At 71.7% G+C, this 44720-nt stretch carries 40 protein-coding genes; 27 read left to right on the top strand and 13 right to left on the bottom strand.

From position 1 onward, the window contains the following. The 4 genes from ABZS69_RS63230 to ABZS69_RS63215 form a co-directional block, all read right to left on the bottom strand. The coding region (locus ABZS69_RS63230) for an NADH-quinone oxidoreductase subunit H (RefSeq protein ID WP_355393493.1) at nt 1-398 on the bottom strand (398 nt) is incomplete at its 3' end. Nucleotides 399-454: 56 nt separating this feature from the next. Then, complete coding sequence (locus ABZS69_RS63225) at nt 455-1255, bottom strand: helix-turn-helix domain-containing protein (RefSeq protein ID WP_355393496.1); 801 nt, start codon at nt 1253-1255, stop codon at nt 455-457. A 60-nt stretch (nt 1256-1315) separates the two neighbouring features. Next, nucleotides 1316-2902 (bottom strand): multicopper oxidase domain-containing protein, encoded by a 1587-nt coding sequence (locus ABZS69_RS63220; RefSeq protein ID WP_355393490.1) that lies wholly within the window; start codon nt 2900-2902, stop codon nt 1316-1318. Further along, nucleotides 2895-3293, bottom strand: a complete 399-nt coding sequence (locus tag ABZS69_RS63215; RefSeq protein ID WP_355393487.1) for a hypothetical protein — start codon at nt 3291-3293, stop codon at nt 2895-2897. The genes ABZS69_RS63220 and ABZS69_RS63215 overlap by 8 nt, the downstream gene beginning before the upstream one ends. A gap of 109 nt (nt 3294-3402) precedes the next feature. Between ABZS69_RS63215 and ABZS69_RS63210 the strand changes: the two genes are divergently transcribed. Then, on the top strand, nt 3403-4281 hold the full coding sequence (locus tag ABZS69_RS63210; protein WP_355393484.1) for a LysR family transcriptional regulator: 879 nt from the start codon (nt 3403-3405) through the stop codon (nt 4279-4281). Between the two features lie 3 nt (nt 4282-4284). Here the strand turns inward: ABZS69_RS63210 and sigJ are convergent, their stop codons facing one another. Then, nucleotides 4285-5190, bottom strand: a complete 906-nt coding sequence (gene sigJ, locus ABZS69_RS63205; RefSeq protein WP_355393481.1) for an RNA polymerase sigma factor SigJ — start codon at nt 5188-5190, stop codon at nt 4285-4287. Nucleotides 5191-5360: 170 nt separating this feature from the next. Between sigJ and ABZS69_RS63200 the strand changes: the two genes are divergently transcribed. Together ABZS69_RS63200 and ABZS69_RS63195 are read left to right on the top strand one after the other, a co-directional pair. Beyond that, nucleotides 5361-5795, top strand: coding sequence for an ester cyclase (locus ABZS69_RS63200; RefSeq protein ID WP_355393479.1), 435 nt, complete (start codon nt 5361-5363; stop codon nt 5793-5795). 224 nt (nt 5796-6019) lie between these two features. Then, a complete protein-coding gene (locus tag ABZS69_RS63195; RefSeq protein ID WP_355393476.1) occupies nt 6020-6514 on the top strand; it encodes a MarR family winged helix-turn-helix transcriptional regulator in 495 nt (164 codons plus the stop codon). 20 nt (nt 6515-6534) lie between these two features. Here ABZS69_RS63195 and ABZS69_RS63190 read toward each other — a convergent pair whose 3' ends face one another. Beyond that, nucleotides 6535-7713, bottom strand: a complete 1179-nt coding sequence (locus ABZS69_RS63190; protein WP_355393473.1) for an MFS transporter — start codon at nt 7711-7713, stop codon at nt 6535-6537. A gap of 81 nt (nt 7714-7794) precedes the next feature. Here ABZS69_RS63190 and ABZS69_RS63185 point away from each other — a divergent pair, with 81 nt between their 5' ends. Both ABZS69_RS63185 and ABZS69_RS63180 read left to right on the top strand, forming a co-directional pair. After that, on the top strand, nt 7795-8394 hold the full coding sequence (locus tag ABZS69_RS63185) for an NADPH-dependent FMN reductase (RefSeq protein ID WP_355393470.1): 600 nt from the start codon (nt 7795-7797) through the stop codon (nt 8392-8394). After that, nucleotides 8394-9077: a TetR/AcrR family transcriptional regulator gene (locus tag ABZS69_RS63180; RefSeq protein ID WP_355393467.1), complete on the top strand. Its 684-nt coding sequence runs from the start codon at nt 8394-8396 to the stop codon at nt 9075-9077. The genes ABZS69_RS63185 and ABZS69_RS63180 overlap by 1 nt, the downstream gene beginning before the upstream one ends. 99 nt (nt 9078-9176) lie before the next feature. Here ABZS69_RS63180 and ABZS69_RS63175 read toward each other — a convergent pair whose 3' ends face one another. The 3 genes from ABZS69_RS63175 to ABZS69_RS63165 are packed head-to-tail and all read right to left on the bottom strand — an operon-like array spanning nt 9177 to nt 12308. Further along, nucleotides 9177-9833, bottom strand: a complete 657-nt coding sequence (locus tag ABZS69_RS63175; protein WP_355393464.1) for a response regulator transcription factor — start codon at nt 9831-9833, stop codon at nt 9177-9179. Beyond that, nucleotides 9830-10900: a sensor histidine kinase gene (locus ABZS69_RS63170; protein ID WP_355393461.1), complete on the bottom strand. Its 1071-nt coding sequence runs from the start codon at nt 10898-10900 to the stop codon at nt 9830-9832. The genes ABZS69_RS63175 and ABZS69_RS63170 overlap by 4 nt, the downstream gene beginning before the upstream one ends. A gap of 1 nt (nt 10901) precedes the next feature. Further along, the gene (locus tag ABZS69_RS63165; protein WP_355393458.1) at nt 10902-12308 is read right to left on the bottom strand and encodes an alpha/beta hydrolase; all 1407 of its coding nucleotides are present in this window, start codon (nt 12306-12308) and stop codon (nt 10902-10904) included. Between the two features lie 127 nt (nt 12309-12435). Between ABZS69_RS63165 and ABZS69_RS63160 the strand changes: the two genes are divergently transcribed. Next, nucleotides 12436-13743: an FAD-dependent oxidoreductase gene (locus ABZS69_RS63160; RefSeq protein WP_355393455.1), complete on the top strand. Its 1308-nt coding sequence runs from the start codon at nt 12436-12438 to the stop codon at nt 13741-13743. 146 nt (nt 13744-13889) lie between these two features. Next, nucleotides 13890-15473 carry an SMI1/KNR4 family protein gene (locus tag ABZS69_RS63155; protein WP_355393452.1) on the top strand — a complete coding sequence of 528 codons (1584 nt, stop codon included), beginning with the start codon at nt 13890-13892 and terminating at the stop codon, nt 15471-15473. A gap of 35 nt (nt 15474-15508) precedes the next feature. Here ABZS69_RS63155 and ABZS69_RS63150 read toward each other — a convergent pair whose 3' ends face one another. Beyond that, entirely contained in the window at nt 15509-16126 is a 618-nt protein-coding gene (locus ABZS69_RS63150; protein WP_355393449.1) for a helix-turn-helix domain-containing protein, read from the bottom strand. 127 nt (nt 16127-16253) lie between these two features. On the opposite strand from ABZS69_RS63150, the gene ABZS69_RS63145 reads away from it, so the two are divergent. The 20 genes from ABZS69_RS63145 to ABZS69_RS63050 all read left to right on the top strand — a co-directional run bounded on the left by ABZS69_RS63145 (nt 16254) and on the right by ABZS69_RS63050 (nt 38190). After that, entirely contained in the window at nt 16254-16919 is a 666-nt protein-coding gene (locus ABZS69_RS63145) for a sulfotransferase family protein (RefSeq protein WP_355393446.1), read from the top strand. A gap of 191 nt (nt 16920-17110) precedes the next feature. Next, complete coding sequence (locus tag ABZS69_RS63140; RefSeq protein ID WP_355393443.1) at nt 17111-17446, top strand: thiocillin family RiPP; 336 nt, start codon at nt 17111-17113, stop codon at nt 17444-17446. 251 nt (nt 17447-17697) lie between these two features. Then, the gene (locus ABZS69_RS63135; RefSeq protein ID WP_355393440.1) at nt 17698-18477 is read left to right on the top strand and encodes a hypothetical protein; all 780 of its coding nucleotides are present in this window, start codon (nt 17698-17700) and stop codon (nt 18475-18477) included. A gap of 127 nt (nt 18478-18604) precedes the next feature. Then, nucleotides 18605-18883 carry a hypothetical protein gene (locus ABZS69_RS63130; protein WP_355393438.1) on the top strand — a complete coding sequence of 93 codons (279 nt, stop codon included), beginning with the start codon at nt 18605-18607 and terminating at the stop codon, nt 18881-18883. Between the two features lie 88 nt (nt 18884-18971). Beyond that, a complete protein-coding gene (locus ABZS69_RS63125) occupies nt 18972-19265 on the top strand; it encodes a hypothetical protein (RefSeq protein ID WP_355393436.1) in 294 nt (97 codons plus the stop codon). Between the two features lie 6 nt (nt 19266-19271). Further along, a complete protein-coding gene (locus ABZS69_RS63120; protein WP_355393433.1) occupies nt 19272-19988 on the top strand; it encodes a hypothetical protein in 717 nt (238 codons plus the stop codon). Next, nucleotides 19981-22146 (top strand): cysteine peptidase family C39 domain-containing protein, encoded by a 2166-nt coding sequence (locus ABZS69_RS63115; protein ID WP_355393430.1) that lies wholly within the window; start codon nt 19981-19983, stop codon nt 22144-22146. The genes ABZS69_RS63120 and ABZS69_RS63115 overlap by 8 nt, the downstream gene beginning before the upstream one ends. After that, complete coding sequence (locus ABZS69_RS63110) at nt 22143-24725, top strand: ATP-binding cassette domain-containing protein (RefSeq protein ID WP_355393427.1); 2583 nt, start codon at nt 22143-22145, stop codon at nt 24723-24725. Before ABZS69_RS63115 ends, ABZS69_RS63110 begins: the two co-directional genes overlap by 4 nt. 1 nt (nt 24726) lies before the next feature. Then, nucleotides 24727-27912, top strand: coding sequence for a type 2 lanthipeptide synthetase LanM (locus ABZS69_RS63105; RefSeq protein ID WP_355393424.1), 3186 nt, complete (start codon nt 24727-24729; stop codon nt 27910-27912). A 14-nt stretch (nt 27913-27926) separates the two neighbouring features. After that, nucleotides 27927-30185 (top strand): TOMM precursor leader peptide-binding protein, encoded by a 2259-nt coding sequence (locus ABZS69_RS63100; RefSeq protein ID WP_355393421.1) that lies wholly within the window; start codon nt 27927-27929, stop codon nt 30183-30185. Then, the gene (locus ABZS69_RS63095; protein ID WP_355393418.1) at nt 30182-31567 is read left to right on the top strand and encodes a SagB family peptide dehydrogenase; all 1386 of its coding nucleotides are present in this window, start codon (nt 30182-30184) and stop codon (nt 31565-31567) included. Before ABZS69_RS63100 ends, ABZS69_RS63095 begins: the two co-directional genes overlap by 4 nt. Continuing rightward, nucleotides 31567-31881: a hypothetical protein gene (locus tag ABZS69_RS63090; RefSeq protein WP_355393415.1), complete on the top strand. Its 315-nt coding sequence runs from the start codon at nt 31567-31569 to the stop codon at nt 31879-31881. The genes ABZS69_RS63095 and ABZS69_RS63090 overlap by 1 nt, the downstream gene beginning before the upstream one ends. Before the next feature lie 66 nt (nt 31882-31947). Next, nucleotides 31948-32250 carry a hypothetical protein gene (locus tag ABZS69_RS63085; protein ID WP_355393413.1) on the top strand — a complete coding sequence of 101 codons (303 nt, stop codon included), beginning with the start codon at nt 31948-31950 and terminating at the stop codon, nt 32248-32250. Between the two features lie 8 nt (nt 32251-32258). After that, complete coding sequence (locus tag ABZS69_RS63080; RefSeq protein WP_355393410.1) at nt 32259-33164, top strand: ABC transporter ATP-binding protein; 906 nt, start codon at nt 32259-32261, stop codon at nt 33162-33164. Continuing rightward, nucleotides 33161-33964, top strand: coding sequence for an ABC transporter permease (locus ABZS69_RS63075; protein ID WP_355393407.1), 804 nt, complete (start codon nt 33161-33163; stop codon nt 33962-33964). The genes ABZS69_RS63080 and ABZS69_RS63075 overlap by 4 nt, the downstream gene beginning before the upstream one ends. After that, on the top strand, nt 33943-35148 hold the full coding sequence (locus ABZS69_RS63070; RefSeq protein WP_355393404.1) for a histidine kinase: 1206 nt from the start codon (nt 33943-33945) through the stop codon (nt 35146-35148). The genes ABZS69_RS63075 and ABZS69_RS63070 overlap by 22 nt, the downstream gene beginning before the upstream one ends. After that, the gene (locus tag ABZS69_RS63065) at nt 35145-35783 is read left to right on the top strand and encodes a response regulator transcription factor (protein WP_355393401.1); all 639 of its coding nucleotides are present in this window, start codon (nt 35145-35147) and stop codon (nt 35781-35783) included. The genes ABZS69_RS63070 and ABZS69_RS63065 overlap by 4 nt, the downstream gene beginning before the upstream one ends. A gap of 69 nt (nt 35784-35852) precedes the next feature. Further along, nucleotides 35853-36983, top strand: a complete 1131-nt coding sequence (locus tag ABZS69_RS63060) for a histidine kinase (protein WP_355393398.1) — start codon at nt 35853-35855, stop codon at nt 36981-36983. Further along, on the top strand, nt 36980-37603 hold the full coding sequence (locus tag ABZS69_RS63055) for a response regulator transcription factor (protein WP_355393395.1): 624 nt from the start codon (nt 36980-36982) through the stop codon (nt 37601-37603). Before ABZS69_RS63060 ends, ABZS69_RS63055 begins: the two co-directional genes overlap by 4 nt. 95 nt (nt 37604-37698) lie before the next feature. Further along, a complete protein-coding gene (locus ABZS69_RS63050; protein ID WP_355393392.1) occupies nt 37699-38190 on the top strand; it encodes a hypothetical protein in 492 nt (163 codons plus the stop codon). 569 nt (nt 38191-38759) lie between these two features. On the opposite strand, the gene ABZS69_RS63045 is transcribed toward ABZS69_RS63050, so the two are convergent. From ABZS69_RS63045 to ABZS69_RS63035, 3 genes are all read right to left on the bottom strand, one after another. Further along, entirely contained in the window at nt 38760-39827 is a 1068-nt protein-coding gene (locus tag ABZS69_RS63045; protein WP_355393389.1) for a tyrosine-type recombinase/integrase, read from the bottom strand. 659 nt (nt 39828-40486) lie between these two features. After that, complete coding sequence (locus ABZS69_RS63040) at nt 40487-40963, bottom strand: hypothetical protein (protein WP_355393386.1); 477 nt, start codon at nt 40961-40963, stop codon at nt 40487-40489. Continuing rightward, nucleotides 40960-43446, bottom strand: coding sequence for a DNRLRE domain-containing protein (locus ABZS69_RS63035; RefSeq protein ID WP_355393383.1), 2487 nt, complete (start codon nt 43444-43446; stop codon nt 40960-40962). Before ABZS69_RS63035 ends, ABZS69_RS63040 begins: the two co-directional genes overlap by 4 nt. Between the last annotated feature and the right edge of the window lie 1274 nt (nt 43447-44720).

The following is a 44720-nucleotide window of genomic DNA, read 5'->3' as shown; positions in this document are numbered from 1 at the left end:
ACCGCCACCGGCAGGTCCACCATCTGCAGCGGCGTCCGCACGCCGAACAGGTTGACCATCGGCGCGAACGGCACGATCGAGAAGGCCAGGAAGGCCGGGACCACCATGATGACCGGCGCCAGCAGGTAGAGCACCCGGTCCACCGTGCGCGGGAAGAGGTCCTCCTTCAAGCCCATCTTGATCGCGTCGGCGACCGACTGCAGGAGGCCGAACCTGCCGGCCCGGTTGGGCCCGTACCGGTGCTGCATCCTGGAGATCAGCTTGCGCTCGAACCAGACCCCGAAGACGACCCCCAGCCCCAGAAAGGCGAACAGCATCACCGCCTTGACGATGGTGATCCACAGCGGGTCCTTGCCGAAGTCGGCGAGGGTGGGATCGGCCGCGAGAGCGCCTGCCATGACGTGTTGCCCCTTCCTGTCCCCGGCACTCGTTCGGTCCGGAGCGGAAGGTCACGCTAGCCGGTGAGCCGATCGGTGTATTGAACGAATGCGAACAGCTGTTTCGGCGTCAGCTGCGCCATCGCCCGGATCTCGCGGGTGAGGTGCGGCTGGTCGGCGTAACCGCAGGCGACAGCCTCCTCCAGCGTGGCCGAAGGCCGTCTCCACGTGTCCAGGGTCCGCTGGAACCGGGCGATCCGGGCCACCGTCTTGGGCGACAGGCCCACCACCCGGCGGAACCCGAGCTCGACATAGCGACGGCTGACGCCCAGCTCATCGGCGAGGGAGGCGATGGTGGGCGGGCCGTCCGGCTCCTGCAGCCGCCGCCAGGCGTGCATGATCAGGCCGTCGGGGCCGGCGTCGGGGTGCAGCCACGCCGTCAGCCGCTCCTCCAGCAGGTCGAAGCGGTCCGCCCAGCCCGCCGCCGCGATCAGCCGGCCGGTCAGCTCCTCGGCCCGGGCACCGAGGAGGTCGTCCAGCCGCGTCGTCGTGCCGGCCACCTCGCGTACGTACGTCCCCGTCAGCGCCGCCATCCCGGCCGGGGTGAGCCCGACCGCCACCCCGTGACGCCACGGCGAGTGCGCCGAGAACGTCGCGGTGGCGCGGGGGCCGGTGACGATCGGGCCCCTGCCGGTGAAGTCGATGATCAGGGTGGCCGCGTTGAGCGGCAGCATCCGGCTGGGCCGGGCGGGCTCTCCCGCCCGGGTGCGAAAGTCGGCCCACCCCAGCACGTACGGCCGCAGGTGCGGCGGCGACCCGCGGGCGATCATCTCGTACGGCTCCGCCTGCAGCTGCGTGGGCAGCGAATGGATCGCCATCACACCGGCAAGCCTGCCCTAGTCTCGTCGCTCCCGTGGCCTCTCCACGGCGCGGAAAGGTCAGATGACCTCGAGGTTGGCCATCATGCCCATGTCCTCGTGTTCGGCGTTGTGGCAGTGGAAGAGGTAACGGCCGCGGTAGCCGTCGAACCGGGTGATGATCTCCACCGCTTCGCCCGGCCGAAGTGAGACGGTGTCCTTGAGCCCCGCGTCGTGCGGCAGCGGCGGCCGGCCGCGGCGCGAGAGCACCCGGAAGCCGACCAGGTGCAGGTGGACGGGGTGATGGAGGTCGGCGACCAGCCGCCAGACCTCTACGTCGCCGAGCCGGGTCGTGACGTCGGCGCGGGCGGGGTCGAACGGCAGGCCGCCGATCAGCCAGCCGTGGCCGCCGTGCATTTGCCCGGCGCGGAAGGAGAACTCGCGCGTCCTGACCGCCTCCGAGCGGCGCCAGTCCGGCAGGTCCGTGGAAAGGACGCGGGGGATGCGGCTGTCGTCGACGGCCTTGCGCGCGATGCGGAAGGCCATCACGTCGCGGGTGCGCCCGGAGCCCAGCCGGTTGAGGAGCCTCACGCGGCTGCCGACCGGGAGGCCGGTGAAGTCGACGACCACGTCGTAGCGTTCGGCGGGCGCGATCGGCAGGAGCCGGTGGGTGACCGGCGTCGCGAGCAGCCCCTGGTCGGCGCCGATCTGGACGAGGTCGAGCGGGCGCCCGTCGTCGCCGACCGCTTCGAGCTCGTAGTGGCGGGCGTTGGAGGCGTTCAGGACGCGCAGCCGGTAGCGGGCCGCGTCGACCTCGTGCACGGGCCAGGGGGCGCCGTTGACCAGGATCACGTCGCCGAGGACACCGGCGAGGTACGGCTCCCGCACGCCCGGCCGATCTCGCAGGGCGGGGTAGACGAGGCCGCCGTCGGCCGCGAACGCCCGGTCGGCGATCATGAGGGGCAGTTCGCGCCGCCCGGAGGGCAGGCCGAGGGACTCTTCGGCGTCGTCGCGGACGATCTGCATCCCGGCCAGGCCGCGCCAGATCGCGGGGGCGGTGAAGTCCATTCGATGGTCGTGGTACCACAGCAGCGCGGCCCGCTGGTCCAGCGGGAAGGTGTAGTCGCGCGTCAGCTCGGTCACGGCCGCCCGCGGATCGTGCATGGCCTGCGTGGCGCCGTGCCCCATGTGCGTGCCGGCCTCCGGCCACCCCTCGGGCAGCACGAGGTCGGTCGGGTAGCCGTCGGAGGCCGCCGGGGTCCGGCCGCCGTGCAGGTGCACGACGGTCGGCACGGGCAGTTCGTTGCGGTGCGTCACGGTGATCGGCCGGCCGCGGCGCGCCTCGATCGTCGGCCCGGGGAAGGTGCCCCCGTACGTCCACAGCGGCGTCCTGACACCGGGCAGGATCTCCGCGCTCGCCTCACGCTGGGTGATCTCGTAACGGTCGGCTCCGCCCGAGGTGCTGACCGGCGCCAGCACGGAGGGAATCGGCAGCGGCACCTGGAAGGGCGGTGGGAGCGGCACGGCGCTGCGTAGCTCGGCACCGGTGATCGACGGCCTGCGGGCCAGCGCCGCCGAGGCCGACAGCCCGGTGGCCGCCATCAGCCCGAGCGCCCCGCCGATGCCCAGAGCCCGCCGCCGGGTCAGGCCCCTGACCTGCTCACGCATCTCGGACCTCCCGCCCCGGCAGGGGCCGGCGCCAGACTGCGATGAACAGCACGACGAGCGCGACGACGGTCATCACACCCAGCGGGACGTGCAACCACAGCGCGCCGTCCAGCCCGGCGAAGTACTGCACGGTCTCGGCCGCCACCACCGCCGTCGTGGCCAGGAACGGCCGGACCTGACGCAGCCGGACCCACACCACGACCGCCACGATCACCTGCAGATAGCCGATGGAGGTGACCACGTCGGCGCCGATCGCGTGCCAGCGCAGGCTGTCGAAGTCACCGGTCAGATACACCCCGGCGAACACGGGCTGGCCGACGATCGCCGCCGTGTGCGCGCTGACGACGGCCCGCAGTGTCCACCCTGTCGGTGTCGTCCGATGCGTCGCCATGTGAGGTCCCTCCTCTCGTCGTTCTCGCTTTCGCGAACGACCCGAGGCTATGGCTCGCCAGTTATCTTGTCTAAGATCAATATTGCTATGCTGTTATGTGTCGGGAGGCATGATGGAGCTGAACACGCTCAGGCAGTTCCTGGTGGTGGCGCGGCTGGAGCACCTCAGCCGCGCGGCCGACGAGCTGCGCGTCGCCCAGCCCTCGCTGAGCCGTACCATCGCCCGCTTGGAGGCCGAGCTGGGCACGCCGCTGTTCGACCGCAGCGGCCGGCTCCGGCTGAACGACACGGGCAGGCTCTTCCGCGGCTACGTCGAACGCTCTCTCGGGGAGCTCGACGCGGGCCGGCGAGCCGTCGCCGAGGCGACCAGCGAGGGCGCGGGCACGGTGCGCCTGGCGTCGGAGACGTTCCTGACCCTCACCGGGCCGCTGGCGGCCTTCAAGCGGGCCCACCCCTCCGTCGAGGTCGAGCTCCACTGGGCGGCGGCCGAGGACATGGCCCGTCACCTGCGGGCGCAGGAGGTCGATCTGTGCGTCGCCTCGCAGCCGATCCACGCCGAGGGCCTGGAATCGGTGCAGCTGCTCGAGGAGGCGGTGTGGGTGGCCACGCCACTCGATCACCCGCTGGCGGGCCGCACCTCGGTGACCGTCGACGAACTCGCCGGCCAGCCCTTCGTCAGCGCCCGCAAGGGGCACTGGCAGCGCCGGCTCCTTGAGCGGCTCTTCACCGCCAGAGGCCTCACGCCGAAGATCGTCTGCGAGGTCGACGAGCCCACCGCCATCGCCGACCTGATCGGCGCGGGGCTCGGCATCGGCCTCGTGCCCTCGTTCGCCCGGCGTACCTCCATCAGCGCCCCGCTCGCCGCGGTCACCGTCGACAGCCCCGACTGCCGTCGCGCGGTCACGCTGTACTGGGGCGCCGACAGCCACCTGTCGACCGCCGCCCGCCTGATGCGTACCGCGATCACCGGCTGGGACTGGATCGGATGATCGTCAGCCCGTCGTCCACGGGCGGAGCTTGTCGGGGTTGCGTACGACCCAGATGTGCTTGATCCGGTCGCCCGCGACCTCGAACGCGTACACCGCCACGGTGACGCCTCCCCGCTCGACCATCAGACCGGGCCGGCCGTTGACCGTGCGCTCCAGAACCGACACCTTGTCGGGCGTCCTGCCGGCGATGTCGACGATGTGACGCGCGATCAGCTCGCCGCCTTCGATCGGCTGCAGCGTGGTTCTGACCAGGCCGCCGCCGTCGGCGGTGAAGGTGGCGCCAGGGTCGAGGAGGCCGATGAGGGCGTGGATGTCCTTGGCCTCCCACGCCTGCATGAAGTCCCTGACGATGCGGGCCTGCCGGGCCGTCGGAGTCGCGGGAGCCTGCGACGCGGCGATGCGGCGGCGCGCCGAGGTGGCCAGCTGCCGGCAGGCCGCCGGGGTTCGGCCGACGATGTCGGCCACTTCGGCGAAGGAGTAGCGGAAGACGTCGTGCAGGATGAACGCGACGCGTTCGGCCGGGGTCATCGAGTCGAGCACGACGAGGAAGGCCATGTTGACCGACTCGTCGAGGGTGACGTGGTCGGCCGGGTCGACGGTGGCGCCGCCCGGCCACTCCGTACGTTCGGGCAGCGGCTCGGGAATCCATTCGCCCACGTAGCTCTCGCGCCGGGCGCGGGCCGAGCCGAGCAGGTCGAGGCAGATGCGGCTGGCGACCTTCGTCAGCCAGGCACCGGGGGATCCGATGGCCTCCCGCTGCTGCTGGGGCATGGCGTACCAGCGGGCGCAGGTCTCCTGGACGACGTCCTCGGCCTCGGCCAGGGAGCCGAGGAGCCTGTACGCGAGACCGACGAGCTGACGCCGCTCGCTCACGATCGCGTCCAGACCCGGATCGGGCGGGGTGGTCATGGTGTCGCGGCTCCCTTGATCGTGTCCGTTCTCACCCCGTTCGACGAGACAGCCTCTTCGAATGTGAGGCCGGCACCACCCGCGTCCGCCCGCCGACCTCACAATCCGAGGGGCTGTCTCGTTTGTTTCACCACAAGGTCCCGCATTTTCCCGATCCGAGGAGAGACGACATGTCGACAGCTCAGGAAGCACGCAACAAGGAGACGTACCACCGCTTCCACGAGGCAATCAACAGCGGCGATCTGGGGGTCATCTCGAAGGCGGTCGACGAGTGCATTCACCCGGACGGGCGGTTCCACGCGGCGGAGTGGACCGGCGTGACCGCGGTGCAGGCGCAGAAGCGCGTGTGGGAGATGCTCCTGCGCGCGTTCCCCGACATTCAGGTGACGCTCGAGGACCTGGTCGCCGAGGGAGACAAGATCGTCGCTCGGCAGACGGTCACCGGGACCAACTCCGGCGAATACCGAGGCATGCCCCCGACCGGCAAGTCCGTCACCTACAACGAGATCTTCATCGCCCGCTTCGCCGACGGCCAGGTGATCGAGGTCTGGGGGGTCGTCGACGTCTACGCACAGCTGCGACAACTCGGCCTCATCCAGGCGTAGTGCCTTGGAATTCGGCCGAGGACGTGCTGTTCGTCCAGGCACGCGGCGCAGGGTGTGAGCCCACGGCTCGACCGCGCGGGCGGCCGGCAGGCCGCCGAGCTTTCCGTGGATGGGCGTGGTGACGGTGACGGTGAGCAGGTAGGCGGCTGTGTCAGTCCGAGTAGACGTATGCATATCGCATACGTTAAATTGCTTGCGAATCGCACGCAAATCTAGGAGTGATCATGCTTTCCGAACCTTCGGCTCAGGTATCCGGGGATCCGTCTCGCGTCCACCTCGCCGGCGCGGGTCCGGCCCTCTTCCGGCTGGTCCGCTTCTGGTCGCGCCGATGGGTGACGGCCACGGCGGGGGAGACGGCCGGGGACATGTCCCGGGTCCAGGACGTCCTCGTGCTGGAGTCGGTCGACGCCGCCTCGGCGCGGCTGGGGGAGGTGTCCGTCGCCGACGTCGCGTACGAACTCGGCATCGACCGTTCCGGGGCCGGCCGCATGATCGGGGTGGCCGTCGACCACGGCTACCTCGCGCGGGCCTCGTCTGGGGAGGATGCGCGCCGGGCGACGCTGACCGTCACGCCCGCCGGAGCGGAGGTTCTGACCGGAGCCCACGCCTTCCAGGAAGAAGTGTTTGCCCGTCTCACCGCCACCTGGGATCCCGGCGAGGTCGAGAGCTTCGCGCGCGGCCTCCGCCGCCTGGCCGATGAAACCGGCTCGGAGAGCTGACGCTCGCCCGTCGAGCCGGTTCACGTGAGCAGGAGGGTCGCGAGCACCGGGCCGAAGGCGCCGCCGAGCTGGTAGCACAGGGTGAACAGGCTCACGGCGGTGGCCCGGTGCTCGTGCGGCACGACCGTGCCGACACGGGCCGCGTACCAGGCCATCGCCGCTGTGGCGGCGAACACCGCGAACGCGTTGGACGCCGCGACGAGCACCGGCCACGGGGCGAGCGGCGGCAGGGCGACGGCCGTGGCGCCCGCGGTCAGCAGGACGGCTCGGGTGACGGCGGGGCCCAGCCGGGCGGCCCACCGGGTGAACAACAGCGAGGCGATCGAGCCGGCGGCCAGCATGACGAGCGTCGTCAGCCCGATCCGCTCGGTCGTCCAGTGGTGTTCCAGCAGCCGAGGCACGGTGTAGAGCAGGGCGAAGTAGGAGGTGGACAGCGTGCAGGCCGCCGCTGCCGCGGTCACGAACGCCCGGGAGCGCACCACCGGCTGGGGGATGAACCCGGCAGGGTTCCTGCGGACGTGCAGGGTCAGCAGCAGGCCCGCCACGGCCGCCGCGGCGACCGCCGCCGGCGCCAGGCGCGGGATCAGGACGAACGCGCTGACCAGCGTCATCACGAGCAGGATCCCGACGGGGTCGGTGCTCGCGCGGTGGTCGTGGTGGTGGGCGGGGGCGTGGCGCAGGACGGCGGGAACGGCCAGCAGTGCGAGCAGGGACAGCAGCAGCGGCACCTGCCAGGAGGTCGCCGCCAGGGTGGAGCCGGCCAGCGGGCCGAACGCGCCGACCAGGCCGACCCCGGCGGTGATGGCGCCCGCTCGCGAGGTGGTCCCGGCCAGGGTGATGGCGATGATGATCAGGCCTCCGCCGCCGGCGGCCTGGGCGGCGCGGCCGGCCAGCAGCATCGGCAGCGTCGGCGCGCCGGCCACCACGAGGGTGCCGAGGAGGATGAGGACGGCGTTGACCAGCGTGGCGGCGCGGATGCCGCGGGTGCGTAGCAGCGCGGCCGTGAGCGGGGCGCCGAGGACGCCGCCCCAGCCGAAGGCGGTGGCGGCCCAGGTGGCCTCGGCGGCGGAGACGCCCAGGGCGCGGGCCAGCTCGGGGATGACGGTGGTGGTGCTGTTGGCGCTGAGCGAGGTCGGCGTGGCCAGGAGGGCGAGGTACGGGACTGCGATTCGTCCCTTGTGCACGGTTTCGGCGATCACGCGCTTCAAAGTACACCAGTAAGTTTCTCTATGACACCGACTGGTGTACTTTGGCGGTCGTTGGCTCCCGAAAGGAGAGACATGAACGAGGTCAACGTCCTGGCCCTGTCCGGCAGCCTGCGCGCGGACTCCCACAACACGGCCCTGCTGCGCGCGGCCCGCACCCTGCACTCCGGCGGGCTGGCGATCGACATCGATCACGACCTGGGCCGGCTGCCGCTCTACAACCAGGACCTGGACACCGGCGCGCCGCCGACGCCGGTCACCGAGCTGCGCGCCCGCGTCGCGGCGGCCGACGCGCTGCTGATCGCCACGCCCGAGCACAACGCCTCCGTCCCCGCCGCGCTGAAGAACGCCATCGACTGGGTCAGCACCGCACCCGAAGGGCTGCTGCTCGACAAGCCGGTGGCCATCGCCGGCGCCTCGCCGGGGCCGTTCGGCTCGGTACGCGCCCAGCTGGCCCTCCGCCAGATCCTGGCCTCGATGGGCGCGGAGCTCGTCGTCAAGCCGGAGGTGACGGTCTTCCACTGCGACACCCGCTTCACCCACGACCGCCGGCTGACCGACCCCTACACCGCCGGCCTGCTGCGGGAACTGCTCGACGCCCTGGCCCGCAAGGCCCACCGGCGCGCCGGACGCCCCTACACTGCATCGAGGAGTTTCCAGCCGGAAGGACGCTGATGACCCTGCGCCAGGCCGAGCCGTACGGCCGACCGGAAAAGCGTCAGGCGATCACCCGGGCCGCCCGCCGCGTGTTCGGCCGCGACGGCTTCACCCGGGCCGGCGTGGACGCGATCGCCGCCGAGGCGGGGGTGTCCAAACGGACGATCTACCGGCACTTCGCCGACAAGGAGCAGCTGTTCCTGACCGTCGCGCTGGAGGGCGCCGACGAGGTCACCGCCGCGATCGCGCAGATCATGGACCGGCACCTGCACAAGATCGTGGATCTGGAGCGGGACCTCATCGACTTCTCCCTCGACAGGGTCGCCGCGGTCACCGCCTTCCCCGACCACTTCGCCCTGGTGCGGGCCATCGAGGCGGAGGCGGCCCACATCCCGCCGCCGATCCTCCAGGCGTGGATCGCGGCCGGACCGCAGACCGGGCACCTGCGCCTGGCGCCGTACCTGAGCCAGATCGCCGAGCGCGGCCTGCTGCGGATCGACGACGCCGACCTCGCCGCCGCCCACCTCACCCTGCTGACCATCACCGACGTCAACCAGCGGACGTTCTACGGCGCGATCCCGCTTCCCCAGGAAGAGGTGACCCGGCTCGTCACCGCGGGCGTGCGGGCCTTCCTGCGCAGCTACGCCTCCACCGCCGCGCAGCCCACCACTCCACGAAAGGCCGGCCGCGCCAAGCCGTAGCCGACGGCCGGCACACCGTCGCCGTCCACACCAACACCGGATGGAAGTCCTGGGACCCCATGTTCAAGATCCTTGAAGCGGAGTTCGGTGCGTGAGCGGTCAGGGAGCGTCGCGGGTGACGAGGCCGTGTTCGTGGGCGTAGATCGCCGCGTGCACGCGGGTCCGCAGGCCGAGTTTCGTGAGGATCCGGTTGACGTGGGTCTTGACCGTGCCTTCCTCGATGGTGCACGCGGCGGCGATCTCGCCGTTGCTCAGCCCTCGGGCCAGGAGGCGTAGCACGTCGTGTTCGCGCGGGGTCAGCAGGTCGAGCTCAGGTGTGGCGGGGCGCGGGGACAGCGCGGCGAAGCGGCTGATCAGGCGGCCGGTGACCTGCGGGTCGATCAGCCCCCTGCCCTGGTGCAGCTCGCGGACCGCCGTGACGAGCACGTCGGGGTCGCTGTCCTTCAGCAGGAAGCCGGCCGCCCCCGCGCGCAGCGCGCCGAACAGGTACTCGTCGAGGTCGAACGTGGTCAGGGCGAGCACGCGGGGGGCGGATCCGGCGGCGGCGAGGCGGCCGATGGCGGCGATGCCGTCCATGCCCGGCATCCGCAGGTCCATCACCACCACGTCCGGCCGCCGCCACAGCGCCTGGTGCACAGCCTCGGCGCCGTCGGCGGCCGTCGCGATCACGTTGATGTCGGGTTCGCCGTCGAGGATGAGCCGCAGGGCCTCCCGCGCCGCCTCCTGGTCGTCGGCGACCAGCACCCGGATCGTCACCACGCGTTCCTTTCGCAGGGAAGCTCGGCGAGCACCCGCCAGCCGCCGGTTTCCGCCGGTCCTGCCGACAGGGTGCCGTCGAGCAGGAGCACCCGTTCCCGCATGCCGCGGATGCCGTGGCCCTCGACCTGGGGCGCCTGGGCCGGGGCGCCGTTGTCGAGGACCTCGATGCGCAGGCCGCGGCCGTGCTGCCGCAGGCGGACGGTGACCGCGGTCGCGTTCGAGTGGCGTACGACGTTCGTCAGCGCCTCCTGGACCACCCGGTACGCGGTGTGGTCGACGGCCGGCGGCAGGACGCCTCCCGTTCCCGAACGGTGCAGCGTGATCGTGCGGCCGGCGGCGGAGAGCCGTCCGGCCAGCCGTTCCAGGTCCGCGATGCCGGGCTGGAGGGCGGCCGGGTGCTCGTTGAGAGTTCGCAGCAGGTCGCGCACTTCGGTGAGCGCCGACAGCGACAGGTCCGAGATCGTCTCCAGGGTCCGCCGCGCCGAGGCGTCTCCAGGCGCCCGCCGGGCCGCCGCGGCCTGCAGCCGGATCGCGGTCAGGTGGTGGCCCACGCTGTCGTGCACGTTCCTGGCCAGCCAGGTGCGCTCCTCGGCCAGCACGCGCTCCGCCTCGGCGCGCCGCAACCGGAGCGTCTGCTCGGCCCGGTCCCGGTGCAGCCGCAGCGCGTAGCCGGTGGCCACCGGGGCGACGCTCATGATCACCATGGTGGTGAGGGCCGGTACGGCTCCGCCGATCACCACACCGGTGCCCGCCACCCAGCACGTGGAGACCGCCAGCACCAGGCCGGGGCGCCGCGGCCGGTGGTAGACCGCTGTGCAGAACAGGACCATCGTGACCAGCATCCCCTCCCAGCGGTGCAGTTGCGCCATCCCGGCCAGCGCGATCACCGCGGACGACGTGGCGGCGGTCAGCGGCAGCGCCCGCCGTAGGAGCAGGGGGAGGCTGACGCCGGCGCTGAAGACGGCGAGCGGCACGTCGATCGCGGCCCGCCCCTCCAGCGCCGTCAGCAGCGCCGCGACGGTCGCGGCGCCGGCGACGAGCAGGGCCTCCCTCAGCCAGTGCATGTCACGATGATGCCGGACCGCAGGTCGTGCCCGAGGGCGGGAGCTGTCCGGTGGTCAGGTAGCGGTGCACGTGGTCGCGGACGCAGGGGTTGCCGCTCCAGTAGAGAGCATGACCGCCCTTGGCCGCCAGGTGGCGGGCGCCGTCGAGTTGCGCGGCGATCCGGCGGGCGTGCGCGGGCGGCGCCGTGTCGTCGTACTCGCCGCCGGCGACCAGGATCGGCGGCAGGCCGCGCGGGCGTACGGGATGGGGTGGGAAGGGCGTTTTCTGGGGGAGTCCGGCGCAGAGGTTGGCCATCGGCCACGCCGCGGTCCAGCCGATGCGCGGCGCGACGCGCCTCAGCCGCCGTTCCATGGCCTCGACCTCGCGGTATGCGGCCGGGTACGGGAAGTCGGCGCAGGTCGTGATCCTGCTGAGGGCGGGGTCGGCCGCCCCGGGGAACGGCTTGGCGAACCGGGTGGCGTCACCCGCGTACGCCTCGGCGAGGGACCTGGCCAGCTCGGGCCACGTCGCCTCGAACGTGACAGCCGCACGGGAGGCGATCAACGTCGCACCGGCCGTGGCGCCGGCTCCCGCGCCGGGCGCGGGGATCGGCCGTTCGGCGGCGCGGGCCATGACCTCGTCCCAGACCTTGAGCGCGTCGCGGCCGTGGAGCGCGCAGCTCCGGTCGGCGGCGCACCAGCCGGCGAAGCGGTGGAGGTTGCGTTCCTTGGTCGTCGCCCTGGGCAGCAGCCATTCGGTCCATGACCGATCGGTGTGGTCGATCGGGCTGTCCAGGTACATGCGGCCGACGCGGGAGGGGAAGTCCTCGGCGTAGGCCACGCCGAGGACGGTGCCGTAGGAGTTGCCGAAGTAGTTCAGCTTCCGTTCGCCCAGCGCCACCCGGACGGCCTCCAGGTCGCGGGCCCCCTGCCAGGAGTTCAGCTTGCCCGCGAGCGGGCCGGCGGCCTGCGCGCAGCCGAGACCGAAGCGGCGGTTCTGCTCCGTGTATCGGGCGTAGGCGGCGCGGCCGGGGAACACCCACTCCCCGTTCGCGGCCCACGGCGCCGGATCGGGGCAGCGCACCTCGGCGCTCGCCTCGAACCCCCGCGGGTCGAAGACCACCACGTCGAACCATCGGGTCAGGTCGGTGAAGGAGCTCTGCGCCTGCCGCAGGATCGAGATCTGCTGGGCGGGACCGCCCAGGTTGAGCACCAGCGTGCCCTTCCTGGCGGCCGGATCCCGAGCGGGCAGCTTGGCCAGCCCCAGGGTGATCCGCTCGCCCTCGGGAGCGGCCCAGTCGGCGGGTACGGCGATCCGGCCGCACTGGAGGCCGTCCCCGCAGTCCTGCCAGGACAGCCCGGTATCCGCCGCCGCGGGTGTCCCCACTGCCAGGGGGAGCAGCATGGCGGCGATGATCGTCTTCTTCATGGCCCCTCAGCCTTGCCGAGGGGCCCGCCGCCGGTCGTCCATCTTTCGATAGATCCTCACCGTTGTCGTGTCACAAATGCCGGGCCTGTCCCGTCCTCATGGTGAAGGACCCGGAAGGAGACCGGAAATGAGCAAGCACATTCTGATCGTCGGTGGCGGATATGTCGGCATGTACACCGCGATGGGCCTGCGCAGGCTGGTCCGCTCGGGCGAGGTGCGCGTCACGGTGGTGGACCCGAAGGGGTACATGACGTACCAGCCGTTCCTGGCCGAGACCGTCGGCGGGGCGGTGGAGCCGCGCCACGTGGTCGCGCCGCTGGGGCGGGTGCTGAAGGGCGTGCGGGTGCTGACCGGGCACGTCACCCGCGTGGACCACGCCGCGCGCAGCGCCGAGTTCCAGCCCGTGCAGGGACCTGCCAGGACCATCGCGTACGACGTCCTGGTGATGGCGGCGGGGTCGGTCATCCGCACGCTGCCCATCGCCGGGCTGGCCGAGCACGCCGTCGGCTTCAAGACCATCGGTGAGGCCGTCCACCTGCGCAACCACGTTCTTGGCCAGCTCGCCGCGGCCGTCTCGACCGATGACGAGCAGGTGCGGCGCAGGGCGCTGACGTTCGTGGTGGTCGGCGGCGGGTTCTCGGGGGTCGAGGCGCTGGCGGAGATGCAGGGGCTCGCCGACGAGGCGACGCGTTATCACGACGGCATCGAGCCGGCCGACCTGAGCTGGACGCTGGTCGAGGCCACCGAGCGGATCCTGCCCGAGTTGCATGAGGAGCTCGGCCGCTGGACCGTGGACGCGCTGCGCGGGCGCGGTGTCGACGTGCGGCTCGGCGCCCGGCTGGCCTCGGCCGAGGGCGGTGTGGCGGTGCTGAGCGACGGCACCGCGCTGGACGCCGGGACGCTGGTGTGGGCGGCGGGCGGCCGGCCGAATCCCCTGGCGGCGGCCAGCGGGCTGCCGGTGGACGGGCTCGGGCGGATCCGGGCCACCGAATACCTGACGGTGGCGGGGCTGGAGGACGCTTTCGCGGCCGGTGACGGCGCCGCGGTGCCCGACCTGACCCGGCCCGGCGAGTTCACCGGGCCCAACGCCCAGCATGCGGTACGCCAGGCCAAGCTGCTGGGCCGCAACCTCGTCGCGTACGTCAGGGGACGGCGGCTCAAGCCGTACCGGCACGCCTATCTCGGCTCGGTGGCCGGGCTCGGGCACCACCAGGGCGTCGCTCAGGTGTACCGGCTCCGGCTGACCGGGTTCCTGGGGTGGCTGGCGCATCGCGCGTATCACCTGGCCTGGGTGCCGACGGTCAACCACAAGGCCCGGGTGCTGGCCGACTGGGCGCTGTCGATGTTCTTCCGGCGGGAGACCGTGCAGCTCGGGGCCATCGAGCACGCCGACGAGGAGTTCCGGGCGGCCGCCGGGCTGCCCCGGGCGGCGTGACCCCGGGGCGGTCCCGACGGGATTCGTCGGCAGGAAGACGCGTATTTGCGAGCGCCGGTTTACCAACAGTGACGCTGTGAACCAAGGTGCGACGATTTCGGCCGCCGGCCGCTCATCGGGTGGGCGAAGCGCGCTATGGTGCGGCGATGATCAAGGTTCGGGCATTACGCGTGGCGCTTGGATCGGTGCTCGTCGTGGCCTGTGCCACGGGCAGCGCGGCCGTACTCGTCGATAGTTACGTCGTGAGCTGCGGCTACTCCTGGGGCGGCGGCCTGTCGCTCGAGTGCGACGATCCCCGGACGGAGGCCGCGATGCGGGCCCGGATGCTCACGGGCGAGCAGGCGCGCGAGGCGGGCTGTCCCGGGCTGGTGGAGGCGGAGCCCGCGCCCTCGGGCGAACCCGGCCCCACGTACTTCGTGAACATGGACCCGCCGTCCGAACCCCCTGTTCCCGCCAGGGCCACCGACCCCGCCGTGACCGCGCGCGTGAACGCCGCCTGGGACAAGATCGAGCGCTGGCTGGCCGCCCACGCCTCCGCGACGCTGCGCAAGCTCTCCTTCCCGGCCTCTCCCCGTGACGTCGACCGTTGGGAACGCAACTTCGGCGGGAAAGTCCCCGACGCGCTGTATGCGTCGCTGCTGCGGCACGACGGCGCGGAGGGCAATTTCGGCGCAGGTTTCCAGCTACCCCCCGACATCGGCCTGATGGCGTTGTCGAGCTACTCCAGCCTGCACAGCTACAACTGCATCGACCTGATCATGGCGGGGTCGGAGGAGGACGCCGACCCCGATGACGGGGTCTGGCACGGGAGTCTGCTGCCGTTCGCGTCCGCCGGTGGAGGCGACGAGCTGTTCATCGACCCGCGATCGGGCCGGGTGGGGCAGAAGGCCGGCGGCGGGCGTATCCGCTACGACGGCCCCATGAGCTGGCCGTCCTACCTGGACCTGCTGGAGGGCCTGGCGTCCGCGCTGGAGTCCGGTGGGCCGCTGCGCGAGTGGTATCCCACGGTCACCGCAGGGTGCGAGCTGCGCTGGGCGGACGAGCCCGCCGCGGCGCCGCAGGCGAACTGCGCGGGCACGCCGCGCCCTTCGCCCACCCCCACCCCGACACCCACCCCGACGCGGCCGGGCAAGGCCGAACTCGAGGCCACCGGCTGCGTCCCGCCCAAGACCAGGCCGCTCGTCCGCCACCCCGGCCCCGCCGTGACCGCCCGGGTGAACGCCGTGTGGCGGCGCATCGAGCGGTGGCTGGCCAGGAAGGCCCCTGCCGAGTACAAGAAGCTGGGCGAGCCCGCCAAGCCCATGGAGATCGCCCGCGCCGAGGCGGCCATGGGGCTGCGATTCCCCGGCGACCTGCGCGCCTCGCTGCTGCGGCACGACGGCGGTCAGCTCCAGGTCCCGCCGTTCTACCGGCTGACGTCCGTTCGGCGTTCCCGCGAGGAGTGGAAGGTCAACTGCGACGTCATGCTGCAGAACGAGGACTTGTCCGACTATTGGTGGCACGGCGCCGTCATCCCGTTCGCGGCCGGCGTCAGCGGGGACAACCTGTTCATCGACACCCGTACCGGGCAGGTCGGCGAGTTCTTTCACGAGGAAGGGCTGCGGGCCGGTCACTGGCCGTCGTACCTGGCCCTGCTCAGGGCCACGGCGCGGGCGCTGGAGACCGGCGAGCCCATCGGCGGCCTGCGGCCGGTCGTCAGGGACGGCCGCCTTGACTGGGAATCGGCCTGACGGTCGCGCCGGAGCAGTGGGGGGCGGCTACGGGCTCACTCGGGCTCGGGGAGCCGTGGTGCCGGTGACAGGTCGCTGACCAGCAGCGTCGCGGTTTGCGTGGCGAGGGAGAGGATGTCGTCGTCCGTGGCGTCGGTGCCCTGGGCGGCCAGCACGGCGTTGTGCACGCTGAGCAGGGCCATGCGCATGCGCAGGTGGTCGGTGAGCGGCGCGTCGGGGCCGAGGAGGAGCTGGGCCGCCCTGCCGATGCGCTCCAGCGGGCCGCCCTGCCGCGCGGGCATGACCGCGCGCAGCGCGGCGTGGTTGGCGGCGGCGAAGCGCATGGTCCGCAGTCCCTGCCCGCCGCTCAGGGCGATCCAGCGGCCCAGGAACTCGGCGCGCAGATCGGGCGTGAGCGGTTGGTCCGCGGCCCATTCGAGCAGGTCGTCGAGCGCGCGCATGTTGTCCTGGAAGAGGCTGAGGATGATCGCCTCTTTGCTGTCGAAGTGGTAGTAGAGCGCCGCTTTGGTGATGCCGAGTTGCTCGGCGATCTCGCGCATCGAGGTGGCGTCGTAGCCGCACTCGGTGAAGAGTGACAGCGCGGCCCGCTGGATGTCGGCCCGGGTCTGGCTGCCCTTGCGCCGGGTGCCCGTCGGCTGTCCGGTCTTCGTCATCGCGCGTCCTTTGCTGTTCAGCTCAGCTCTGTCGAAGTCTACACCCTGTTGCTTACCGGTCGGTCGGCAAGTAGATTACTAACCGGCCGGTAGGCAAACGCGGCGTGATCGAGAGAGGAAGGCCGGTATGCGAGTCATAGGGGCGGGGTTTCCGCGTACGGGGACGACGTCGCTCAAAGCGGCGCTGGAGCGGCTGCTCGGGGCGCCCTGCTATCACATGAGGGAGCTGTTCGGGCGGCCGGACGACGCCGCGGTCTGGCGCGATGCCTACGCGGGCGTCATGCCGGACTGGCACCGCTTCCTCGGAGAGTACGCCGCCGGGGTGGACTGGCCGGTGTCGTGGTTCTGGCGCGAGCTGTCCGCCGCCCAGCCCGACGCGCTGGTGCTGCTGTCGCGGCGGGAAAGCCCCGAGCGCTGGTACCGGAGCATGGACCAGACGGTGCTGGAAGGGGCGCGTCGTCTGACGCTCGGGGACTTCGCCGGCGCGCGGCCGCCGCTGGTCGCCCGTGGCACGCCCGAGCAGGCCCGCGCCAAGGAGGAGATGATGCGGGCCATGTTCGGGGGCGCGTTCGACGACCCGTTCGACCGCGACAAGGTCATCGCGGCCTACGAGCGGCACCTGGCCGAGGTTCGTGCCACCGTGCCGGCGCACCGGCTGCTGGAATGGCAGCCGGCCGACGGCTGGCAGCCCTTGTGCGCCGCGCTCGGCCTTCCGGTCCCGGACGAGCCGTTCCCTCATGAGAACACCGCGGCCGACATGCGGGACCGGATCAACGACCTCGGTACTCGTTGAGCGGGGCCATTCGCCGGGGGAGATGTGTCACATGACAGTTATCACAGGGGGTTGGTGTTAGTTGTTTCTACCGGCGAAGGGCGTGGCGGGCGAGGCTTGACCTGCAACAAGGGGCAGCGAGCAGTCCAGATGCCCGCTGCCACTCCCATCGGATCTCGGCTGCGAGCCGAGGCGGAAGGAGAGTGGGCCCGATGGCCGAAAGCCTCTACATTCTCGGTGACGAGGACCGCAAGAAGTTCGCCAGGCTGATCGCCGCCGCGTGGTCGGAGGACGAGGTGAAGGGCCGTTACGGCCGCGAGCCTCGCCTGATGCTGCTCGAGTACGGCATCGCCTACCCGGAGGGCGTGGCCACGCCGCCGCTGCCCCCGAAGCCCGCCGGCGAGTTCAGCATCGAGGAGCTCGAGGTCGCGGCCGGCACCGAGGCCCCGGCCGACGGCTGCTTCGGCTCCGCCAGCTCGGTCAGCTGCTTCACCGGCTGCGTCGCCACCGCCTCCACCTTCGGCTGCGCGGGAGTCGCGGAGGCCTGACGGTGCCGCTGGGGCGCGGTCCGGCCCGCGGGCCCGCCCCACGCCCCTTGCCGTGGCACCCGGTGGCCCGCCGCCGCCGGGTGCCACCCTCACCCCGCCCCGGCGGCCGGTTACGGCCAAGTCTCGGGTCGGTGGCATCAGGGTGGACGGCGCGGGGCCGTTGTCGGTACGGAAGCCACGAAAAACCGATAAACGGGAAAAGTCGGCAGTGATGCGTTGCCTCCGCCGGGATCGGTTGTCATGATCCGCTTGTGACCCAGACAGGGGTTCCCGGTCCGAGGACGGCGGCTCGCGCGCCACTCGAGGTGCGGCTCGGCCGCGCGGCGATCGTGACGTTCGCCGTCTACCTGATCTTTCCCACGTTCGCGTACTACATCGAGAATCCACACCCCTGGCGCATCCCAGGCATCCTCCTGACGATCGCGGTCCTCGCCCTCTACATCGCGGCCGGCTGCACCGGCCCGCGCGGGCCGTGGCACCGGTGGGCGGTGGGGGTCATGGCGCTCCTGGTCTACCTGCCGCTCCCGTTCCTGGGCGAGTGGTGGGCCGCGTCGGGCGTCTTCCTCGCCGCGATGGCGCTGGGCATCCTCCCCAGGCCGTACCCGCTGCCGGTGTTCCTGCTGGTGGGCGTCGCGGAAGCGGTCAAGTCGATCGCGCTCGGCGACGATCTCGTGGGCGGGCTGTCCTGGACCCTGTCCGTCACCGTGGCGGCCATTCCCCTGGCGGGTCTGACGCATTTCGCGGAAACGGCGCGGGTCCTCTACGCGACCAGGGCCGAGCTGGCCATGGTCGAGGTGGCGGCGCAGCGCGCGCGGGCGATGGGCGAGCTGGAGGGCATCCTCGGCAGCCGCATCGACGCCATCGCCGAACAGGGTCGCAGGGTCGTCGCCGACGTCGAGGGTGACGCGGAGACCGTCAAGAGAGAGCTCGGCCGGATGCTCGACATGGCCCGCGAGGCCCAGAAAGAGATGCGCGGCTTCGCACATCGGGAGCAGCGGCTCCCATCAGGAAATCCTGACTACCAGAAATGATGAACATCACGACACGTCGGTGTTAGTTGTTTCTGGCGGCTTTTGCCGCTGATGACGAATCTGGACCTCGTAGGCGGCCGCCCCTGACCTACCCGGAGCCCCGGGGCCTCACCAACGAGGTGACCTCATGCCAGAAGACCCCACCCTGTCCCTGGAACTGCGCAGGCAGCTCGCCAGATTCGTCGCACGCGCCTGGTCCGACGAGTCGCTCAGGCGGGAGTTCGAACGAGACCCGCGCGCCGCCCTCGCCGAAGCGGGCGTCGACTGGCCGCGTGAGCTGGCCCCACCCGACCTGCCTGACCAGCCCGGTCAGGCCATCGACCTGGAGAGCCTCGAATCGTCCGCGGGCGGCGCCCTCGGCACGATCGGCACGGTGAGCTGCCCGACCGGCTGCTTCTCCGCCTGACGACCTCGTAGGCGTGGTGGTGGGCAGTCCAGATGCCCACCACCTCGCCAGAAAAGCATCTCACACACCCGCGGCGGGAGGACTTGTGATGACTGTGGACACGATCGGCTGGGACACGACCCAGCGCAGGGCGTTCGGTGAGCTGACCGCGAGGTCGTGGCTCGACGCCGACTTCAGACTCCGGTACGAGCGCGAACCCTACTCGGTCCTGGCCGAGTACGACCTCCGGCTGGCCGACGGAGTAGGCGCCCCGGCGCTGCCGCCGGAGCCCGGCGCCGAGCTCGTCATCGAGATCCTCGACGGGTCCGAGGCGCTGCCGCCGCCCCCTCCGTGCCTGCTCAGCCTCTGCTTCTGCCTGTACACGCCGACCCCGGGAGAGTGACCCGCGATGACCATGACCGCGACGGAGGCGCCAGGAGGCGAGCGGATCGACGAGCTCGTCTCCACGGTGCGGGCCAAGGCGTGGCTCGCCGCGGCCGCGCTCATCCTGGTCGCGGGCTGCGCGGTGAGCTGGGCCTGGCTGGGGCAGGTCCGTGACGTGGTCGCCGGCACCGGGGTGCTGGTGGCGGGCGCCGGCCCCGTGCCGGTGGCCGCCCCCGTGTCCGGCAGCGTGGCCGAGGTCCTGGTCCGCGTGGGCCAGGAGGTGACCCCCGCGACGCCGCTGGCCATGCTGGCCGACGAGCGGGGACGCAGGCACGTCGTCACGGGCACGGCGAGCGGACGGGTGCTGCGCACGGCGGCCCCCGGCGCCGCCCTGGCCGCGGGCGGCACGGTCGCCGCCGTCGACCCGGCCGCGGGCCCCTTGCGGGCGCTGCTCCTGGTCGGCCGGGACAGGGTCGGCGCGCTCGCCCCCGGCCAGACCGTGACGTTCGGCGGCACGGGCGTGCGGGGCCGGGTGAGCGCGGTCGAACCGTACCCCGCCTCGGGCGAGTCGCTGCGCCCGGTGTTCGGCGAGGCCCTGCGGGCGGACGGGCGCCACCTGGTGACCGTCGACCTCGACCGGCCGGCCTGGCCGGGCGCCACGCTCACCCCGGTGTCGGGGGAGATCACCGTCGCCGTCGTCCGCCCCGTGGACGCCCTGTTCGCCGGAGGACGTCGTGGCTGAGCGCACGACCAGGCCGCGGCCGGTCCGCACCGAGCGCCGGCCGCAGATGGAGGACGCCGACTGCGGGCCCGCCTGCCTGAGCACGATCTTCGCCCACCACGGCCTGCGCGTCCCCCTGCGCGAGATCAGGGAACGGTGCGGGGTGGGCAGGGACGGGCTCACGGGAGCCGGGCTCAAGGCGGCGGCCGAGGAGTACGGCTTCACCATCGGCGGCTTTCGGGTGGAGGCCGACGCGCTGGAGACCTTCCCCGTCCCATCGATGATCTTCGTTGACCAGCGGCATTACGTGGTGCTGGAGGGCATGCGCAAGCGGTGGGCCTACCTCAATGACCCCGCCGTGGGCAGGATCCGGCTGAGCAGGGAGGAGTTCCGGCGGCGATTCAGCGGGATCGTACTGGTGCCGCGTCCGGGCGAGGGCTTCACGCCGGGAGGGCCGCGGTTCCCCATGGCCCGCTCGGCGCTGGCGAAGGTGCGGCCGTACCTGTCCACGCTGCTCGCCATCGCCGTCATGGCCTTCATGCTGGCCCTGCCCGCGGCGGTCACCGCGCTGCTGACCCGGCTCCTGCTGGGCAAGGTGCTGGTCGCCGGCGGCGCGGCCTGGTCCGCGCCCGTGCTCCTCGGGCTGCTCGGCTGCGTCGGCTTCACCCTGGCCGGCATGTGGGCGCAGCAGCGGCTGCTCAGCGCCGTGCAGCTGGCGATGGCGGCCGACCTGTCCGGCCGCTACGTGTGGCGGCTGCTCAGGCTGCCGGGCGACCACTTCCACCGGCGGCAGACCGGTGGCCTGGTGACCAGGACGTCGTTCGGCGCGGGGCTGGCCCTGCTGCTGTCGGACCGGGTCGCCGCCGTCATCGCGGCCCTGCTGACCATGGTCGTGCACTCGTCGATCCTGTTCGCCTTCCACCCGGCCTTCGCCGCGGTCGCCGTGCTGCTGGCGGCGGTCAACCTGGTGGCGATGCGCGCGGTCAGCCGCCGTACCGCCCCGCACCAGCAGCGCTTCATCTTCGACGAGCACCGCAGGGACAGCCTGGCCTTCAACGGCGTCTCGATGGCGGAGTCGCTGAAGGCCGACGGCGCCGAGGGCTGGTTCTTCGCCAAGTGGGCGGGGCTGTCGGCGCGGACCATGTCGGCGGCCCAGGAGCTGATGCGGGTCACGCAGGCGCTGATGGTGGTGCCCGCCGCGCTCGGCTCGCTCGCCGGGGCCACCATGGTGATCACCGGGGCCGTGCTGATGGCCCGCGGTGAGGTCACGATGGAGACCGTCATCGCGGCCCAGCTCCTCGTCGGCGCCTTCCTCGTACCCATGTCCTCGCTGGTCGGGGTCGGCGCCGAGGCGCAGGTCGTGGTCGCGCAGACCAGCATGCTCGACGACGCCCTGTACGCCGAGCCCGACCCCCGCCACGCCGAGCCCCCCGGCGCCCCCGAGGGGGCGGGGGGCCTGCGCGGCACGGTGGAGTTCGACGGGGTCACCTTCGGATACGACCGCCAGCGCGGGCCGGTGATCGAGGGGCTGTCGTGGCGCGCGGAGCCCGGCCAGCGCATCGCCATCGTCGGCCGCACGGGCAGCGGCAAGTCCACGGTCGCCCGCCTGCTCACCGGCGCGGTCGTGCCGTGGTCCGGGCAGATCAGGTTCGACGGCGCACCGAGGGACGAACTGCCCAGGGAGACGCTCTCCACCTCGATCGGCTACGTGGAGCAGAACCTGCAGGTGTTCGAGGGCACGGTGGCCGACAACCTGACGCTGTGGGACCCGACGGTTCCCGCGTACCGGCTGGGCCGGGCGGTCGGCGACGCCTGTATCGCCGAGGTGGTCCACCGCAGGGGCGGACTGTCGGGCGGCTGGGTCGAGGAGCGGGGCCGCAACCTGTCGGGCGGCGAGCGGCAGCGCCTGGAGATCGCCCGGGCGCTCGCGCTGTCCCCCTCGGTGCTGGTGCTGGACGAGGCCACCAGCGCGCTGGACGCGGAGACCGAGGCCCTGGTGGACGCCAACCTCAAGGCCAGGGGCTGCACATGCGTGGTCATCGCGCACCGGCTCAGCACCGTACGCGACAGCGACCTGATCCTCGTGCTGGACCGCGGCAAGGTCGTCCAGCGGGGAACGCACGCCGAGCTCATCGCCGAGCCCGGTCCCTACCGCACGCTCGTCGAGGAAGCGGCATGAACGGACACCCCGTCAACGACCTGACCGGCTACCCCGTCAGCGAGATCGAGCTGATCGACCCCCACGCCTGCTGGCGCGTGGTCAACGGCTCCGTCGACGTCCTGCTGGCGCCCGTGGACGGACGGGGCCCCCGCCGCCGCGTCGTCCGGGTGGAGAGCGGGCAGCTCATGCACGGCTTCGCCGCCACCGACCTGCCGCAGGGCTACACCGTCCTGGCCTCCCCGGCCGACGGGACGTCGGTGCGCCGCGTCCGCAGGGACGCGGGCGCGCGGTCGGCCTGGGCACGCCGTCTCTCCCACCCCTCCCTGCACGACGGCCCGGGCGGCGGCCGGACGGCGGCGGACCCGCCGGGCGACCGCGAGCTGCGCGCGCTGCACCGCGGGGTGCTGGAGCAGGTGCTGCTGCTGGCCGAGGCGGAGGAGGCCGACCGGGACAACTGGCGCGCGGCCAGGGTGGCGGCCACGAGCGAGACGCTGCGGCGGTCGTTCGCCGACGTCGGGGTCGCCGCCGGCGCTCCGCCCTCCCCTGACCGGCCCAGGACGACCGCCGAACACGCCGCGAAGGTGGTCAGGACGCTCGGCGACCACTGCGGGTTCGCCGTGCGGGAGAGCGCCGCGAGCTCCGGCGACCCGCTCGGCGCGGCGCTGGACGCCGCCAGGGTCAGGCACCGGAAGGTGAGCCTGTCGGGCCGATGGTGGCGCAAGGCCACCGTCCCCATGATCGGCTTCACCCGGGAGGGCGGGCGGCCGGTGGCGCTCCTGCCGCACCGGGGCGGCTACCACGCCGCGGACCCGGCGGCGGACCCGTGCCGGGTGACCGAGTCCGTGGCCGCCCGCCTCGCCCCGGATGCCCGGCAGATCTACCCGCCGCTCGGCGAGGGCGTCACCACCCCCCTCGCGCTGCTCAGGTTCGGCCTGCGCGGCGCGGGCAGGGAGCTGGCCTGGCTCCTCGCGGCCGGCGGCGGCGCCGGGCTGCTCGCGCTCGGCGTCCCGTTGTTCACCTTCAGCCTGCTGAGCTCCGCGTCGAACCCCGCCGACCGGCCGGCGACGATCTGGATCGCGCTGATCATCGCCGCCATGGTGTGCGCGAGCGCCCTGCTCCTCGCCGTGCGCAACTCGGTGCTCGTACGCGTCCACGGCCGCCTCCAGGAACGGCTCGAACCCGCCGTCTGGAGCCACCTCATCTCCCTCGACCTGCCGTTCTTCAACCGCTACAGCACCGGCGAGCTGGTCCAGCGCGCCAACGCCATCTCCGACATGCGCAAGGCGCTCGGCGAGGCCGCGGTCAACTCCCTCCTGGGCGGCATGTTCTCGCTGCTCGGCCTGCTGGCGCTGGTCGCCGTGGACTGGCGGCTGGCCCTGGTCGCGCTGGGCGGGGTGGGCGCGCTGCTCGCCGTGCTCGCCGGGCGCGCCGTCCGCCAGCAGCGGCACGAGCTGGTCATGCACGAGCAGTACGGGAAGGTCTACTCCCTGCTGTACGCGTGCCTCGGCGCGATCGACAAGATCCACGTCGCGGGCCGGGAGGCCCAGGTGTTCGGACTGTGGTCCCGGCTGTTCGCGACCCAGCAGCGCGCGGCCGCGGCGGTCCAGCGCGAGCGGGCGGTGTCGGCGGCGATCGGCGCCTCGGCCCAGCCGGCGCTGCTGCTGCTCCTCGCCGTCACGGGCCTGGCCTGGGGGGTCCCGACGGCGTCCTTCGTGATCGCCGCCGTGGCGCTCGGCCAGTTCGTGCTCGCGCTCGGCCAGATGAACCGGGCGGTGGAGGCGGCCTTCGCCCTCCTGCCCCGGTTCGAGCGGCTGCGTCCGGTGCTGGAGCGGGCGCCCGAGACCTCGCCGGGCGCGAAGGACCCGGGCGAGCTGAGCGGGCTGGTACGGCTCGGCGGCGTCTCCTTCGCCTACCCCGGCACCGCGATGCGGATCCTCGACGACGTGTCGATGGTGTTCAGGCCGGGCGAGCTCGTCGCGGTCGCGGGCCCGTCCGGCGCCGGCAAGTCCACCCTGGTACGGCTGCTGCTGGGCTTCGACCAGCCCCGCACCGGCCAGGTGCTCTACGACGGGGGCGACCTGCGCGACCTCGACCTGCGCCGGGTGCGCGCCCAGGTGGGCGTGGTGATGCAGCAGGCCAGAGTGCTCAGGGGCTCGATCCTGGAGAACATCATCGGGGATGTGCCCGGCGCGACGGAGGAGGACGCCTGGTGGGCGGCCCGCCTCGCCGACCTGGACGGCGACATCGCCGCGATGCCCATGGGCCTGCACACCGTCGTCGGGGAGGACAACGCGTCCTTCTCGGGCGGTCAGCTCCAGCGGCTGCTCATCGCCAGAGCGCTGGTCAAGCGCCCGCGCATCCTCATCCTCGACGAGGCGACGAGCGCCCTGGACAACCACACGCAGGCGCTGGTCAGCCGGAGGATCGCCGAGCTGGACATCACCCGGATCGTGATCGCGCACCGGCTGAGCACCATCAAGTCGGCGGATCGGATCTACGTACTCGACCAGGGGAGGGTCGTCGCCGACGGCCCCTTCGAGGAGCTGACGGACGACAGCCGGCTCTTCGCCCGCATGGTCCGCCGACAGGAGGTCTGAGATGACGGTCTCGGTTCACCCCGGATACGCCGAAGCGAGAGGCGAGGGCCTGCTCGCGGTTCCGGGCGGGGACGAACGGCTGATAGCCGTGCTCGCCGCGGCCGCGCCCTTCCCCGAGCGCGTGTCGGGAGAGTACTTCGTCCCCGTGGCGGGGCGCAGCCCGCGCCAGGCGTCCGAGCGCACCAAACGCTGGCTGAAGGCCGCCGTCGGCGACGACGAGGACGCCAAGCGGGCGCTGCTGCACCACCGCAGGCGCTCCGGCCGCGACCTCGGCGCCGGGCTCGTCGACGTCCGGCTCGCCGACCCGCGCAGGCTGCCCGACTGGGGCTACGCCCTGGTGGACTTCCTGCTCGCCCAGCCGCCCACGGCCGCAGCCGACCCCGCGACCGGGCGGCCGGGCTCCCCGTTCGTGGCGTTCAGGCGCGCCGTCAACCGGCTGGTGGACATGAAGGACGGGACCGTACGCGGAGTCCCCGTCACGCCCGAGGCGTGCGAGGACATCGCGGGCCAGCTGATCGAGCGCCTGACGCAGGTCTGCTTCTCCGGCTTCGCGTTCGAGGCGCAGCTGGCCGGCACCGCCAACGACGTGTCCGCCTGGCTGCAGAGCCCCGGCCTGGACGTCAGCCAGTCCGGCTGGCTCGACCGGCTGGAGACGCTCCCGGGCCTGGCCTACGTCATGGGCATGGCCTGCCTGCAGTGGCGGCGCGTCGTCCACGAGCTGTTCGACCGGTTGAACGCCGACCTGCCGGAGCTGCGCAGGACGCTGTGGGGCTGGACCGCCCCGGGGCCGGTCACCGGGTACTCCGGCGACTCGGGGGACCCGCACAACCACGGCCGGGTGGTCACACTGCTCACCTTCGCCTCGGGCGAGCGGGTCGTCTACAAGCCGAAGGACCTGCGCTCGGTGGTCGGGCTGATGGACGTGTGCACCCTGCTGAACAACCATGGGCTGCCGCTGGCCCTGCACACCCGCGCGGTGATCCTGCGCGACGGCTACGGCTGGGAGGAGTACGTCACCGCCGAGCCCGCCACCGACGAGGACAGCGTACGGCGCTACTACACGCGCCTGGGCATGCTGGCCAGGCTCGCCCAGTTCCTGGAGTGCCGCGACCTGTGGGCCGACAACCTGGTCGCCAAGGGCGACACGCCGGTCTTCATCGACCTGGAGAACGTCCTGCAGGCCCGCATCAGCAAGCCCGCCCTCATCGGCGACCGCATCCAGTCCCTGTGGGGGAGGGTCGAGGAGACGGTGGTCAAGACCGCCGTCATCAGCTTTCCCCGGGTGATCGCGGGCGGCGTCCAGGCGCACGACATCGGCTGCATGGCCGGGCTGCAGGAGCAGGTCGCGCAGAACCCCAAGTGGTATCCGCTCGGCTGGGAGGCGCCGCCGTACCGGCCCACGTGGGGCGCGGGCGAGCTGGCCGACCCGAGCCGCTACGCCGACGAGGTGGCCGACGGCTACCGGCAGATGCAGGACTGCCTGGCGAGCAACCGGGAGCTGCTGGCCGACGCCCGCGGGCCGCTCGCGCTGCTGGAGGACGCGCCGGTCCGCTACATCTGGCGCAGCACCTGGGACTGCGTCGAGCTGCTCGGCATGAGCCTGAGCCCGGGGGCGCTGATCGACGGGATGGCCAGGGAGGTCACCCTCGCCCACCTGTTCCGCAGCGCCCGCGAGACGCTGCGGCGCGACCCTGGGCGTGAGGACATCCTGGAGATCGTCGAGCAGGAGATCGACGCGTTCCGCCGGATGGACGTCCCCCTGTTCGTCTCCAGGCCCGGATCGGACTCGGTGTTCACCCCCGACGGCGTCGAGATCCCCGGGCACTTCTCCGGCACGGCCTGGCAGCGGCTTCAGGACCGCCTCGCCGACCTGGCGGGGTTCCCGGTGGACGAGCAGCTCGCCGTGCTGGAGACCTGCCTGGACTTCACCGGCGCGGGGCAACTGCCCACCCTGTTCCCCGGCCCCGGGCCCCGGCCCCGCACGGTGCGCGAGATCGGCCAGTACGTCTACGACCTGTCGGGCCGCCGGGAGGAGCCCGAGGCCGAGGTGCTGCTGGCCCGCGCCGGCGAGCTCGCCGACCAGGTGCTCGCCAGCGCCGTCCCGCTCGGCAGCCCCATGGGCGGCCCCGTCGGCGAGCGGTCCGGCTGGATCGGCGTGGTCACCTATCCCGCGCACGGCCTGGACCAGATCGAACCCCTTCAAGGCGACCTGCTCACCGGCACCGCCGGGCTCGCCGTCTTCCTCGCCGAGCTGTACGCCAACACCGGCGCCCCCGGCCACTGGACGGCGGCGCAGGACGCACTGGACGCCGCGGCCGAGTTCGCGACGCTGTCCACGCAGTCGGGCGTCTACCGCAGGATGTGCGGGACACTCGCGCCCGTCGGGGCGTTCGTGGGGCTCGGCTCGGCCATCTACGCGCTGAGCCGCTGCGGCGCCACGCTGGCCGACACCAGGCTCGTGGAGCGGGCGGCCGCGCTGGTGCCGCTCGCCGAGGGCCAGCTGTCCCTGCCGACCTGCGCGGAACCCGTGCTGGGCCGGGCCGGGCTGCTGCTCGCCCTGCACAAGCTGCGCGAGGCCTCCCCGGTGGCGGTCCCCGCGGCCGAGGCGCTGGCCGCGCGGCTGCACGTGGAACTGCTGGCCGAGCTGGCCGACGGCCGCGCGGCCCGGTCGCCGTACCCGCCGGGTGTGCCCGCGCTCGACGGGGTGCCCACCGGGATGGACGGGCTGGTGTGGGGGCTGGCGGTCAGCGCCCGCGCGCTGGGGGAGACCGGCGCTTCCGCCGCCGCGCCACTGCTGGCGCACCGGTTCGCCCTCGACACGCCCGGCTCCCTGCTCGCCGCCGTCGCCACCGCCCACCTGCTCACCGGCGAGGTGCCCGGCGATCTGCGGGAGCGCGTGGCCAGGTACTGCGCGCCCGACGCGGGGCGTTCCTGCGCGCGGCTCGTCGTGGACACCGAGGTGGCGCTGCACACCGCCCGCCTGACCGGCGACGGGGCGCTGGAGCGCTCCGCCCGCGAGCTGGCCGCCGAACTGCTGCGCCGCCGCGACCACACGGGCCGCTGGTTCGCCGACCGGCGGCGCGCCGACCGGCTGTCCCTGTCCGCCACCGACGGGCTCGCCGCGGCGGGGCTCACCCTCCTCCGGCTCGCCGACGACCAGGTCGCCTCGCTGCGCCTTGTCCACTGACCGAAAGGAACGCCATGGACGCCCGACCATCTTTCCGCCGCCACTTCAGGGTCGAGGTCATCGAGGGAGACGGGGTCTTCCTGATCACCGAGCGCGACACGCACGTGCTCACCGGCCGGTCGATCGAGGCGGTGGCCGGCCTGCTCGACGGCAAGCACACCGTCAACGACATCCTGGTCGCGGTGGAGCCGGACGTCCCGCCGGAGAACGTCTACTACGTGCTCCACACGCTCAGGCAGCGCGATCTGCTGGTCGACGTCACCGAGGACCTGGAGCGGCGGACGGCCGCCTACTGGGAGATGGCGGGGCTCGAGGCGCAGGAGGCCGTCGCCGCGGTGCGCGGCGGGCGGGCCGAACTGCTCACCGTCGGGGACGTGCCCGCCGAGGAGCTGCGGGACCTGCTGGCCGCCGAGGGGGTGGAGGTGACCGGCCCCGGGGAGGACGCGCCGCTGAGCGTCGTGCTGACCGACGACTACCTGCGCGGCGAGCTGGCCGAGATCAACCGGCGGCACATGGCGGAGCGACGGCCGTGGCTGCTGGCCCGTACGACCGGCCCCGTCCTCTGGCTGGGCCCCGTCTTCCAGCCGGGGGAGGGCGACGGCGGCTGCTGGCGATGCATGTCCCAGCGGATGGAAGGGCACAGGCAGTCGCTGACGTACGTGGAGGACAGGTTGCGGGCCGGCCGGCCGCTGGCCCTGCCCGCCGCCGACCTGTCGCTGACCCGCGGCGCGGGCGTGCGGCTCGTCGCGGCCGAGGCGGCGAAGTGGCTGGCCGGGGTGCGGACCCCGCAGCAGCGGGATCTGATCACGTTCGACACCATGCAGCTCGGCGCGACCCGCCACGAGCTGCGACGCCGGCCGCAATGCCCCGAATGCGGCGACGCCGGCCTGATGGCCGCGGCCGCGCAGTCACCGGTCGAGCTGGGCTCGCGGCCCAAGACCTTCACCGCCGACGGCGGCCACCGTTCCCGGCACCCGGAGGACACCGCCGAGCGGTACGCCCACCTGGTCAGCCCGGTCACCGGCGTCATCCGCGAACTCACCCGGATGGACACCAGGACGCCGTTCGTCAAGGCGTACGTGGCCGGCCACAACTTCTCCCGGGAGACCCGCGACCTCGCCTCGCTGCGCAAGGGACTGCGGACCCAGAGCGCCGGCAAGGGCATGACCGACCTGCAGGCAAAGGTCAGCGCCATGTGCGAGGCGATGGAACGCTACTCGGGCATCTTCCAGGGCGACGAGGCCAGGCGCAAGGCGAGCCTGCGGGAGCTCGGCGCGGACGCCGTCCACCCGAACGCCTGCTCGCTCTACAGCGACACCCAGTACCGCACCCGCGGGGAGCTCCGCGCCACCAACAGCTACTCCTTCGTCAGCGCCCCCCTCGACGAGGACGCCGCAATCGAATGGACGCCCGTGTGGTCGCTGACCGAGCGGCGGCACAAGTACCTGCCCACCGGCTACCTGTACTACTACTACAACGACTCCCGCTCCACCGGCCCGCTCTACACCTGGGCCGACTCCAACGGCAACGCCGCCGGCTCCTCCCTGGAGGACGCCGTCCTGCAGGGCTTCATGGAGCTCGTCGAGCGGGACGCGGTGGCCGTGTGGTGGTACAACCGCCTGCGCCGGCCCGCCTTCGACCTCGGCACCTTCGCCGACCCGTGGATCTCCGAGTTCCAGGAGGTCTACGCCGGTCTCGGCCGCGATCTGCACGTGCTCGACCTCACCAACGACCTCGGCGTCCCGGTGGCCGCCGCGGTCAGCCGCCGGGTCGACGGGCCGAGCGAGGACATCCTCATGGCCTTCGGCGCCCACTTCGACGTGCGCATCGCCGTCCAGCGCGCCCTGGCCGAGCTCAACCAGTTCATCCCCGCGGTCATCGACGTCGGCCCGGACGGCGTCACCCGCTACCGGTTCCCCGAGCCCGACCAGGTCAACTGGTGGACCAACGCGCGCATCGCGGACCACCCCTACCTCGCGCCCACCGCGACCGCCGTGCCCGCGTCCGCCTACTCCCGGCCGGCCACCGCCGACCTGCTCGACGACGTCGAGGCGGCCCGCGCGCTGGTCGAGGAGCGCGGGATGGAGATGCTCGTGCTCGACCAGACCAGGCCCGACATCGGCCTGCCGGTCGTCAAGGTCATCGTGCCCGGCCTGCGCCACTTCTGGCGGCGGCTGGCCCCCGGCCGCCTCTACGACGTGCCCGTACAGCTCGGCTGGCTCGCCGAGCCCACCCCGGAGGAGCAGATGAACCCCATCACGATGTTCCTGTGACCGCTCCAGCGCCCTTACCCATGGTGGGCCTGCGCGAGGACGCCGTCGTCGACTCCGCGGACGGCGTGCTGACCATCGCGCAACCCTTCGGCACGGTCGCCCTGCGCGGCCTGCCGCAGGCCGTCGAGTCGCTGCTGCGCGAGCTGCCCGGGACGCTGGCGGGCCAGGACGACCTGGCCGAGCGGCTCCTCGCGGCGGGCGGCACCAGCCACGACGCTGCCCTGCTGTACCTGACGCTGTCGCGGCTGCGCCCGGTCCTCGTCCACGCGGTCGAGCCGCTACTGCGGGTGGTGCCCATCGCCCGCGACGCCCGGTTCCTGCCGCCCGCCCTGGCCCCCGGCGACACCGTACGCCTGTCGAGGTTCGCGCTCGTCCGCAGGGCGGAACAGGGACTCGTCCTGGAGTCCCCGCTGTCCCGGCACCGCGTCACGCTCACCGAGGACGCCATGCCGCTGCTCGCGGCGCTCGGCCGCCCGGTCATGGTGAAGGAGGCGCCCGAGGCGATCGGCCACCTCGTCGCCGCCGGCATGGCGTTCGCCGGCGACGCCGAGGAACGCGACCCCGCGCTGCGCTCCTGGGACTTCCACGACCTGCTCTTCCACGCCAGGAGCAGGTCGGGGCGGCACGACCAGCCGTTCGGCGCGACCTTCCGCTTCCTGGACGAGACGCCGCCGCCCCCGGTGATCAAGCAGCCTCCCGAGGCCGCCGCCGTGGAGCTGTACGCGCCCTCCTTGGAGGAGGCCGCCGCGGCCGATCCGCCGTTCACCACCGTGCTGGAGTCGCGCAGATCGGTGCGCCAGTACGCCGGCGCGCCGACGGTCCGGCAGCTCGGCGAGCTGCTCTACCGGGCCGCCAGGGTCAGGCGCGTCTTCGGACCGGCGCCCGGCATGCCCTACGAGGCCAGCAGCAGGCCCTACCCGGGCGGCGGCGCCGTCTACGAACTGGAGCTGTACCTGACCGTCGCCCGATGCGAGGGCCTGGACAGCGGCGCCTACTACTACGACCCGCTCGGCCACAGGCTCGTCACGCTGCCCGCCAGGGCCGAGGACACGCGGGCGATGCTGGCCGCGGCGAGCCTGGCCACGGGTGGGACGGCCAGTCCTGACGTGCTGATCACGATCACCTCGCGCTTCCAGCGCATGTCGTGGAAGTACTCCTCGATCGCCTACGCCGCCACGTTGAAGACCGTCGGCGCGCTCTATCAGACCTTCTACCTGGTGGCCACCGCGATGGGCATGGCGCCCTGCGGCCTCGGCAGCGGAGACGCCGACCTGGCCGCCCGCACCTTCGGCCTCGACTGGGCCACCGAGTCATCGGTCGGGGACTTTCTCATCGGCGGCACCCCCGCCGGGTCCGATTCGAACAGAGAAGGAGGCCGGTGATGGCCGAAAGCATCTACATCCTCGGGGACGAGGACCGCAAGAAGTTCGCCAGGCTGGTGGCGTCGGCGTGGGAGGACGCCGAGCTGCGCGGCCGCTACGAGAGCGACCCCAGGGGCCTGCTGAGCCAGTACGGCATCGCCTACCCGGAGGGGGTGCCGACGCCGCCGCTGCCGCCCAAGCCGGAGGGCGAGTTCGACATCACCGACCTGGAGTCGGCCGCCGGCTCGTCCGCGCCCAGCTCGGTCAGCACCGTTCTCACGCTCACCTCCATGACCGGGCCGAGCGTCCCCTCCACGGTCGGCGACCCGACCTGACCCCGATCGCGCCCGTGTCCGGAATCCGGCAGGCGACGGGCCTGCCATACCGAAAGGAGGCCGCTGATGGCCGAGAGCGTCTACGTCTTCGGTGACGAGGACCGCAGGAAGTTCGCCAGGCTGGTGGCGTCGGCGTGGGAGGACGGCGGGCTGAAGGGCCGCTACGACGGCGACCCCAGGGCCCTGCTGGGCCAGTACGGCATCGCCTACCCGGAGGGGGTGCCGACGCCGCCGCTGCCGCCCAGGCCGGAGGGCGAGTTCGACATCACCGAGCTGGAGTCGGCCGCCGGCTCCGCGGCGTTCACGACGGACGGCACGGCCAGCTCGGTCAGCACCGCCCTGTGCACCTGCTTCGGCGACCCGCAGTGAGCGAGCCGGTGATCGAGGTCTCGGGACTTCGTAAACGCTACGGGGAGTTCACGGCCGTGGACGGCGTCTCCTTCGACGTACGCGAGGGGGAGGTGTTCGCCCTCCTCGGCACGAACGGCGCGGGCAAGACCACCACGATCGAGATCCTGGAGGGCTACCTCAGGCCCTCCGAGGGCACGGCACGGGTGTTCGGCGCGGACCCGGCGGGACCCGCCGCCCCGCGGTCCAGGATCGGCCTGGTGCTGCAGGAGTCCGGCCTGTTCGGCGACCTGTCGGCGGCCGAGACGGTGACCGCCTGGAGCAGGTTCACCACCGGCGCCAGACCCGTGGCCGAGGCTCTGGAGCTGGTGGGGCTGTCCGGCCAGGCCAGGACGCGGGTCAAGCGGATGTCCGGCGGCGAGCGGCGCAAGCTCGACATCGCGCTGGCCACGCTCGGCCGCCCCGACCTGCTGTTCCTCGACGAACCGACGACGGGACTCGACCCCGAGGCCCGTCACCGGGTCCGGGACCTGGTCAGGGACCTCGCGGCCGACGGGATGACGGTGCTGCTCACCACGCACTACCTGGAGGAGGCCCAGGAGCTCGCCGGCCGCGTGGCCATCATGGACAAGGGCGGCATCGTCACCCAGGGCACGATGTCGGAGGTGCTGGGCCGCGGCTCCGGCCGGGTCGCCTTCGAGCTGCCCGACGACACCGCCCTCGACGGGCTGCCGGTGGGCGAGCGGGACGCGCTCACCGTGACCGGGCGGCGGTGCGTGATCGTCACCGCCGAGCCCGAGTCGGTGGCGCACTCCGTGCTCGGGTGGGCGCACGCGCGCGGCGTGCGGCTCAGCGGTCTGGACGTCCGCCAGGCGACGCTCGAAGAGGTCTTCCTCGACATCGCCGGCGCGCGCGGGCAGGAGGTCAGGACGTGACCGCCTACACGCTCGCGCACTTCCGGCTGACCCAGACGCTGTTCTGGCGCACGCCGGTGTCGGTCGGCATGGCCCTGTTCTTCCCCGTACTGTTCGGCGGGCTGATGCCGCTGATGCTCCCGGGCGGGACCAGGGACGGGGCGCCGGTCGACGTCGCCATCATGACCGGCGTCATCGTGATGGGCATCGCCAACCTGGGCTTCATGACCCTGGTGGAGTCCTTCGTGGTGCGGCGGCAACTGCTGATACTCAAGCGGCTGCGCGGCACCGAGCTGCCCGACCTGGCCATCTTCGGCGGGGAGATCCTCACCGTGCTGACGGTCGGCCTGCTGCAGCTCGTGCTGATCGTCGGCCTGGCCAGGACCGTGCACGGTGTCGGGCTGCCGGCCAATCCCGCCCTGCTGGTGGTCACGGTGCTCCTCGGGCTCGCCGTGTTCGCCGCGATGGCCGTCGCGGTGAGCGGCAGGATTCCCGCGCAGGGCTCCACGGTCGTGGTGAGCCTGCCGTTCCTGCTGCTCGCGATCGGCCTGTCCGGGTTCGCCTATCCCGTCTCGGCGTTCCCCGACTGGTTGCGGATCGTGTCCTCCCTCCTCCCGTTCGGGCGCGTGGCCGAGGGGGTCAGCACCGCCTATCTCGGGCGGGACTACGTGGGACACGCCGGGGCCGGCGTACCCCCCCAGGTGGGGATCCTGGAGGGCTTCCTGGTCATGTGGCCGGGATGGCTCGTCCTGGCCGCCTGGCTCGTGCTGTCGTTGCTCGCCGCGAGAAGGTGGTTCAAGTGGGAGCCTCACAGAGGCTGAGGGGCGTCGGGCCGGGCACCGTACGGCTGGCCCGCGCCACGGCCGGGGTCTTCCTCGTCGGCATGGCGGCCTTCGCCGCCGTGCCGCTCGCGGAGGCGCTCGGCGCCTACTCCACCGTCAGGGTCGTGACCGCGGTCGTCCTCATCATCGGCCTCACCGGCTGCTACCTGTGGCTGGCGGTGCGGGCCGTGCTCGACCGGGGTTCGCGGTGGGATCTCGCGGTGCTGGGCGTGATGTGCGCGCTGGCCCTCGCCGTGCCGTTCGCCGCCGGGCCCACCTGGCTGAGCGTCGGGTTCATGCTTCCGCTCGCGTTCGCGGTCACGCTGCGGGGCCGGTGGGCGGCGGCGGGGTTCTTCGCCTCGCTGGCCGCCGGCCTGTTCCTGCCGGCCTCGCAGGACCTGAGCTGGGTGCTCTTCGGCTCCCTGCAGAACCTGCTCACGGCCGGCGCGCTCGCGGGCCTGACCATCTTCGCGACCCTGCTCGCCGAGCTGCAGCGCACCCGCGAGGAGGCCGCCAAGCTCGCCATCACCGAGGAACGGCTCAGGTTCGCCCGCGAGCTGCACGACGTGCTGGGGCACAACCTCTCGGTCATCGCCATGCGGACCGAGCTGGGCACGCGGATCCCGCCCGAGGAGATCGGGCGGCTGCGCCGTGAGCTGACGGAGATCCACGACATCGCCAGCCGCTCGCTGCACGACGTGCGGGCGGTGGTCAAGGGCTACCGCGAGATGTCGCTGGAGAGGGAGCTGAGCGGGGTGCGCCGGGTGCTGGAGACCGCCGGCGTCCGGTGCGACTTCGCCGAGCTGCCGCCCTCGCTGCCGCCGGAGGTCCGCGTGGCGCTGGCCTGGGCGGTGCGCGAGGCGGCCACCAACCTGCTGCGCCACAGCGACGCCACGGTCTGCCTGGTCGGGGTCGAGACCCAGGGCGACCGCGTCACGGTGACCGTCGCCAACGACGGCGTACGCCCGGACGGCGGCGCCATCGCCGCCGGCGCGGCCGGGACGGCGGCGACTGCCGAGGCGACCGTGGGCGGGAGCGGCCTGGCCGGGCTCGACGAGCGGCTCGCCCAGGTGGACGGGAGCTGCGGGCGGCACACCGAAGACGGCTGGTTCACGCTGTCTCTGGACGTTCCCGGCCGCCTCCTGGCGGCCACACTCACCTCTGCAACAGGAGACCGGAGATGATCAAAGTTCTGATCGCGGAGGACCACGACCTCATCAGAGGTGCTCTGATCGCCCTGCTGTCGGAGGAGCGGGACATCCGCGTGGTCGAGGAGGTGTCCAGGGGCGACGAGATCGTGCCCGCCGTCGTCGGCTCCAAGCCGGACGTGGCGCTGCTGGACATCGGGCTGCCGGGCATCGACGGCCTGGAGGCGGCGGGCCTGATCAAGGAGCTGGAACAGCCGCCCCCGGTGCTCATCCTCACCAGCGTCGGCACGCCCGGCAACTTCGAGCGGGCCATGGCCGCGGGGGTGCGGGGCTTCCTGGTCAAGGACGCGCCCGCCCACCGGCTCACCGACGCCATCCGGGTGGTGGCCAGGGGTGAACGTTACATCGACTTCGACGTGGCCGCCGACGGCGGCGAGCAGGAGATCGACACCAATCCGCTGACCGCGCGGGAGATCGCCGTGCTGTCGGCGGTCGCGGCCGGCGGGCGGGGCAGCGACCTGCGCAGCGCCCTGGGGCTGTCGATCCACACGATCAGGAACTACCTCGCCGCCGCCCGCCTGAAGACGGGCGCCCGCAGCGACGAGGACGCCGTGCGCATCGCGCGGGCCAACGGGTGGCTGAACGAGGGACCGGTGGCCGCAGGGAGTTGATTCGCGGGCCAGGAAGGCGTCACGATCAGTACGAAATCATGATGCACCCAGACACGTGGGAGCCCGCCTGTGGCCCAGGACAGCGAAACGCAGGTCAGGTGGTTGACCGCGGCCGTCGTCGCGGTCACCGGGGCGCTGTGGGGGCTCACCCCGCTCGCCTTCCTGCTCGACGGCGATCCGGCCCGGGCCCTGCTGGCGCTCGTGCTGCTCGGCGGGCTGCTCGTGGTGTACGCCAGGATCGTCGCCCGGCACATCGCGGGCACGAGCCAGGGGCCCCACCGGGCGCGGACCTTCCTGCTGTTCGCCGTCGTCGTCTACGGGGCGATCCCGTTCCAGGGATCGGTGTGGATCTACACGCCGCTCGTCGTCGCCACCGCCGGGCTGCTCCTGCTGCCCTTCCGGTACGGCCTCGTCGTGCTTCTGGTGGTGGCCGCCGCCGAGTACCCGCTGACACTCGTGGAATGGGCCCCCGCGGCCGCCTCCGCGGTGCAGAGGAGCACCGGAGTGCTGGTCGCCTCGGTGGTCGCCGCGGGCATCGTGCACTACGCGAGGTTCGTCCGCGAGCTGCGCGAGCTGCGGGTCGCGCTGGCCGAGATGGCCGTGGACCAGGACCGGCTGCGCCTGGCGGGACAGTTGCACGACCTGCTCGGCCAGACGCTGGCGTCGATCACCCTGAAGACCGAGCTGGCCCTGGCCCTGGTCGACGTGGACCGGAGGCAGACCGCCGCCGAGCTGGAGGGGACGATCGCCATCGCCGGTGAGGCGCGCGCGGAGATCGGCGACGTCGTGGAGGCCAAACGCTCGCTCGACCTGGGCGCGGAGCTGTCGGCGGCCGCCGCGCTGATCGAGCTCACCGGCGCGAGCTGTGACCTGCGCCTGGGCTTCAAGGAGATCGACAAGGGCACCGGCGACGTGCTCGGCTGGATGGTACGCGAGGCGGCCACGAACATCGTCAGGCACAGCGACGCCCGCCACTGCCTGATCGAGCTGGACGAGGTCGACGGAAGCGTCCGGCTGCTGGTGCGCAACGACGGGGCTCGCCGCGAGACGGGCCATCAACCCGGTTCGGGGCTCGCCGGGCTGCGCCGGCGGGTGGAGAAACTGGGTGGATCCCTGGAGGCGGGCGCCACCGGGGAAGGCGTGTTTCAATTGCGGGTGTGCCTGCCCGCCGTACACGATCGGGAGAGTGGTCACCGGTGATTCGCGTCCTGCTCGCAGAGGACCACGGCGTCGTCAGGGGCGCCCTGACAGCCCTGCTGAACCTCACGGGCGACATCGAGGTCGTGGCCGAGGCCGACCGCGGTGACAAGGTCGTCCCGCGCGCCCTCGCCTGCAGCCCGGACGTGGCCGTCATCGACATCGAGATGCCGGGCGTCGACGGCGTCGAGGCCACCCGCCGGCTCAGGCCGGCCCTGCCGGACTGCCGCGTGCTCATCCTCACCGGCCTGGCCAGCGCCGCGCTGCTGAAGCGGGCGATGGAAGCGGGAGCGAGCGGATTCCTGCTCAAGGACGCCCCCACGGAGCGGCTGGCCGAGAGCATCCGCCGGGTCTCCCAGGGCGAGCGGGTGATCGACGCCTCCCTGGCTCTGGCCGCGATCAGCGCCACGGCGACGCCGCTCACCGACAGGGAGGCGGCGGTGCTGGGCCTGGTCGGCTCGGGCGCCAACACCGGCGAGATCGCCGCCGAGCTGCACCTGTCGGCCGCGACGGTCCGCAACTACATCTCCAGCGCCATCACCAAGACCGGCGCCCGCAACAGGACCGACGCCGTCCGCATCGCCGCCGAATCAGGCTGGATCGAGGGCCTCCGCCACGCCTGACCGTTTCGCGACCGTGCGGCGAAAGCGCGACGACAGGTGCTTTTCCTAACGTGTCCGGGTAAGGGGGACCGGATTCCACACGGAGGGGAAAACACATGCGTGGAAGGCGACTCAGCCTGGTCGTGGTTTCGGCGGCCGTCGTCACCGGCGCGCTCATGACCGCCCCGGCGGCGGCGGGGGCGGCGACGAGCACGGGGACGACGGCGGCGCGGGCGGCGGCGGGGCCGATCGACTGCGGCGGCTGGTGGCACTACACCGGGAACAACCCGCAGTCCGTACGGATGGTGCGGTGGGGCGGCGCCAACGGGCGTCCCCAGTTCAACGTCATGTCCGGCTACATCCAGGGCGTCCAGCACGGCTGGGCCCAGCTCTCCGGGGCCAAGAAGGGCGACTGGGTCACGCTGGACGTGACCACCGACGGCGGCAGGACGTGGGGGTACTGCGGGCCGTTCGAGGCGCGCTGGGACGGCGAGATCGTCAAGACGCCGGCCGCGCGCACGTCGAGCGATCCGAACCTGCGCTTCCGCGCCTGCGGCGCCCCGGCGGGAGTCCCGGGCAGCCGGGCGGTCTGCACCTCACCCTGGTGACCTGACCCGGGAGCGGCCGGCCCGCGCGCCGGCCGCCCCGGAAGGACGATCCCGCCGTCGTGCCCAGCCACGAGCTATCAGGGCACCCAGATCATCGAACTCGACTTTCCCGCCGAATGCTTCGTGGCGCCGCCCACGACCTCCGAGCCGCCGCTGATCGAGCAGATCACCCAGGCTGTACGGGATCTCGCCGACCGGCAGAGCGCGGTCGTGGCGGATCTGGACGCACGGGCGGGGAGCGCGCCAGCGGCTGTCGGACCCGGCCACCTTCCACCGCGGCACCGTGCCGAACATCACGGCCGTGACCGACCACCTCGCGCACAACCGAAGCAGGCGCCGGCCGAGGGCCTGGGCCGGGGGGACGTCGGCCGCCATCATTCAGCCGGCAGGTCTATGGCCGACGCCGAGACCGTCGCGAAGCTCTATGGGGGCACCCGGCTGCCGGGTTCCCCGCTTCTAATCCGACGGTCGCAGGTTCGAATCCTGCAGGGCGCGCTTCTCCACCTGGGCCAACTCAGGCCACGCCCGTGCGCTGGGGCGGCATGGGGCAAATGTGGGGCAAAGCTGAGTCAGCCGCCCAGCGGGCGCCTCAGCGCGGACGCGGCTTTCAGCACCAGCCTGGCCGTTTCCCTGGCGGCTTGGTGGGCCACCTCTGGTAGCACCGAGACGTAGGTGTCGGCGGTGAGCACGATGCTGGCGTGCCCGAGCATGGCCTGCACCACCTTCAGATCGGTGTGCGCGGCCAGCGCGAGGGTGGCGGCGCCGTGTCGCAGGTCGTGCAGCCGGACCGGTGGCAAGCCTGAGGCGGCCACCAGCCGGCGGAACCGGCCGGTGAGATAGTCCGGCCGCAGCGGCGCTCCATCCGCAGTGGTGAACACGTACTCCGAGTCCCGCCAGCGTGCCCCCGCTGTCGCACGCAGCTGCTCCTGGCGCTTCCGATGTCGACTTAGCACCCGCACGGTCTCCGCGTCCAGGGCCACCGCTCGGCAGCTGGCGGCGCTCTTCGGTGGGCCGATCACGACTTGGCCGTCGGCGTGCACCCGCTGCTGCGCCACTGTCAGCTCCGCGGCGTTCAGGTCGACGTCCGTCCAGCGCAGCCCGGCCAGTTCACCGCGGCGCAGGCCGCGCAGCGCGGCCAGCCACCAGGCGGCATACAGGCGGTCCTGCACCACGCTGGCCAGGAACGCCGCGAGCTGCTGTTCGGTCCAGACCGCTACCGCCGGACGCTCTCCTGCCTGCTGCCAGCGGGCCGTGCGCCCGGCGGTCCAGATCACCGGATGTGGTCGCCGAGGCTGGGGCAGCTCGGCTCCGTGGGCCGGGTTGATCGGGATCAGCCGGGCACGCACCGCCGCGTTCAGCGCGGTCCGCAAGGTGGCGTGGATCCGCACCACGGTGGCTGGCGCCAACCGGCGCCCGGTTGGCGAGGGACGGGACGCCAGCGCCACGAGCAGTCCGTTGACGTCGCGAGAGGTGAGCTTGAGCAGCCGGATCCGTCCCAGGTGGGGGATGAGGTAGAGGCGGATGTGCGTGGCGTAGCCCTGCCGGGTCGACGGACGCAGGGCGTCCTTGGTGGCCAGCCAGCGTGCCAGCCACTGCCCGAGCGTGCATCCGGCACCGTCGCGGTCGGCAGCGGCCAAGGCACGGCCTGCCGCCTCCGCTTCCTCGGGGTCAGGGTAACCACCCTGGCGAACGCGCTGCCGCTGCCCATCCAGGCCGCGTACCTGCACCGCGAAATACCAGCTGCCGTGATCGTCATCTACCGGCAGACGCGGACACGTCACTCCTCGCTGACGTCCCGTTTCCGCATCCACACAACCGCATCGCTTGCTGACCTGCACACGAGTCTTTGCCATCGGTCCCACCTCCACCCTTCACGGTGTGCGACGACAGACGCGCCAGCAAGGGCTCGCATTCGACAGGGGTGACCTCAGGTCAAGTGTCCGGAGTACGGGGGAAGCTCACCTCGCGTGAGGAGCGTCAACCAGCCGAAGAACCGGACCACCGCAGGTACAGGAGGCGTGAGAACACGAGTGCTGAGGATTAGAAGGTCAGATCAGATGGCGTGATGAGTTATGGCACCGCACACCGGTGGGCGTTTATCGAACCGACCTTGACGGCCTGCCGTACCCGGCCCGGCGCGGGCCGGGTACGACAGCGCTTGTGCACGACCTGCGAGAAATCGTGAACGCCATCTTGTACAGTTACGCATCCTCCTGCGTGACCGAGTCGGCGGACTCATCCGCGAATCGAATACCAGCAGGTCACATGGCATGACAGGGTATTCGGCGCCCACGCCCTACGTCAGGCACTGTCGCATGGTCTTCAATCGCGAGCCCGTGATCGGGCAGACCCGGATTTCGTGGCCCGCCTCGTCGAGGACCTTCCGGCCCCCCAAGGGCCGGTCGAGCGTGACGGGCACAAAAACGACCCCGCCGCGACCACCGATGTAAGAACGCGGCCACAATTCGTCCCGCCACTTCTCAAGCAGCGTGCGCTCACGTCGCGGGCAGACGTCGCGAAGCACTACCCGGACCCGCACGCTTGTCTCGGACTCGGCTGCTACGGCTTCGTCGGCCTTGAGGCATTCCGTGGGGCTCATACCGAACGCGTGCAGGATGAGGGCCCGTCCTTCCACCTCGACCGTGTCGATCGACGCGTTGAAGGGTGGTTCAGGCGGCCGAGACGCGCGTATGGAGGTCGCCATGGAAATCGCGACGGCCAACACCAGGAGGCAGCACATGCGCCACAGGAAGGACGGGCCCAGGGGAGTCATTTCTTGTAGATGTCCTTGCCGACGGCCTTCATCACGTCATGGATGTCGGTGAAGTAGGTCACGCAGGTGGACTGGACAGGCGCGTCATCGCCGACTCCTCCGCTGAAGACGCCCTTGGCCACCACGTATCCATCGCTCTGGCGGAAAGTGTAGACCGGCGCGCCTGAATCACCGCCGACCGGGCACTTGCCGGTCTTCTTGCCGACCTGAACCCACCGCACCGTGCCGACGTATTCCCTGGTTTTCGGGTCTACGTACTCGACCTTCCAGCCGATGTCGGTGACCTTGAAGCGGCAGATCTGGCCGTTGGATTCGGGATTCGTGCTGGCGCCGCCGACGCAGTACTGGTCGCCTTCCCGAGAGCGGACCGAGAACCGCCCGCCCACCCATTCCCTGACGGATGAGTCCCTGCCACCGATGAAGATGGTGGGGCTCGTGACCCGGCCGAATCCCGTCTGGATCAGGGACACGTCGCCGTAGTAGGTCGGCTGGTTCGGCAGTTTGATGGTTCCTTGACCGTCCCGCCAGTTCGTCCATTTGATGATGCCGGCGCTCGCGAGTAGCCCGTCTCCGTCAGCGCAGTGCCCGGCGCTCACCATGAGGTTGTCGGTTGCGCTCCCCATGGCGAATGCGGTCGTGCACGGCCCGGATGGGGTGTTGTCAGCCTTGAAGGGAACGAACTTGGAGCCGCCGTTGAGCTTTCCCGTGTCATTTTGCCGGCTGTCCGCGGCCGCGGAGGACTTCGTCTGGACGTTCGGGTGCGGACGGTCACTTTCTGAACGCAGCCAGATGGCGACGTTGTACGTGCCGTACCGGTCGGCCAGAGCCTTACGCAGCCCTGGGGAGGCATCGGTGGACTGCACCACGACCAGGTTGCGCTCGGGCCAGATCTGCGTGGCGAACAGGGCGGTTCCCGCCGGGATCGTCGCGTCCAGATCGAGTACCTGGTCAGTGATGGTGTTCAGCGCCTGGTAGCTGTTGGCGACCTCGACGTACCGGGGAGTGACCGTGTACGGGGTTTCCGCAGTGGCCACTGCGGAAGTCCGGGCCGCTGGCGAATCCTCGCTCTCGAAACCGATCGCGAGGGTTTCATCGGCGTCGCCGTTGTCCAGCGCGATCCCGCTCAGCACCTGGCTCGCGGTGTCCTTGCCCGCCAGCGTCGCGGGAGCGACCACCTGCCCGCTGGCCGGTTCGAAGTAGGGCGGGGCCAAGGTTGTGGTGTTGGTCTGTGCACGATCGTCAGCGCCGTTCAACGCGTGCACGTTCTCGGAGGAGACCGGTAGCGTGTCCAGCTTCCAGTCCGCGGGCGCGGTGAACACTTCCACCCCGTCGGGTCCCGCCGGGTACAGGACCTGAGGTGACGGGACCGGTTCTGTGACGACCGTCAGCTTCGGCACCTCGGTACCGGGGTCACCGTACTCGGTGGAGGCGAGCTCGCGGAAGTTGTCGAAGGTGTTGGCCTCGTCCGGCTCCTGCAGCGTGAGTCCGTAGTTGGGGCTGCCGCTCGCCCAAGCTGCGGCGATCTCCTTGACAGGCCAGTCGAGTGTGCCTCTGCCGCAGTCGCTGGCGTAGGACTGGGTGACGATCGTGGCGCCCTCGGTGGTCGTGGCCGGCTTGTTGGACCAGGTGAGGTTGTACGGATCCCAGCGGCTGGTGATCCGCCGGACCTGGATGCCGTCTCCAGCCTCTCCGCAGCCCGGGCCATCGGTGTTCACCACGGACAACTTCGCGTCGATGATGCGCTGACCTGTGAGAGCCATGGTGTCGAAGCGCAGCAGGGCGCGGTTACGTATGCCGAAGATGCCGCCGGCCATCAGCAACGGCGAAGACGGGTCGCCCGCGCCGCCCTCGTCGGAGACGTGCACGTCCGCACTCGCGGGCATCGCGACCGAGCCGCTGATCGTCACGGGGAAGGCTTTGGTGTCCAGTTTGGCGCCGTCCAGCGTCACTCGCAGGTTGTCGCCGGACTGCTCGCTCTTGAACGCGCCGAGGGCTGATTTCGCGGTCGTACGCTGTCCTGGCTTGATGTGCAGGCGGGGCGTGGTCGCGCGCAGAACGGTTCGTCCCTGAGCGTCCGCGAGTTCCTTTCGCCGCTCGCCGGATGAGGCGCCCTTCACCTGCACGGGAAGTGTGAGGTCCAGGGGGTTCGCCGGGCGACGCTGGAGGACGATCTCGTAGCGGAATCCCTCTGCCATGGCGCTGACCACAAGCTGGGCACCGTCGCCCAGGTCGTACGTCGCACGGTTCGCCGAGACCTGAGGGCGCGGGAGCGGGGTCGGCCATGACAGGGCGAACGATTGACCCCCGGCGGTCGACAACTGGGCGAACGGTTCGGACTTCCCGCCTGCGGTGAAAGCGAGCGGCGCCTTGACGAGCTTAGGCCGAAGAGCGCCGTCCTTCTCGGTGAGCCCCGTGTCAATCCAGGCCCACGCCCCGCTGTTCTGCTTGAGCCGCACTGGACTGGACCAGGTTTCGATGATCACCTGCCCGTCTTGCCGACGGACCACTCGCCGGGACTCTGTGGCGGCGCCCAGTATCTCGCCGGGTGGCTGCTTGGTCGCGGCCGCCATGGAAACAGGCGACGGACCGGCTTGTTGTGCTTGGACGGGCAAAGGGTTGAGGACCGAGGCGGCGAGGGCCGCACTCGCTGTGGCGGCGAGAGCTGAGCTTCGTAACAACCGTCTAGAACGCAAAGGCGCCATCTCCATGAAATTCCTGACAATCTGGAAAACCCGGAGTGAGCGTAGATCACGAACGACTGGGCAGCAAGATCCACACTGAGTCATGGCCTGATGACCGAGTGGTGGGTTTCCGTTGCATGGCGTGCCTGTCTCTCCATCCACCACGATCGTCCTGCGAAAGGTCGCTAAAGAGATTGACAGTGTGGGGTGACGGAGCAAGAGGGCATCTGATCTTGTTGTGGAATGATCTGTCCGTATCGGGGCGTCGGTTCGGTCGTTGATCATCACATGGCTTCCAGCGCGCCTACCGCGGCGACTTGTACGACCCCTGGTGGGCGTCGATCGAACCGACCTTGACAGCCCAGCGCAACACCCGAGAGGAGGCCGCCTGATAAAGAACACCATCTACGACGTGCGCTCCTACAAGACCAAGGTCCGCAAGAACACGTCGGGCAAGGTCACGTCCTACCGCGTCCGCTGGTCCCACCGCCGGGAAGGAATAGAAGAAGATCTTTTAGACGAGCGCCCAGGCAGACGACTGCCGTAGCAGCCTCGTCACTGCCGCGCGGGAGGGAGGAGCGTTCGAACTGATCGCGGGCGAGCCTGTGAAGTAAGGGCACGCTCAGGAGCCCAAGATGACCTGGTGTGACTTCGCTTGTAAGTTCACCGACTTCAAGGGGAAGGCCGCCTCGGCGAAGTATCGGCACGACATAAACCCGTGCGCTTACCGCAGCCACACCTGTCATGCTCGCCGACGTCAAGGGCAACCCAGTGACCTTGAGCTTCGGACCGACATGCGCCGGGGGGCGTTCAACACGAAACGGCGCACCACGATTGCCATGAGCGTCCATCCTGCGCGCTCCTTACGCGCTTCTTGGGCAACGGTTAGGACCTGGTGGGGCCCAATGGAACCGTTCGTGTGGCTGAACGTGCCATATGTGTCCGGTTAGTACTCATGCATCGCTTTACGGAGCGTCACGTGGGTGTGTCCAGCTAACGGTGTATCTCGATCTTGATTAGTTATCGGATGGTCGGGGTCAAGCGGCCTTCGAAGGTGATGGCGAAGGCGTTCAGGG

The organism is Nonomuraea sp. NPDC005650, assembly GCF_040605375.1.
In the GTDB taxonomy this organism is placed as follows: domain Bacteria; phylum Actinomycetota; class Actinomycetes; order Streptosporangiales; family Streptosporangiaceae; genus Nonomuraea.
Note: the sequence above shows the minus strand (reverse complement) of the source record. Positions and strands in the feature narration are given on the sequence as shown.

Excerpts from the sequence above, each read along its gene's own strand:
- ABZS69_RS63225 (WP_355393496.1), bottom strand. The coding sequence starts at position 1,255 with ATGGCGATCCATTCGCTGCCCACGCAGCTGCAGGCGGAGCCGTACGAG.
- ABZS69_RS63220 (WP_355393490.1), bottom strand. The coding sequence starts at position 2,902 with ATGCGTGAGCAGGTCAGGGGCCTGACCCGGCGGCGGGCTCTGGGCATC.
- ABZS69_RS63215 (WP_355393487.1), bottom strand. The coding sequence starts at position 3,293 with ATGGCGACGCATCGGACGACACCGACAGGGTGGACACTGCGGGCCGTC.
- ABZS69_RS63210 (WP_355393484.1), top strand. The coding sequence starts at position 3,403 with ATGATGGAGCTGAACACGCTCAGGCAGTTCCTGGTGGTGGCGCGGCTG.
- sigJ (WP_355393481.1), bottom strand. The coding sequence starts at position 5,190 with ATGACCACCCCGCCCGATCCGGGTCTGGACGCGATCGTGAGCGAGCGG.
- ABZS69_RS63200 (WP_355393479.1), top strand. The coding sequence starts at position 5,361 with ATGTCGACAGCTCAGGAAGCACGCAACAAGGAGACGTACCACCGCTTC.
- ABZS69_RS63195 (WP_355393476.1), top strand. The coding sequence starts at position 6,020 with ATGCTTTCCGAACCTTCGGCTCAGGTATCCGGGGATCCGTCTCGCGTC.
- ABZS69_RS63185 (WP_355393470.1), top strand. The coding sequence starts at position 7,795 with ATGAACGAGGTCAACGTCCTGGCCCTGTCCGGCAGCCTGCGCGCGGAC.
- ABZS69_RS63180 (WP_355393467.1), top strand. The coding sequence starts at position 8,394 with ATGACCCTGCGCCAGGCCGAGCCGTACGGCCGACCGGAAAAGCGTCAG.
- ABZS69_RS63170 (WP_355393461.1), bottom strand. The coding sequence starts at position 10,900 with ATGCACTGGCTGAGGGAGGCCCTGCTCGTCGCCGGCGCCGCGACCGTC.
- ABZS69_RS63165 (WP_355393458.1), bottom strand. The coding sequence starts at position 12,308 with ATGAAGAAGACGATCATCGCCGCCATGCTGCTCCCCCTGGCAGTGGGG.
- ABZS69_RS63160 (WP_355393455.1), top strand. The coding sequence starts at position 12,436 with ATGAGCAAGCACATTCTGATCGTCGGTGGCGGATATGTCGGCATGTAC.
- ABZS69_RS63155 (WP_355393452.1), top strand. The coding sequence starts at position 13,890 with ATGATCAAGGTTCGGGCATTACGCGTGGCGCTTGGATCGGTGCTCGTC.
- ABZS69_RS63150 (WP_355393449.1), bottom strand. The coding sequence starts at position 16,126 with ATGACGAAGACCGGACAGCCGACGGGCACCCGGCGCAAGGGCAGCCAG.
- ABZS69_RS63145 (WP_355393446.1), top strand. The coding sequence starts at position 16,254 with ATGCGAGTCATAGGGGCGGGGTTTCCGCGTACGGGGACGACGTCGCTC.
- ABZS69_RS63140 (WP_355393443.1), top strand. The coding sequence starts at position 17,111 with ATGGCCGAAAGCCTCTACATTCTCGGTGACGAGGACCGCAAGAAGTTC.
- ABZS69_RS63130 (WP_355393438.1), top strand. The coding sequence starts at position 18,605 with ATGCCAGAAGACCCCACCCTGTCCCTGGAACTGCGCAGGCAGCTCGCC.
- ABZS69_RS63125 (WP_355393436.1), top strand. The coding sequence starts at position 18,972 with ATGACTGTGGACACGATCGGCTGGGACACGACCCAGCGCAGGGCGTTC.
- ABZS69_RS63120 (WP_355393433.1), top strand. The coding sequence starts at position 19,272 with ATGACCATGACCGCGACGGAGGCGCCAGGAGGCGAGCGGATCGACGAG.
- ABZS69_RS63110 (WP_355393427.1), top strand. The coding sequence starts at position 22,143 with ATGAACGGACACCCCGTCAACGACCTGACCGGCTACCCCGTCAGCGAG.
- ABZS69_RS63105 (WP_355393424.1), top strand. The coding sequence starts at position 24,727 with ATGACGGTCTCGGTTCACCCCGGATACGCCGAAGCGAGAGGCGAGGGC.
- ABZS69_RS63100 (WP_355393421.1), top strand. The coding sequence starts at position 27,927 with ATGGACGCCCGACCATCTTTCCGCCGCCACTTCAGGGTCGAGGTCATC.
- ABZS69_RS63090 (WP_355393415.1), top strand. The coding sequence starts at position 31,567 with ATGGCCGAAAGCATCTACATCCTCGGGGACGAGGACCGCAAGAAGTTC.
- ABZS69_RS63085 (WP_355393413.1), top strand. The coding sequence starts at position 31,948 with ATGGCCGAGAGCGTCTACGTCTTCGGTGACGAGGACCGCAGGAAGTTC.
- ABZS69_RS63065 (WP_355393401.1), top strand. The coding sequence starts at position 35,145 with ATGATCAAAGTTCTGATCGCGGAGGACCACGACCTCATCAGAGGTGCT.
- ABZS69_RS63050 (WP_355393392.1), top strand. The coding sequence starts at position 37,699 with ATGCGTGGAAGGCGACTCAGCCTGGTCGTGGTTTCGGCGGCCGTCGTC.
- ABZS69_RS63040 (WP_355393386.1), bottom strand. The coding sequence starts at position 40,963 with ATGACTCCCCTGGGCCCGTCCTTCCTGTGGCGCATGTGCTGCCTCCTG.